Origin of the sequence: Thauera carbonicopians (assembly GCF_025699485.1) — a bacterium.
GTDB lineage: Bacteria > Pseudomonadota > Gammaproteobacteria > Burkholderiales > Rhodocyclaceae > Thauera.
Genome location: NZ_JANUXN010000013.1, coordinates 1 through 57470, shown reverse-complemented (window position 1 = coordinate 57470; position 57470 = coordinate 1). Strand labels below are relative to the sequence as shown.

Below are 57470 nucleotides of genomic sequence, written 5' to 3'. Positions count from 1 at the left end.
CTTCGAGGATCGGCGAGCCGGCGAAACGCGTCCGCACCGTCACGCGTCCGCCATGGGGCGTGTACTTGATCGCGTTGTCCACCAGGTTCTTGACCATTTCGCGCAGCAGCACCGGGTTGCCCTCGACCAGCAGTTCCCCGTCACCGCCCTCCGCCCCGAGATCGATCTCCTTCGCCTGCGCCCGCGGAAACAGCCCCAGCGCCACTTCACGCACGACCACCTCGAGGTTGACCGGCTCGACCGCATACAGCTTCTCGAAACTCGCCTCGGCCCGCGCCAGTGACAGCAACTGGTTGATCAGGTGGGCCGCGCGATCGGTGCTCTCGGCGATGTGAGCGAGCGACTGGCGCAATTGTTCGGGGTCGGTTTCATGCAAAGCGAGGTCGGTCTGCATCTTCAGCCCGGTCAGCGGCGTGCGCATCTGATGAGCGGCATCGGCGATGAAGCGTTGCTGGGCCTGCAGATTTTCTTCGAGACGCGCCATCATGTCGTTGAAGGCAACGATCAGCGGCCTCACCTCTTCCGGCACGCTCGCCGGCTGGACCGGCGAAAGATCGGTCGGCCGCCGACGACGAATCAGGCTCTGCAGGCGGTTGAGCGGCGTGATGCCGCGCGACAGCCCGACCCAGACGAGCAGCACCGCCAACGGAATGATGGCGAATTGCGGCAGCAGCACCCCGGTGACGACGCGCGACGCCAGGTCGCCGCGCTTGTTGCGGGTCTCGGCCAGCTGTACCCAGACCAATGGAGCATCTTCGCCCTCACCCGCCTTCAGCAGCCGATAGGCGACCCGCGTTTCCTCGCCATGGATGGTTTCGTCGCGAAACAGCACCTCCTCGCCCGCAGGCGGCTGCAGCCCCTGAGGCCTGGGAATGTCCGCATCGCCGGCCACGAGCACGCCATGCTCGTCCGCCACCTGGAAATACAGCACATCGTCCTGGTCCGCACGGAACAGGGCACGGGGCGGCGCCGGAAAACGCACGACGACCTGCCCTTCGTCGAATGCCACCATGCGGGACAGCATCCGGACATCATCGGCCAGCGCAAGATCGTAGGGCTGGTTGGCGATGTTGTCGGCGACGTTGTGCGTGATGATGATCGAGATCGGCCACAGGAACAGCAAGGGCGCCAGCAGCCAGTCGAGGATTTCGCCGAACAGCGAATTCGGCGGCCCCGGGCGTTTCGTACTCGATACGGCCTTGTCAGACTTTCGCCGCCGGCGCCGCATCCGAGTTCTCCAGGCAATAGCCCAGCCCGCGAGCGGTCACGATGCGCACACCGCTGTCCTCCAGCTTCTTGCGCAGACGGTGTACGTAGACTTCGATGGCATTGCTGGAGACTTCCTCTCCCCAGCCGCACAGGTGATCCACCAGTTGATCCTTGCTCACCAGTCGCCCGACGCGCAGCAGGAAGACTTCCAGCAAGCCGATCTCGCGCGCCGACAGTTCGAGCACCTGACCGTCCACCTTGACCACGCGGTCGGCCTGATCGTAGGACAGCCGCCCCAGTTCGAGGCAGCGCGCCTGACCGGTGCCGCGGCGCGTCAGGGCCCGTACCCGCGCCTCCAGCTCGGGCAGCGCGAACGGCTTGGCCATGTAGTCGTCCGCACCCGCATCGAGCCCGCGCACGCGGTCATCGACGCCGTCCTGCGCCGTCAGGATCAGCACCGGCAGCGCCGACTTGCGCGCTCTCAGGCGCTTGAGCACCTCGATGCCCGGCAGCCGCGGCAGGCCGAGATCGAGAATGAGCAGATCGTAAGGCTGGGAGGCCAGCGCCACGTCGGCGTCGATGCCGTTGTCGACATGATCGACGGCATATCCATTGCGCTTCAAGGCGCGGCCGATGCCGTCGGCAATCACGGGATCATCTTCTGCCAGCAGAATACGCATGGAATTCCGGGATGTAAGTTGTGCGTAAGCGAATGCACCTAGCATCTGCTGGAATGCACTCCCTGTGCTCGATCGCTGGATGCAGCGGAAGCGATCAATTATCCCACGGATTTTGACCATACTGGCAGCAAGGTCGAAAGAGCCTGTGGCAGAGTCTGCCGCAAACTGAAAAGGCCCCGCTTGCGCGAGGCCTTCCTGGTCAGACGGCAAGCGGCAAACCTGCCGAAACAGGCTTGCCGCAGGCAGGCATCACATCATGCCACCCATACCGCCCATGCCACCCATACCGCCCATGTCAGGCATGCCGCCGGCCGGCTTGTCTTCGGCCAACTCGCCGACCATGCAGTCGGTGGTCAGCATCAGGCCGGCAACCGAAGCGGCGTTCTGCAGCGCGGTACGGGTCACCTTGGTCGGATCCAGCACGCCCATCTCGACCATGTCGCCGTACTCGCCGGAGGCGGCGTTGAAGCCGTAGTTGCCCGAACCTTCGACGACCTTGTTCACCACCACGCTCGGCTCGTCACCGGCGTTGGCGACGATCTCGCGCAGCGGCTGCTCCATCGCACGCAGCACGATCTTGATGCCGGCGTCCTGGTCGTGGTTGTCGCCCTTCAGGCCGCTCAGGTTGGCGCGGGCACGCAGCAGCGCGACGCCGCCACCCGGCACGATGCCTTCTTCCACTGCAGCGCGGGTGGCGTGCAGGGCGTCCTCGACGCGAGCCTTCTTCTCCTTCATTTCGACTTCGGTGGCGGCACCGACCTTGATCACGGCAACACCGCCGGCCAGCTTGGCCACGCGTTCCTGCAGCTTCTCGCGGTCGTAGTCGGAAGTCGCTTCCTCGATCTGCACGCGGATCTGCTTGACGCGGGCCTCGATGCGATCGGCCTGGCCGGCACCGTCGATGATGATGGTGTTTTCCTTGCCGATCTCGATACGCTTGGCCTGGCCCAGATCGTCCAGGGTGGCCTTTTCCAGCGTCAGGCCGACTTCCTCGGCGATGACCTGGCCGCCGGTCAGGATGGCGATGTCTTCCAGCATGGCCTTGCGGCGGTCGCCGAAGCCCGGAGCCTTGACGGCGCAGGTCTTCAGGATGCCGCGGATGTTGTTCACCACCAGGGTGGCCAGGGCTTCGCCTTCGACGTCCTCGGCGATGATCAGCAGCGGGCGGCCGGCCTTGGCGACTTGCTCCAGCACCGGCAGCAGGTCACGGATGTTGGCGATCTTCTTGTCGAACAGCAGGACGAAGGGGTCGTCCAGCACGGCGACCTGCTTGTCCGGGTTGTTGATGAAGTAGGGCGACAGGTAGCCGCGGTCGAACTGCATGCCTTCGACGACGTCCAGCTCGTTGTTCAGCGACTTGCCGTCTTCGACGGTGATCACGCCTTCCTTGCCGACCTTGTCCATCGCATTGGCGATGATGTCGCCGATGTCGCTGTCGGAGTTGGCCGAGATCGAGCCAACCTGGGCGATTTCCTTGTTGGTCGAGCAGGGCTTGGACAGCTTCTTCAGCTCTTCGATGGTGGCGGCGACGGCCTTGTCGATACCGCGCTTCAGGTCCATCGGGTTCATGCCGGCGGCGACGTACTTCATGCCTTCGCGCACGATCGACTGCGCCAGCACGGTGGCGGTGGTGGTGCCGTCACCGGCGATGTCCGAGGTCTTGGAAGCGACTTCCTTGACCATCTGCGCGCCCATGTTCTCGAACTTGTCCTTCAGTTCGATTTCCTTGGCCACCGACACGCCGTCCTTGGTCACGGTCGGGGCGCCGAACGAGCGCTCCAGCACCACGTTGCGGCCCTTCGGGCCCAGGGTCACCTTGACCGCGTTGGCGAGGATGTTGATGCCGGCGACCATGCGTTCGCGGGCGGAATCACCAAACTTGACTTCTTTAGCTGCCATTCTTAAGAACTCCGGAATTTTTCAGGGATTAGCGCTTCAGGAATGCGGCAAGGCTCAGCCTTCGACCACGCCCATGATGTCTTCCTCGCGCATCACGAGGAGCTCTTCGCCTTCGACCTTGACGGCCTGGCCGGCGTACTTGCCGAACAGCACCTTGTCGCCCGCCTTGACGGCCATCGGACGCACGTTGCCGTCGTCGAGGATCTTGCCGTTGCCGACGGCCAGGACTTCGCCCTGATCGGGCTTCTCGCCTGCGCTGTCCGGGATCACGATGCCGCTGGCGGTCTTGCGCTCGGCTTCCAGACGCTTGACGATCACACGATCGTGCAGAGGACGAATCTTCATCGAGTTCACTCCTATCTTCGGTTCGACTGTTTGAGTTGATGGCTTGCGGGTTGCCCCGCGGAAAATTCGCAGTGGCCCGAATGCAGCAACTGCGCCGCTCCGGGCTTGTTAGCACTCACTGCCAACGAGTGCTAATAATAGGGACGGGGTTCGGGGATTTCAAGTGCAGCCGGTGTGATTTCTGTCTGCTCTCCCATGCAGGGCGTCATCGGACGCTGAACTTTTCGACCGCTGAGTCGCCCCAAGGCAAGACAAGCCCTTGAGCGATGGAGCATGGCCTCACAGCACGGCCGCCGCTCCGAACAGTGGATCGAAATGAACATTCTTGCTGCAAGCTTCCGGCACGCCCTTTTCGCTCTCTTCATCTGTCTCGGCGGCCTATCCTCGGCTACCAGCCAGCCTGCACCAGGCACACAGTGGCAGGGCGCCGCCTTCGAAGGCGATGCAGCCGGCCTCGCCCGCCTGGCCGCAGCCGGCGCCCAAGTGGTACGCGTCTATCGGCAGGCCGATGCCTGGGTGCTGGACGAAGCACAACGGCTCGGCTTGAAGGTGATCATGGGCCTATGGCTGGAGCATCCGCGCCATGGCTTCAGCTATGACGACGAGCAGGCCGTGCAGGCTCAGGAGCAGGCCATCCTCGACTTCGTCGAGCGCCACCGGGAACACCCCGCCCTACTCGCCTGGGGGATCGGCAACGAAATCGAGACCGCGGTGGAAAACCCGCTGCCACTATGGCGCGAAGTCGATCGCCTCGCTGCGGCGATCAAGCGGATCGATCCGGCCCACCCGACGCTGATGGTCGTCGCCGATACCGGCATGGACGCTTTCCGCAGCCTGGCGGACTGTTGCCCGAACGTCGACCTGCTGGGCATCAACGTCTATGCCGGTGCGGTATTCGATCTGTCTCGACGGCTGCGCGACGCCGGCATCGGCAAGCCGGTCGTCGTCACCGAGTTGGGGCCGCTCGGCCAGTGGCAGGCCGGTCGCAAACCCTGGGGAGCGCCGGTGGAGCCGACCAGCAGCGAAAAAGCCCGCTTCTTCACCGAGGCCCTCGACCACCTCGCGCGCCAGCCGCAGATTCGCGGCGTGTTCCCCTTCCTGTGGGGCGCCAAACAGGAACAGACCGAAACCTGGCACGGCCTGCTGCTGGCCGACGGCAGCGACACCGCGATGAGCGACGCGCTGGCCTCGTTCTGGGGCCGGCCGGTGGAGAGGCCCGCACCGGTCGTGCGCGGCATCGGCATCGCCGCCGACGTATTCGCCCCCGGGGCGGAGATTTCGGCCGGAATCGATGCCGTCAGCGCCGATGGCACGGCGCTGGAGACGGAATGGAAAATTCTTGCCGAAGCCACCGACCTGCGCAAAGGCGGCGACCACGAATCCCCGCCCGCTCGCATCGCCACGCACATCCTGCACGCCGATGCTGCCAGCGTGCGCCTGCTGGCGCCTGCCGAGCCCGGAACCTACCGCCTGTTCATCACGACACGCGATCACCACGGCAAAGCGGCAACGGCCAACCTTCCTTTTCTGGTGCGCTGATGCCTCCTGTTTCCGGGCACGAACCATCCCGGGCACCAGCATGAGCTCGGCCAGCGATCCGCACATGCCCTGGAGCGGGGAAAAGTTCACGGTCGACGGCTGTCGATGCTCGCTCGGCACGGCGGTCTGGATCACACTCCGCGCTCGACAGTCCAACGATCCGATACATCAGCCTCCTCCGCCCCATGTCCAACGATCGACGCATGTTCTCTCCTTCCACCGAGCGCAACCGCGGCCACATCCTGCCGATTCTGCAGCGCGTCCTGCCCGCTGCAGCCTCGGTGCTGGAGGTGGGCAGCGGAACCGGCGAACATGCCGTGTACTTCTGTGCCCACATGCCCTGGCTTCACTGGCAGCCGACCGAAGGCGATCCGGCCGCCATCGACTCCATCACCGCCTGGATCTCGCATTCCGGCCTGCCCAACATCGAGGCGCCGCTGGAACTGGAATTGAACAGCGAAAGCTGGCCGATCCAGCATGTCGATGCGGTGGTGGCGATCAACGTGCTGCACTATTCGCCGTGGTCGAGCACGGCGGCGCTGTTTCGCGGCGCAGCCCGTGTGCTGCCTGAAAACGGCATCGTCTATTGCTACGGCCCCTACCGCCGCGACGGTGCACATACTGCGCCGTCCAATGCCGCGTTCGACGAATGGCTGCACGGCATCGATCCCCGCTTCGGCGTGCGCGACCTGGAAGCCGTCGAGGCCGAAGCCAATGAGCATGGCTTCCGGCTCGACGAAGTCATCGAAATGCCGGCCAACAACTTCAGCCTGATCTTCCGGCGCGAGGCCTGAAGCCGGCACCCTGCCGCCGGTCAGAAGGCGATCGCCACGCCGAAGTGCAGCCGCAGCCTGCGTTCTTCGTGCCCCCAGGCGAGATCGACCGCCAGCGGCCCGGCCGGGCTGCGCCAACGAGCGCCGACGCCATAACCCGTGTGCAGATCGAAGTCGTCGCGCGTATCGGCCGCATCGCCCGCATCGACGAACACCGCCGCCCCCCATTGCGGCTCGAACCAGCGCACGTACTCCGCGCTCATGGTGCCGAGGTAGCGCCCGCCTACGGTCGCCCTGCCCTCACGGACCCCGAGGCTCTGGTAGGCGTAGCCGCGCACCGATTGCGCACCGCCGGTGCGGAACAGGAAATCCTGCGGAATGCCTTCCCGCGAATCGGCCAGCGTCACGCCGGCCTCGCCGCGCAGGATGAGCACGTCGCGCTCGCCGACCGGCTGGTAGCGCACCGCGCGGCCATACAGGCGGACGAAATCCTGGTCGGCCAGCGCCACCGCCGCGCCGCCGCCGACCTGGAATTCCAGCACGTAGCCGCGCGTCGGGTCGAGCAGATCATCGACGGCCCGCCGGAGCCAGGTCCAGTTGAGGGTCAGCGTGTTCTGCGAACTCGCTTCCGCGCCGCTGGGCTGGATGCGCTCGTGCTGCAGCCGCAGCGCGAGCTGAGTTTCGATGTCGCCCCGCACCGTGCTGCGCGTCGCGCCCACGGCCTGTGAGCTGACCTTGAGCCCTTCGAGATCGCTGCGATCGATCAGTGCGCCGAAACTGTCCCGATGCCGTCCCGCAGGCGGCAGGAAGATGTCGGCATAGGCCGACTGGCGGCGCTGCTCGATGCGCAGGCCGGTCGACAATTCCCAGGCACGATGGAACAGATTGGAATCGCGATAGCTGGCCTCGACGCGGAAGCCCGTATTGCTCGACACCCCCACGCCGAAGCCGAGGTATTTGGGCCTCGCCTCGGTCACCTGCACTCTGACCGGAACGGCCTTGGCCAGCGCAGGGTCGCGGTCGATGGACACGATCACCGAGGCGAAATGCGGCGTGTTCTGCAAACCGGTCTGGAACGCCAGCAAGGCTTCACGATCATAGGGCTCACCCGCCTCCAGGCGGCTGTAGCGCTGCACCAGATCGGCAGGCAGTTCCTGCAGGCCACTGACGTCGAGGTCGCCGAGGTAGAACGCAGGGCCGCTGTCCAGCGTCACGCTCAGGCGTGCCGACGCCGTGTCGGGATCGATCTCGGCGCGGCTGGCAACGATGCGGGCGGCCGCATAGCGGCGGGCGGCGACGGCATCGAGCAGCGCCTGCTTGGCGGCATCCCAGTCGGCCTGGCGGAAAGGCGCGCCCTGCGGCAGGCTCCAGCGGCCGCGCAAGGCCTCGAGATAGGCGTCCCCTCCCGCCTCCGGGTCGCCCTGCGCCGCCGCGACCTCGCCTTCGAAAGCGATCGATACCTGCCCGACGGTCGTCCGCTGCCCCGGTTCGACCTTCAGCAGCCAGCGGCCCGCTTCACTGCGGTCGATGCGGACCGATGGCGAAAAATAGCCCTCGGTCGCCAGCAACTGTTCCACCTCGCGCCGCGCGCGGCGTGACATGGCGATGCGGTCGGACGTGGCTGCGGGAAGCACCTGCTCGCCCTTGCGCAGCAGGCGGACATGGCGCTCGAGCAGTTCCCGCACTTCGCCCGGCGCCTCCAGGCTGACATCCAGCGCCTGCTGGGCAGCGGCAGGCAGGACAAGCTGCAGCGACACGCCCAGCAGCAGCGAGACGGTGAGACGCCGGCAGACCCGCATGCGAGACGATCAGTGCGCCCGGTGGTATTCGACGACGCGCTCCACCTCGGCCTTCGAGCCGAGGATCACCGGCACGCGCTGGTGCAATTCGGTCGGCAGCACGTCGAGAATCCGCTCCCGTCCGGTGCTTGCCGCGCCACCGGCCTGCTCGACCAGCATCGCCATCGGGTTCGCCTCGTACATCAGGCGCAGCTTGCCGCCCTTGGCGCGGCACTTCTCGTCCATCGGATACATGAAGATGCCGCCGCGCGTGATGATGCGATGCACGTCCGACACCATCGAGGCCACCCAGCGCATGTTGAAATCCACGCCACGCGGACCGTCCGCCCCTTGCTGCAGTTCCTCGACGTAGCGCTGCACCGGCGCTTCCCAGAAGCGCACATTCGAGGCATTGATGGCGTACTCGCGCGTTTCCTCGGGAATCGTCATGAACGGATGGGTGTAGATGAAGCTGCCCATCTCGCGGTCGAGCGTGAAGCCATGCACGCCGTTGCCAACGGTCAGCACCAGTTGGGTCGAAGGACCGTAGATCGCATAGCCCGCGGCAGCCTGCTCCCGCCCGGGCTGCATGAAGCTCTCCTCGGTCGCCGGTGCGCCGCCCGGCGGCATGCGCAGTACCGAGAAGATGGTGCCCACCGACACATTGACGTCGATGTTCGACGAACCATCCAGCGGATCGAACAACAGCAGGAAACCGCCTTTCGGATAATCGAAGGGAATCTGGTGCACGGTCTCGACCTCTTCCGAAGCCATCGCCGCCAGGTGGCCGCCCCATTCGTTGGCCTGCAGCAGGATCTCGTTGGCGATGACGTCGAGCTTCTTCTGTGCTTCGCCCTGGACGTTGTCGGTGCCGGCCTCGCCCAGCACTCCCGCAAGCGCGCCCTTGGAGACATTGACGCTGATGGCCTTGACGGCACGGGCGACGACCTCGATCAACAGACGCAGATCGGCGGTAATGCGACCAGCACGCTGCTGCTCGATCAGGAACTGGGTGAGGGTGACACGACGCATGAAGGGACTCCGTGGATGCGATTGATGCTGACAGCGACGGATTATCCCGGTTCCTTGCGCTCAGCGCACGGCAAAAAAAGTTTCACCGCTCTCCGGATGGATGGCTATCATCCCTGCCTTGGCCCAGGCACGGCGGTTCGAATCCCCGCTCCGCGCCACCGTCTTTCAGCACCTCCATCCTTTATGCACGTCATGGTTCTCGGCGCCGGCGTCACCGGTGTCACGACCGCCTGGTATCTGCGACAGGCGGGATTCGAAGTCAGTCTCGTCGATCGTCAGGCGGGCGCAGGCATGGAAACGAGCTTCGCCAACGGCGGCCAGATTTCCATCAGCCATCCCGAGCCCTGGGCCAACCCCTCGGCGCCCTGGCTCGCCTTGCGCTGGCTCGGCCGCGCCGACGCGCCGCTGAAGATCCGCCCGGCCGCCGACCCGGCCCAGTGGCGCTGGATGCTCGCCTTCCTGCACGAATGCCTGCCCTGGCGCACGCGCCGCAATACGGCAGCGATCGCCGCGCTCGCGGTCTGGAGCGGGCACTGCCTGGCCAGGCTGCGAGACGAAACCGGGCTGGAATACGAACAGCGCAAGCGCGGTATCCTGCACCTGTTCAACACGCCCCGGGAATTCGCCCGTGCACCTCGTCGAGTGGCGGAACTGGCGCATTTCGGCATCGAGGCACGCGTCTGCCAGCCTGCCGAATGCGTCGCCATTGAACCTGCGCTGGCGGCCCGGCAAAGCCCGCTGGCCGGCGGCATCCATGCACCGGGAGACGAGTCGGGCAATGCGCACCTGTTCACCCGGGCATTGGCCGAAAGGCTGGAGCAGGCGGGCGTGCGCTTCCACTGGAACACCCAGGTACTGCAGTTGAACCACGGCAACGGCACGATCAACAACATCGACATCGAGGACGGAATCGGCCGCAGAGGCGCGCTGATCGCCGATGCATACGTGGTCTGCCTCGGCAGCCGCAGCACGGCACTGCTGGCACCAACCGGCATGCGGCTGCCGATCTATCCGGTGAAAGGGTATTCGATCACCGCAGCATTGACGGAGCCCGCCAGGGCGCCCGAAGTCAGCCTGACCGACGAGTCGCGGCGGATCGTCTGCTCCCGCCTCGGAGATCGCCTGCGCGTTGCCGGAACGGCCGAGCTGGCGGGGTTCGATACCCGCATCCGGCCCGAACGCATCCGCCCGCTGCTGGACTGGACCCGGCAGAACTTCCCCGGTGCCATCGACGAGGCCAGCGTCGAGCCCTGGGCAGGCCTGCGGCCGGCCACGCCGGGCAATCTGCCGCTGATCGGCAGGAGCACGAGCGCGAATCTGTGGCTGAACACCGGCCATGGCACGCTGGGCTGGACGCTCGCCTGCGGCTCGGCCAGCGCGCTCGTGGCCTTGATGCGCGGCGAACGCCCTCCGGTCGCCTACCCTTTCCGTACCTGATCGGTCGGCGGCGCCGGAAAGGATCTCAGGCGCAAGCGGCCTTGTCGTCGGCCGTCAGCGTGGCACAGGCGCAGCCTGCAGATTTCTCGCCACCTTCCTCGACCGGCACGAAACCTTCCGCCTCGACGTCGTAGCCGACGCTGTTGAGATGGAAGGCGAGCGCCGCATCCATGCCGTTGGTGTGGTTCTCGAACCACGCCGGCAGTTCCTGGATCAGGCGCCTGGCGAAGAACATGTCGCCATTGGCCACGCGCTTGCGGATGTCGTGCAGCACGGCGAGCACGCGCTCATGCTCGGCACGGTGACAGCCCGGGAAATCCACCGCTTCCATCCAGCGGTTCTCCTGGGCGAAGTGCGCTTCGGTATGGGCGACGAAGGCGTCGTAGGCGGTGAGGAAGTGCTCCGGTGCGGCGTTCGCCACGGCGGTATACAGCTCGACGAACTCGCGATGGGTGTCGTCCATGCGCGCAAGACCGTTCTCGAGCTTTTCGCTCCATTCCAGGCTGGACATCGTGTCTCCTTACTTGACCACGGTCAGGTGCGAAGGGCGCGGGCGCCGCGGCGAGCCATCGCCGGGCTTCGCCGCTTCCTCGCGTGCCTTTGCTGCCGCCTCGCCCATGTCTTCGGCCGCTTCCGGCTCCCGGGCGTCGCCGTCCCGGGATACCAGCGCGGGCACGCTCTCGCCCCCTTCCTCGAGTTCGGGCTCGAAAGCCATGCCCTGCCCGTTCTCGCGCGCATAGATCGCGATCACGTTGGCGACCGGAATCACCAGCGAATGCGCGACACCGCCAAAGCGGGCCTGGAAGCTGACGTAGTCGTTGGCCATCTGCAGGTGGCCGGTGGCCTCGGACGACAGATTGAGCACGATCTGGCCGTCGCGGGCATAGCCGGGCGGCACGCGCGTCTGCCCATCGACGATGGCGGCGAGGTAAGGCGTGAACCCCTGGTCGACGCACCATTCCCAGATGGCGCGCAGCAGATAGGGTTTGGTCGATATTGTGCTCATGGTCTTTCCATCAGGCGATGCCCGCGCCGGCGGCGGGGCATCGCGGGTCGAACGGTCAGCGGCGCATCACCTTCTCGGAAGGCGTCAGCGCGTCGATGAAGCCCTGGCGGCTGAAGATGCGCTCGGCGTACTTCATCAGCGGCGCCGCCGCCTTGGGCAGTTCGATGCCGTAATGTTCCAGGCGCCACAGCAGCGGTGCGATGGCGACGTCCAGCATCGAGAACTCCTCGCCGAGCATGAACTTCTGCTTGGTGAAGATCGGCGCCAGCTGGGTGAGATGGTCGCGGACGTGGGCACGCACCTTGTCCACTCCCTTCTGGTTGGCCTCCAGCGCTTCGAGGTGCGAGAACAGCTCGTGCTCGAAGGTGTGCAGCAGCTGGCGCGCGCGAGCACGCATGATCGGGTCGGGCGGCATCAGTTGCGGATGCGGGAAGCGCTCGTCGATGTACTCGTTGATGATGTTCGACTCGTACAGCACGAGATCGCGATCCACCAGCACCGGCACGCGGTTGTATGGATTGATGACGGCAATGTCTTCGGGCTTGTTGTAGAGATCGACGTCGATGACTTCGAAGTCCATGCCCTTCTCGAACAGGACGATCCGGCAGCGGTGGCTGAAAGGATCGGTCGTGCCGGAATACAGATTCATCATGGTGTTGCCACTCCGGGGATGCAAAAGCAAAAGCGCACCACGCGATATCGCGTGGTGCGTCTGGGTTAGGACTAGATCAACAGGCCTCCCGGCCTGCCGCGGTTCCGATCAATGAATGTCCTTCCAGTAGTTCTTCTTCAGGGCATAGGCCAGCACGAAGAAACCTGCCAGGAAGATCAGCACGACGGTACCGATCGCCTTGCGCTTCTCGGCCACCGGCTCGCCCATCCACACGAGGAAGGAGACCAGATCGGCCACGGCCTTGTCGTACTCCTCGACCGACAGCTTGCCGGGCTTGGCCAGCGTCAGCTCGACGTGCTTGCCGCCATGGCCGTCATCACTGACCTTGGCCACCTGCTCGCCCTGCAGCTCCCACAGCACGTGCGGCATGCCGACGTTTTCGAAGATCACGTTGTTCCAGCCGGTAGGGCGCTCCGGATCGCGGTAGAACTGGCGCAGATAGGTGTAGAGCCAGTCCGCACCGCTGCCGTCGCCGGAAGCACGCGAACGCGCGATCACCGACAGGTCCGGCGGAGCGGCGCCGAACCAGGTCGTACCATCGGCGCGGCTCATGCTGATCTTCATCAGATCGCCGACCTTCTCGCCGGTGAACAGCAGGTTGTCGCGGATCATCTGCTCGGACAGGCCGATGTTCTCCAGCTGGTTGTAGCGCACGTAGGAGGCGCCGTGACAGTTCAGACAGTAATTGACGAACAGCTTGGCGCCATGCTGCAGCGCGGCCGGCTCGGTGCTCACCGGTGCCTTGTCGAGGTTCACCGAGACGTCGGCCGCCAGCGTAAGCGCCGGGGCGAACAGCAGCACGGCTGCTGCACGCTTGACGAAATTGATCACGCGCATTTTCATTTGAAGTTCACCCTTTCCGGTTCGGCCTTGCACTTGTCGAGCTTGCTGTACCACGGCATCAGCAGGAAGAACGCGAAATACAGCACCGAGCAGATCTGCGACACCAGCGTACGACCCGGGGTCGGGGGCAGCACGCCCAGGTAGCCCAGGATGAAGAAGCAGATGACGAAGATGACCACGGCGATCTTGAAGATCGGACCCTTGTAGCGGATCGACTTCACCGGGCTGCGGTCCAGCCAGGGCAGGAAGGCGATGATCACCACCGACGCGCCCATCGCCACCACACCCCAGAACTTCGCATCGAGACCGAACAGCGGATAGGTCACTGCGCGCAGGATCGAATAGAAGGGCGTGAAGTACCACACCGGCGCGATGTGCGGCGGCGTCTTCAGCGGGTCGGCCGGGATGAAGTTGTTGAACTCCAGGAAGTAGCCGCCGCCTTCCGGCGCGAAGAACACCACCGCGCTGAAGAAAAACAGGAAGGCGACAACGCCGACGATGTCCTTGACGGTGTAGTAGGGGTGGAAGGGGATGCCGTCCAGCGGGATGCCGTTGGCGTCCTTCTTCTTCTTGATCTCGACACCGTCCGGGTTGTTGGAGCCGACTTCGTGCAGCGCGATGATGTGCGCGGCGACGAGGCCGATCAGCACCAGCGGCACGGCGATGACGTGGAAGGAGAAGAAGCGGTTCAGCGTGGCATCGGACACCACGTAGTCACCACGGATGACCAGCGACAGGTCCGGACCGATGACCGGGATCGCCGAGAACAGGTTGACGATGACCTGCGCGCCCCAGAAGGACATCTGGCCCCAGGGCAGCAGATAGCCCATGAAGGCTTCGGCCATCAGCACCAGGAAGATCAGCGTGCCGAAGATCCAGATCAGCTCGCGCGGCTTGCGGTAGGAACCGTAGAGCAGGCCGCGGAACATGTGCAGATACACGACGATGAAGAAGGCCGAGGCACCGGTCGAGTGCAGGTAGCGGATCAGCCAGCCGCCCGGCACCTCGCGCATGATGTACTCGACGCTGGCGAAGGCCACCGGCACGCCGGCGGCGTTCAGCGACGCATCCGGCTTGTAGTGCATGACCAGGAAGATGCCGGTCAGGATCTGGATCACCAGCACCAGCAGCGCCAGCGAGCCGAAGAAGTACCAGAAGTTGAAGTTTTTCGGGGCGTAGTATTCGGTGAGGTGCCCCTTGATGGACGACGTCAGCGGAAAACGCTCGTCGATCCAGTTCAGCACAGCCTGGGATTTGGTCGTCATCGCTTATGCCTTCCCGTCTTCGCCAACAAGAATGGTGGTGTCCGCGAGGTACTGATGCGGCGGAATTTCGAGATTGTCCGGCGCCGGCATGCTGCTATAGACGCGGCCGGCCAGGTCGAAGAGCGAGCCGTGGCAGGGGCACAGGAAACCGCCGGGCCAGTCTGCGCCCATGCCGCTCTCGGCGCCCATCTTGAATTTCTCGGACGGGGAACAGCCCAGGTGAGTACAGATGCCGACCGCGATCAGGTATTCCGGCTTGATCGAGCGGTGCTTGTTCTTGGCGTACTCCGGCTGCATCGGCTTGTCGGACGCGGGATCGCTGACCTTCTCGTCGGTCTTGTCGAGCGAGGCCAGCATCTCTTCGGTGCGGCGCAGGATCCACACCGGCTTGCCGCGCCACTCCACCGTCATCATCTCGCCCGGAGCGAGCTTACCCACATCCACTTCGACCGGCGCACCGGCTGCCTTGGCACGCTCGGACGGCGTCAGGCTGGCAACGAACGGCACCGCTGTTGCCACGGCGGCGGCACCGCCCGCGGCGGACGTCGCCAGCAGCAGGGTGCGGCGGCTGCTGTCCATCTTTTGATCAACGCTCATGACCCTCTTCCCTGAAAGGAAAACGAAAGACCCGGATACAAATAACTTCGGGATTATAGCGAAGTCGTCGCAGCAGAGAAAGCGCAAAGGCCGGATCGCCAGTCGGAACAAGGCTTTCCACGTGGCATCCATGCGACGCCAGAGCATCGCCGACAGCATTTTTGCTGCATTGCAAAACCCGTTTGCTCCACATGCCTCAGACCGAGCGCCGCTCGATCAGCGCCTGGGCGATCGTGCCGGTGTCGGTATGCTCGAGCTCGCCGCCGACCGGCACTCCGCGCGACAGGCGGCTGACTTTCAGGCCGCGCGCCGACAGCAGGCTGGCAACGGTGTGGGCGGTCGCCTCGCCTTCGTTGGTGAAGTTGGTGGCGAGGATGACTTCCCTGACCTTGCCGTCGCTCGCGCGCGCGATCAGCTTGTCGAGCCGCAGTTCCCTCGGCCCGATGCCGTCGAGCGGCGACAGCCGCCCCATCAGCACGTAGTACAGCCCGCTGTAGGACTGCGTCTGCTCGATCATCGCCAGATCGGCCGGCATCTCGACCACGCACAACAAGGAAGCATCGCGGCGCGGGTTGGCGCAGCGCGCGCAGACCGCCTCCTCGCTGAAGGTGTTGCAGCGCTCGCAGTGGCGCAGCACGTCGAGCGCATGGGCGAGCGCGCCGGCCAGCCGCGCGGCGCCGCGCTGATCGCGCTGCAGCAGGTGGTAGGCCATGCGCTGCGCCGACTTCGGCCCGACGCCGGGCAGGCAGCGCAGGGCTTCGATCAGTTCGTCGAGGCTGGAAGGCGACATCCGCCCGCTCCCGTCAGAACGGCAGCTTCATGCCCGGCGGCAGATTCAGGCCGGCGGTGAAGCCCGACATCTTTTCCTGGGTGGTGGCTTCGACCTTGCGCACCGCGTCGTTCAGCGCGGCAGCGACCAGATCCTCCAGCATTTCCTTGTCGTCCATCACCGAATCGTCGATCGAGACGCGGCGCACGTCGTACTTGCAGGTCATCTGCACCTTGACCATGCCGGCGCCGGACTGCCCTTCGACTTCGACCGAAGCGAGCTGCTCCTGCATCTTCTTCATGTTTTCCTGCATCTGCTGGGCCTGCTTCATCAGCCCGGCGATTCCGCCTTTCATCATGCTGGCTACTCCAATGGAATTGATCGTTCAAACGAGGGAAGGAAGGCGGCAAGCCACCGCCGTTCACAAGGGTTTCACGCTGTTCTCGACCAGCGTCGCATCGAAGCGCTCGATCAGCTCGCGCACGAAGGGGTCGGCCTCGAGCGCCGCGACCGCATCGGCATGGCGCGCACGGCGCTCGGCCTCGTCACGCTGGGCCGGCGTCTCGCCGGCGATGTCGCCGACTTCGATGCGCACCCGCAGCGCCCGCCCGGCCGCATTGCCGAGCATGTCCTGCAGCCGCTCCGCCGCCGCGCGGTTCATGTCGAACAGGTGGCGATGCGCATTCGACAGCCGCAGGCGCAACTCGCCATCGTCGAAATCGAGCCATTCGCAATGCTGCGCGAGTTCGCGCATCAGGCCGCTCAAGCCGAGCGCCCTGATCAGGCCGCGCCAGTCGCCCATCGCCAGCAAGGCGGTCACGTCGCCGCCGGCTGCCGCGGGCGCTGCAATCTCGGCTGCCAGCGGCCCTTCCGAATCCACGGTCGCGACAGGCGTGCCCGGATGCCGCGGCTGCGCCGCCGGCTCGGCAAGCGCAGGCCTGGCTTCGCGCGCGACCACCACGGCATCGACCGGCACGGCCGGCGGCACGACCGCGGAGGCAGGATAGTCCCCGGCGTAGGCCTCGGGCGGCAGCTCTTCCCACGGTGGCACGTCATGGTCGCCGTCGGATGTGACCGGCGCGGGTCCGGCAGCGGACTCCGCACACCGGGGCATATCCACGGACGGCGGGGGCGAATCGGCGGGACGGGAGCCTGCAGCAGGCGGCGTGGCCATCGGGGCTGCGGCCTGCATAGCGTGCGGCACAAGGGGCTCGGAAACGCGCTGCGGCGCTACGGCACTGGCGTTTCCGGGTTCGGTGACCACACTTGCCGGAACCGGCGCCGGTCCCGCCGACGGCTTCGCCGGTTCGGGCGCCTCGCGGACCGGTGCCCGGGGCGATGCCGCCGTCGGCTGGACGGCAGCGGGCACCGGGCTGCGGGCCTGGCCGCTGCCGGCAGGCGCGACGCCGGGGCCACCGAGCGCGGCCGGCTGTTCCGGGCGGAAGGCATGCAGGCGCAGCAGCGTCATCGCGAAACCGGTGTATTCGTCCGGTGCCAAGGGTAGTTCGTCGCGGCCATGGATGGCGATCTGGTAGGCCAGTTGCAGGAATTCGGCATCGAAAGCGGCAACGTAGGTGACGATGCGGGCGCGTTCCACTTCGTCCGCGATGGCATCCGGCGCATGTTGCGCAAGCGCGATGCGATGGAACAGGCTCGCCAGCGACTGCAGCGCCGCGTCGAAGGACAGGCTGCGCGCCTCCATGCCGTCCGCCACCGCCATCAGGCCAGCCACGCTGCCGGCCGCCAGCGCATCGAGCACCGCATACAGGTGATCGTCGCCGACCGTGCCGAGCATGTGCGTGACCTGCTCCTCCTCGACCTTGCCGGCGCCGTGCGCGATCGACTGGTCCAGCAGCGACAGCGCATCGCGCATCGAGCCGTTGGCCGCCTTGGCGAGGTGGCGCAGCGCGCCCGGTTCGAACGGCACCGCCTCGGCCTGCAGGATGCGCGTGAGGTGGTCGACGATGTGGCCGGGCGGCATCTGCTTGAGGTTGAACTGCAGGCAGCGCGACAGCACCGTGACCGGAATCTTCTGCGGATCGGTGGTGGCGAGGATGAACTTGACGTGCTCGGGCGGCTCTTCCAGCGTCTTCAGCATGGCGTTGAAGGCGTGGCCGGTCAGCATGTGCACTTCGTCGATCATGTAGACCTTGTAGCGGCCCTGCACCGGCGCATACACCGCCTTGTCCAGCAGCGCCGCCATGTCATCGACGCCGCGGTTGGACGCGGCGTCCATCTCGACGTAATCGGGGAAGCGGTCGGCATCGATCGCCTTACAGGCCTCGCATTCGCCGCAGGGCTCGGCGGTGATACCGGTCTCGCAGTTCAGCGCCTTGGCCAGGATGCGGCTGATGGTGGTCTTGCCGACGCCGCGCGTGCCGGTGAACAGCCAGGCATGGTGCAGCCTGCCGGTGGCGAGCGCATGCGTCAGCGCCCGCACGACGTGCTCCTGACCGACCAGCGTGCCGAAGGACTTCGGCCGCCACTTGCGCGCAAGGACCTGATAGCTCATGGCGCCCGATTCTAGCAGAGCAGGACGCCCCGTCCGGTGCCGATCATGCGAGCGGCCGAAATGCCGATCGATAGCCAGCAAGGATCGCCATCATTCTTCTTATCAATTTGAACTATCGACATCCCGATCCTATCCTTGTATCGAGTCCAAGGAATCCAGGAGGAACCGGCCATGAACCCCATGAACCCATTCCGCTCCGACATCGACGCCTTGTTCGAATTGTTGTGCCAGGTGTGCGCCGAGTTTGCGCAGACGCTCTAGCGCCTCGCCGGCCGCACCTCGCCGGCCGCACCGTTTCCACCCAGCGCATCGATCAGAAGGAATCCATCCATGGTTGCCGAAGTCGCCCGTCTGCACCTCCAGCCCGCCAGCCCCTCCGGCGTCGCGCGTGCGCTCGCCGGCTGGATGATCACGCTCACCGGCCTTGCCGTCCTGGTGGCCCAGGCGCTGCGCGGCATCGACGGTTTCGAGCTGCCGCTCGCCGCTGCGCTGTCCGGCGGTGCGATGGCGGCGGGCGCCACGGCACTGGGGGCGCTGCCGGTGCTGACGCTGCGCCGGATCGGCGCCGGCATGCAAGCCATGCTGCTCGGTTTCGGTGCCGGCGTGATGCTGGCCGCCAGCCTGTTCTCGCTGCTGCTGCCGGCGTTCGAGGCGGCGCAGGTGCAAGGCCGGGGGCCATCCGGCGCCGGCATGCTGGTGGCAACCGGGTTCCTGAGCGGCGCCCTGCTGTTGCTGGCAATGGACCGCCTGCTGCCCCATTCGCACACGCCCGCCCGGGCGGGTTCCAGCGACGTGCGCAACGGCACCTCGGCGTGGCTGTTCGTGTTCGCGATCGCGGTGCACAACATTCCCGAAGGCCTGGCCATCGGCGTGGCATCCGGGCTCGGCGAACTGCAGGCCGGCAGCGGCAGCGCCGTCGCCACCGGCATCTCGCTGCAGAACGTACCCGAAGGCCTGATCGTCGCCATCGCCCTCGCCGCAGCCGGCTACAGCCGCATGTTCGCCTTCGTCGTCGCCACTGCATCCGGCCTGATCGAGCCGATTGCCGCGATCACCGGTTCGATGGCGGTTTCCGCTTCCGCGGAGATCCTGCCATGGGGGCTGGCAGCGGCGGCAGGGGCGATGCTGTTCGTCGTCAGCCACGAAATCATTCCGGAATCGCATCGCCGGGGCCGCGAAACCCTGGCAACCGGCGGGCTGATCCTCGGTTTCGTCACGATGATGCTGCTGGACGGCCTGCTCGGCTGAAAATTGGGTCCTCACGGCGGCGCCGGAGAGAGATTCGCAGGCTGCCCGTCCGGAACGTGAAAAAGCCGAGGCGCTCCGCAACGGAGCATCCTCGGCTTTCCGGATTCGGGGTGGCGAGCCCGACCCCCGGCACTTACAGGAAACGGCTGTGGCTGCTGCCTTCCGGCCCTGACCAGATTCACCGCGCTGCAATGCGGGGAGACCCGCCACGGCCGGCATTGTAGCAGCATGCCGGCCATGTGGGGCACGAGGCTCAGCCTTTGAGCTCGGGGAAATCCTCCTCGAAGAACTCGAGTTCGCCGCGGGCCTCCTGAGCGCGGGCCTCTTCGGCCTTGCGCAATTCGACACGGCGGATCTTGCCCGAGATCGTCTTGGGCAGGTCGGCGAAGGACAGGCGGCGGATGCGCTTGTACGGTGCCAGCCGTTCGCGGGTGAAGGCGAAGATGTCCTTCGCCAGTTCCCTGCTCGGCTGCTGCCCGGCGACCAGGATCACGAAAGCCTTGGGTACCGCCAGGCGCACCGGATCGGGGCTCGGCACCACCGCGGCCTCGGCCACCGCCGGATGCTCGATCAGCACGCTTTCCAACTCGAACGGGCTGATCCGGTAGTCGGAAGCCTTGAACACGTCATCGGCACGGCCAACGTAGGTGATGTAGCCATCGGCATCGATGCTGGCGACGTCGCCGGTGCGGTAGTGGCCATCGCGCATCACTTCGGCGGTCTTGGCCTCGTCGCCCGCATAACCCACCATCAGCCCGGTCGGGCGGTGCTCGCCCGTCACCAGCGAAATCTCGCCTTCGTCGACCGGATTGCCGTCGGCGTCGAGCAGCGCAATCCTGTAGCCCGGCAGCGGCCTGCCCATCGAGCCGGGCTTGAGCGGCTGGTCGGGCGTATTGCCGATCTGCGCCGTCGTCTCGGTCTGGCCGTAGCCGTCGCGGATGGTGATGCCCCAGGCTTTCTTCACCTGCTCGATGACTTCGGGGTTCAGCGGCTCGCCGGCACCGATCAGCTCGCGCAGGCGGGTTTTCACCGCAGCGAGATCCTGCTGGATCAGCATGCGCCACACGGTCGGCGGTGCGCACATCGTGGAGACTTCGTACTTCACCAGCACGTCGAGCAGCGCCCGGGCGTCGAAGCGGCCGTAGTTGTACAGGAACACGCAGGCCCCGGCGTTCCAGGGGGCGAAGAAGCAGCTCCAGGCATGCTTGGCCCAGCCCGGCGAGGAGATGTTCATGTGGCGGTCGTTGGGTTTCAGGCCGATCCAGTACATCGTCGACAGGTGGCCGACCGGGTAGGACTGGTGGGTGTGCAGCACCAGCTTGGGCTTGGACGTGGTGCCCGAGGTGAAGTACAGCAGCAGCGGGTCGTCCGCGCGGGTGACACCCTCCGGGGTGAAGAGCTCGGACTCGGCGGCGGCGTCCTCGAAGGCCTTCCAGCCGGCCGGCGCGCCGCCCACGGCGATGCGGGTGAACGCGCCCGGCAGCTTCTCGAACTTGTCGGTATGGGCCGAGCCGATGACCACGTGCCTGACCCGGCCGCGCTCCAGCCGATCGACCAGATCGTCCGGCGTCAGCAGCGTGGTGGCGGGAATCACCACCGCGCCGAGCTTGATCGCCGCCAGCATGGTTTCCCACAGCGGCACTTCGTTGCCGAGCATGATCAGGATGCGGTCGCCACGTTCGACGCCCTGTCTGCGCAGCCAGTTGGCGACGCGGTTCGAACGCGCCGACATCTCGGCGAAGCTCAGCTTCGACTCGCGGCCGTCCTCCTCGACGATCCACAGCGCCGGATCGTCGTTGCCCCGGGCGAGCGCATCGAAGTAGTCCAGCGCCCAGTTGAACTCAGTCAGCTTCGGCCACTTGAAGCCGGCGTAGGCGGTGGCGTAGTCGCTGCGGTGTTGCAGCAGGAAATCGCGCGCGGCGATGAATTCAGCAGCACTCATGGTGCTTCTCCTCCTGGTTGTCGTCGAAAGCTGTCGGCAGTCATGCGCCTGCATGTCTGCGCTTATTGTTTATTACGTTGACGTTAACGTAATACAAACCTGAAATCAAACAACAGCGCAGATCGGGGACGCGGCGGACAGCATCCTTTCCCTGCACTTCCGAAGAGGCTTGCCGAATGGCTTGTCGAAGAGGCCTGCCGGACGGCTCGCCGAAGCGCCGCCGCGGCGCCATACTTGCGGCCTATAGCGACAACGACCGGAGTAAAGATGCCCCACGTCCAGCAACGCCTTCACGCCCGCTATGGCAACGACGCGAGCGTTCCCCTCGAGATGGCTTGCACCCCGCTGATCGAACAGCTTCTCGACCACCGCTCGGTGCGCGGCTACCTGCCCGACCCCGTCGGCGACGACATGCTGACCGCCATCATCGCCGCCGCGCAGTCGGCGGCCAGTTCGTCCAACCTGCAGGCCTGGAGCGTCATCGCCGTGCGCGACCCGGCCACGCGCGCAGCCCTGGCCGAATACGCCGGCGGCCAGGCCCACGTCAGGGACGCGCCGCTGCAGCTGGTATGGCTCGCCGACCTCGCCCGCCTTGCCCACATTGCCGAAGTCACCGAACGCCCGGCCGAAGCGCTCGACTACACCGAGATGTTCCTCGTCGGCGTCATCGATGCCGCACTCGCGGCACAGAACGCCGCCGCCGCGGCCGAGTCGCTGGGGCTCGGCACGGTCTATATCGGCGGCATGCGCAACCAGCCCGAGAAGGTCGCGGAGTTGCTGGCGCTGCCCCAGCGCGTGGTCGCGGTATTCGGCATGTGCGTCGGCCACCCCGACCCGGCGCATCACGCGGCAGTCAAGCCGCGGCCGCCGCAACCGGTTGTGCTGCACCACGAAAAATACTCGCTGGCAGCACAGGACGGCGGCATCGAAGCCTACAACGCCGCGATGGCCCGCTTCTACGACGAACAGCGCATGAACGTGCGCGGCACCTGGGCCGTGCATTCGGCCAAGCGCATCGCCGGCCCGCAGACCCTGTCCGGCCGCGACCGCCTGGTCGAGGCGCTGCGTGCACGCGGCTTCCAGCTCAAGTAGGGATACGGGGCGGGAGGCAGCCACAGCGAGTGCCCGCAGACCGTGACGCACTCGACAGCGCAGGGTAGTCCCGGCAAGACAGGATTACCCATTTTGGGGTATATTGCGCACATCCGCGACGGCCCCCTCCGGCCTGCCGACCAACGTTTCCCAAGAGGCAAGATGATCCGCAATTCGCTGCGCCTGCGGCTGTGGCTGACGATCGGCCTCGCCCTGGCACCAGTGCTGGTGTTCGTGCTGGTGGACTACCACCAGCAGCGCACGCAAACCATCGAGCGCGCGCACGAGGAAATTTATCAGTATCTGTCCGCCGCCCGCAGGGAGGCGGACAAGGCTCACCAGAACGTGGGCCTCGCACTGCGGTTGATCGCCCGTTCGAACGACTTGCGCTCGCTCGACAGCACCGCCTGCGAAGATATCGCCCAGCGCGTGCTTGCATCGATGGAAGACGTCATGAACATCGGTGCGGCCCGCTCGGACGGTCAGATCTTCTGCAGCGCGCTGCCCGGACGCAAGAACGTGAACATCGCCGACCGTGCCTGGTTCCAGGCCACCCTCAACGGCAACGGCGTCTCCCACGGCGAGTCCTACATCGGCCGCATCTCGAACAAGCCCGTACTCACGTTCGGCTATCCGCTGCGCGGCCCCGAAGGGAAGACGAATGGCCTCGTATTCGCGACGCTGTCACTAAACTGGCTCAACAGCCTGATTGAGGACTTCAAGCTGCCACCGGGCTGGGAAGCCAGCATGGTCGACCAGCGCGGCCATATCCTGGCTCACTATCCCAACCCCGAGCAGTGGCAGAACCATGTCCTCACGGCGGATGAGCTGACGCAACTGCGTCACACACTGGCGACGGCAGGCGGCGTCGCCGAACTGACCGGCCCCGACGGCAAACGGCGGCTGTACGGCGTCACCTCTCCCGGCTTCACCTCGGCGAACGATCTCATCGCGATCGGCGCCCCGCTCGAACGCTCGCTCAGCGCAGTCGACCGGCGCTTCCAGATCCACCTGGCGATCTTCGCCGCCGTCGCCCTGCTGTCGGCGCTGATGGCCCGCCTGTACATCTATCAGTCGATCGAGGTATGGACCTCGCGCATCCGCAACGCGGTGGCACGGATTGCCGCCGGCGAACTGGACACCCGTGTCGGCCACGGTGCGAAAGTCGAGGAGCTGGACGAGGTCAGCGCCGGCATCGACCACATGGCTGCGGAAATCCAGCGGCGCGACGCCGAGCTGCGCCGGCTGTCGATGGCCATCGAACAAAGCCCGGAGTGCGTCGTCATCACCGACACCAACGCCCGTATCGAATACGTCAACGACGCCTTCCTGCGCATCACCGGCTACAGCCGCGAGGAAATCATCGGCCGCAATCCGCGCATCCTGAACACCGGCAGAACACCGGGGGAAACCTACACGGAGCTGTGGGACACGCTGACCCGCGGCGAAGTCTGGCGCGGCGAATTCCACAACTCCCGCAAGGACGGTTCAGGCTATCTTGAGCTGGCCACGATCGCGCCGATCAAGCAGGCCGACGGCACGATCACGCACTACGTCGCGGTCAAGGAAGACATCACCCAGCGCAAGCAGTCCGAAGCCCTGCTGCATCGCCTCGCCTATTACGATGCGCTGACCGGGCTGCCCAATCGCGCCCTGCTGCGCGACCGCCTCGAGCAGGCGATCCGCGTCAGTAGCCGCAACGAAGTCTGGGGCATGCTGCTGTTGCTGGACATCGACCGCTTTCGCAAGCTCAACGATTCCCTCGGCCACAGCAGCGGCGACCAGTTGTTGAAGGAGCTCAGCGAGCGGCTGCAGGCAGCCGTGCGCGAGGACGACACCGTCGCCCGCCACGGCGACGACGATTTCGCAATCATCATCGAGAACATCGGCGCCGGCGAAGCCGATGCCATTGCCCGTGCCGAGCTGATCGCCAAGAAGCTGCACAAGGAACTGGACATCCCCTACCAGTTGGGTGGCGCGCAGAAAGGCCCCTACTACGCGACGCTGAGCGTCGGCATCAGCCTCTTCCGCGGCCACGCCTCCTCACCCGAAACACTGCTGAAGCAGGCCGAAGTCGCGCTCTACTCGGCAAAGGAGGACGGCCGCAACGCCATCCGCTTCTTCAACCCGGCGATGCAGGCCGTGGTCGATGCACACACGCGCATGGAGATCGGCTTGCGCGCGGCGCTCGACAACGGCGGTTTCCACCTGCTCTACCAGCCCCAGGTCGATCGCCAGGGCCGGCCCGCCGGCGCCGAAGCCCTGATCCGCTGGTCCGGCCCGGACGGAACGACCATCTCGCCGGCCGAGTTCATTCCGCTCGCCGAGGACACCGGGCTGATCGTGCAGATCGGACAGTGGGTGCTCGACACCGCCTGCGCGCAACTCGCACAGTGGCAGCAGTCGGCGACGACCCGCCACCTGTCGATCGCGGTCAATGTCAGCGCACGGCAGTTCCGCCAAGCGGATTTCGTCAGCCTCGTACGCAACGCGATCGAGAGAGCGGGTGCCGACCCGTCCCGGCTGAAGCTCGAACTGACCGAAAGCGCGATTCTCGACGATCTCGACCAGAGCATCACCCGCATGAACCAGTTGCGCGAATTCGGCATCCAGTTCGCGCTGGACGACTTCGGCACCGGCTATTCCTCGCTGTCCTACCTCAAGCGCCTGCCCTTCGCCCAGTTGAAGATCGACCGCTCCTTCATCCGCGACATGGCAGAGGACGAAGGCAGCGAGACCATCGTGCTCGCCATCCTGTCGATGAGCCACGCCCTGAGCCTGGAAGTGGTTGCCGAAGGCGTCGAGACGCCGATCCAGCGCGAGTTCCTGCGCCTTCACGGCTGCGAATTCTTCCAGGGTTACCTGTTCGGCAAGCCCCTGCCGATCGAGGAATGGCAGGATTTCCTGGCGATGGTGTGAGCGCGGCCTGCACCGCGGCCCGGGCGCAACGGGCGGCATGATGGATCGCACGGTCCGCGCCGGCGGCGCTCAATACACATCCCGCAGGTAGCGCCGGTCGCGGCCCAGCGCCGCCACCCATTCGGCGGCACGCTCGGCGCTCATGCCGCCGTGGGTGGCCACCACCTGTTTCAGCGCCGCATCGACGTCGCGCGCCATGCGTGCCGCATCGCCGCAGACGTAGAAATGGGCGCCCTCCTGCAGCCATGCCCATAGCTGGGCACCGTGTTCGATCATGCGCTGCTGGACGTAGACCTTTTCCGCCTGGTCGCGCGAGAAGGCGGTGTCGAGCCGATGCAGGCTGCCGCCGCGCAGCATGCCTTCCAGTTCGTCGCGGTAGTAGAAATCGGTGGCTGCATGCCGCTCGCCGAACAACAGCCAGTTGCGCCCGCCGGCGCCGGTGGCGCGGCGCTCCTGCAGGAAGGCGCGGAAGGGCGCGATGCCGGTGCCGGGGCCGACCATGATCATCGGCGCGGCGGGATCCTGAGGCGGGCGGAAATGGGCCGAGCGCTGCACGAAGACCGGCACCTCGGCGTGCTGCGCACGGTCGGCGAGGAAGGTCGAGCACACGCCGCCGCGCGGCCGGCCCTCGCAGGCGTAGCGCACGGTCGAGACCGTCAGATGCACCTCGTCGGGGCAGGCCTTGGAGCTGGACGAAATCGAATAAAGCCGCGGCTGCAGCCGCTTCAGCAGCGACAGCCATTCGCCGGCCCCGACCTCGATCGGGAACTGCAGCAGCAGATCGACGATCTGCCGGCCCCACAGCCACGCCTTCAGCGCCTCCCGGCGATCGTCGCCGAGCAGGCGGGCGAGCTCCGCGCTGGCCGAGCGCTCGCAGACGAAGCGCAGCAGATCCGGCGTGATGCGCGTGATGTCGAAGTGGCGCACCAGCGCGTCGGCCAGCGCCATCTCACCACGGCCATCGACGCTCACCAGGGCCGACGCGGGCAGATTCAGAACAGCCAGCAGTTCCGCCACCAATTCCGGACAGTTGCCCGGCCACACACCCAGCGCGTCGCCGGCCTCATAGCGCAGGCCGGTGCCGGACAGATCGAACACGAACTGCCGCACCTCCTTGCCCGCACCGGCGCCGCTGAGCAGGCGGTCGAGCTTCAGGCGGACGGGCTGCGGTGAGGCCCGGCCGGGCCGCGACAGGCCGGGCGCGGCACGATCCGACGCGGTGCGACCCGTCTGCGGAGCCGGTGCGGCTGCCGGCTGGGGCACAGCCGGCAACGGCGCCGACTCGCCGGCATCCGCCGCTCCGGCGAATGCAGCAGCAGGTTCGGCTACCGGCAAGGCAGCCGGCTCAGCCACCTCGGCCCAGGCCTCGACGACAGCTTCCAGCCAGGCCCTTGCCTTGTCTTCGTCGTCCGGCTCGCAGTCGACGCGCGGCAGCAGCCGGCGCCCGCCGAGCGCCTCCAGGCGGGCATCGAGCTTGCGGCCGAAGCCGCAGAACTGGTCGTAGCTGGAGTCGCCGAATGCGAGCACGGCGAAGGCGGTGCCATCGAGCCGGGGTACGGCATCGGCCTGCAGCTTCTCCCACAAGCTGCTGCCGTTGTCGGGCGGATCGCCGTCGCCGAAGGTGCTGGCCAGCAGCAGCACACGCGGCGCTGCAGCCAGCCGGTCCGGACCGACGGCATCCATGCCGAGCACGGTGACGGCGTGGCCTGCCTGCTCCAGGCGCCCGGCGCAACGCGCCGCCCAGGCCTCGGCATTGCCGGTCTGCGATGCCCACAGGATCAGCGCCGGTTGAGGTGCAGCAATATCGCCGGCACCGTCGCCCGCGGCCACCGGCGCCGGCAAAGCCTCGCCGATCCGGCTGCGGGCGAAGAGCCCGGCCAGCATGCCGTCGAGAAACAGGCGCTTCGATGCTTCCAGTGGAGCGCTGGGCGGCAGTACCGGCACGCCGCCGCCGCTGCGCGCGGCCTCGGTACGCAGCGCCGCGAGATAGCCTTGCAGATACAAGCGCTCATGGGCCTCCAGGGTGGGCGGAGGAGCGCCGTCGAGGCCGAGCAGCCCGGCCAGGGCGTCGATGTGCTGCATGTCCAGTTCCTCGATGGCTTGCCCGGGCGCAGCCGCGCCCGCAAGCATGGTTGCAGGTGCTGCCTGCGGCATGGCCCGGGTCTCGCGCCGGCGGCCGGCAGCGCCGGCCTTCGGTTCTGCCGCTGCTTCCCTCGTCACGCGCAGCAGCGAAACGGCACAGAACTTGAGCTCGGGCTGCAGCGACACCTCATCCACCGCATCGCTGGTCAGCGCGTTGATCGCCAGCCTGTCGCCGAACACGTCGTTCCAATGGAAAGGAGCGAAGCAATTGCCCACACGCACCCGCTCGGAGATGCTGGCCGGCAGCACGGCGCAGCCGCGGCGCGAACGCACTTCCACCCGGTCTCCGGCCGCGATGCCGAGCCGCTTCGCGTCCTCGGGATGAAGCTCGACGAAGGGGCCGGGGTTGAGCTTGTTGAGCGTGGCGATCCTGCCGGTCTTGGTCAGCGTGTGCCACTGGTGCTGCAGGCGGCCGGTGTTGAGGACGAAGGGAAAATCCTCGTCCGGCAGCTCGGCAGGCGGCAGCCAGGGCCGGGCGAAGAAGACGGCCCTGCCGCTGTCGGTGGCGAAAGCCAGCCGCGGCGGCCGCCCGTCCGGTGCCAACCTCAGCGCCTGGCTCACGCCGTCATTGAGGTAGCGCAGCGGATGGCGGTCCTGCTCGTCGCCCGGCGGGCAAGGCCATTGCAGCGGGCCCTGGCGCAAGCGTTCGTGGCTGGCGCCGCGGATGTCGTAGCCCGTCTTGGGGTTCCAGAAGCCTTTGATCTCCTCGAACACTTCGGCCGCCGAGACGTAGCCGAAGCCGTCGCCGTAGCCCATCGCACAGGCCACGCGGGCGATGATCTGCCAGTCCGGCAGCGCCTCGCCGGGCGGCGCCACGGCCTGCTGCGCCAGCGTCATGTTGCGTTCGGAGTTGATCATCACGCCATCGGCTTCGGCCCACAGCGCACCCGGCAGCAGGATGTCGGCGTAGCGGTTGGTCTCGGTGTCGAGGAAGGCGTCCTGGGTGATCACCAGTTCGGCCGCCTGCAGGCCGGCGATCACCTTGCCGCGGTCGGGCACGGTCGCCACCGGGTTGGTGCAGATGATCCAGCAGGCCTTGATCCGGCCGGCAGCCATGTCCTCGAACATCGCCACCGTGCCGCCGCCCGCTTCCGCGCGCAGCGTGCCGGCCGGCAAACCCCACGTCTGCTCGACGAAAGCGCGGTCGGGCGCCGACAGCGCCGAGCGCTGGCCCGGCAGGCCCGGCCCCATGTAGCCCATCTCGCGTCCGCCCATCGCATTGGGCTGGCCGGTCAGCGAGAACGGCCCGCTCCCCGGGCGGCAGATCGCGCCGGTGGCCAGGTGCAGGTTGCAGAGGGCATTGGTGTGCCAGGTGCCGCGCGTGCTCTGGTTCAGGCCCATGGTCCAGCAGCTCATCCACTCCGGCGCCTGGCCGATCCAGTCGGCGGCCTTGCGGATGTCGTCCTCGGCAAGCCCGGTGATGCGGGCGACGGTCGCCGGCGGATAGTCGGTGAGAAAGCCGGGCATCGCCTCCCAGCCCTCGGTGAATTCGGTAATGAAGGCTTCGTCGACACGGCCATTGGCGACGAGCAGGTGCAGCAGGCCGTTCAACAGGGCCAGGTCGGTGCCCGGCCGGATCTGCAGGAACAGGTCGGCCTTCTCCGCCGTGGCGCTGCGCCGCGGATCGACGACGATCAGCCGCGCGCCGGCCTTGACCCTGTCCATCATGCGCAGGAACAGGATCGGATGGCAGTCGGCCATGTTGGCGCCGATGACGAAGAACAGCTCGGCGCGGTCGAAATCCTGATAGGAGCCGGGCGGGCCGTCCGAACCCAGCGAGAGCTTGTAGCCGCTGCCGGCGCCGGCCATGCACAGGCGCGAATTCGACTCGATGTTGCGGGTGCCGATCCAGCCCTTGGCGAGTTTGTTGGCGAGATACTGCGCTTCCAGCGACATCTGGCCGGAGACGTAGAGGGCGATGGCGTCCGGGCCGTCGCGCTCCAGGATGCGGCGCAGACGTCCGGCGGTTTCGGCGATGGCATGGTCGATCGCGGCCGGCACCGGATCCTGTTCACGCCGGCTGCGCAGGTAGGCGTGGGTCAGCCGGCCCGGGTCGTCGATCACCTGGGCACAGGTGCTGCCCTTGGTACACAGGCGGCCGAAATTGCTCGGGTGCGACTTGTCGCCGCTGACCTTCACCACCCGGCCGTCCGCCACCTCCATGCGCAGGCCGCAGCCCACGCCGCAGTAGGGGCAGACGGACTTCACCACGCTGGCTGCCGGCGTCATGGTTGCGTGCTCAGGCTTCGACCCGCAGCGTGCTGCCGCGCCGTTCGACGGCGCAGGCAGCGAGCGAGGTGTCCTGGTTCTCGATGCAGCCGCCATCGCGCACCATGATGCACACCGCCTTGGCACATTCCAGCCCGGACGGGCCGTTGCCGATCGCCGCGAATCCTTGCTGATGCATGAGCTTCTCCTTCGGGCTGCGGCCACTTGGCGCTGCGGCCTGCCGCGTCGCGGCAGCCGTACGAGCCGTGGCCGCCTCCGGCGCCTAGGCGGCGCGCTTCAACTGCTTGTGGTAGAGGAATTCCATGATCGCCGCCCGGCATTCGCCGAACTGGGCGTCATGCGCCAGCGCCAGCCGGTCGCGCGGCCGCTCGATGCCGACCTCGAGGATCTCGCCGATGGTCGCCGCCGGGCCGTTGGTCAGCATCACCACGCGATCCGACAGCAGCACCGCCTCATCGACGTCGTGGGTCACCATCACCATCGTGGCCTTGGTGGCGGCGAGGATCTTCATCAGTTCGTCCTGCAGGTTGGCCCGGGTCAGCGCGTCGAGGGCGCCGAAAGGCTCGTCCATCAGCAGGATGCGCGGCTGCATCGACAGCGCGCGGGCGATGCCGACGCGCTGCTTCATGCCGCCCGAGATCTCGTGCGGGAACTTGGTCTCGGCATGGGCCAGGCCGACCAGCTCGAGCGCCTCGTGAGTGCGCTGCTTCAGGCTGGCCTTGCCCTCCTTCGCCGCGAACACCCGCTCGACGGCGAGATAGACGTTGTCGAAGCAGGTCAGCCAGGGCAGCAGCGAGTGGTTCTGGAACACCACCGCACGCTCCGGCCCCGGGCCGGCGATCTCGCGCCCACCGCACAGCATCACCCCGCTGCTCGGCCGGGTCAGGCCGGCGATCAGGTTCAGCAGCGTCGACTTGCCGCAGCCGGAATGGCCGATCAGCGCGATGCTCTCGCCTTCGTGGATGTCGAGATCGATGTCGCGCAAGGCGACGAACCTGCCTTTCTTGGTGTCGAAGCTCTGGCCGACATTCTCGATCTGAACGATTTTCTTCGTCATGATGGGTCTCCTCAACGGTTCTCGTAACTGAAACGGCGGGCGACCAGCATCAGCATCTGCTCGAGGATCAGGCCGACGATGCCGATGACGAAGATCGCGATAATGATGTGCTCCACCTTCAGGTTGTTCCATTCGTCCCACACCCAGAAGCCGATGCCGACGCCGCCGGTGAGCATCTCGGCGGCGACGATGACCAGCCAGGCAGTGCCGATCGACAGGCGGATGCCGGTGAGCATGTAGGGCAGCACCGCCGGGAACAGGATCCTGGTGAAGACTTTCCATTCCGACAGGTTCAGCACGCGGGCGACGTTGAGATAGTCCTGCGGCACGCGGGTGACGCCCTGGGCGGTGTTGAGGATCATCGGCCAGATCGAGCAGATGAAGATGGTCCAGGTCGCCGCCGGATCGGCACGCTGGAACACCAGCAGGCCGATCGGCAGCCAGGCCAGCGGCGACACCGGCCGCAGCAGGCTGATGATCGGGTTCAGCATCTGCGACAGCAGCGCGAAGCGGCCGAGCAGGAAGCCCGCCGGAATGCCGACCAGCGCGGCGATGCCGAAGCCGATGCCGACACGTTCGAGCGAGGCGAGCACGTTCCAGCCGATGCCCTGGTCGTTCGGCCCGTCGACGTAGAAGGGGTCGGAGAACAGCGCCACCGCCGCATCCCAGGTCTGGCCCGGGCCGGGAATGCCGCCACCGCCGAAGGTGGCGAGATGCCAGATGCCGATCAGCAGCGCCAGCCCGGCCAGCGGCGGCAGCACGATGCCAAGCAAGGCTCTGGCCCACTCTCCGATCCGGCCGGCCAGCGGTTCGGCCGGCAGGCTGAGGCTTTTTTCCGCCTTTTCCTTCACGCCGTCTGCCACCTTGCTTGCGCTCGCCGTCGCCGGCAGCTCATTCCCTGTCTCGTCGATCGACACCGCCGTCCTGCCGGCATCGGCTTCGGTGGCGTCGGTTCCGGCCATGTTTCCCGGCCGCGCCGCGATCATTGCTGCAGTCATGATTCCGTCCTCCGGTTCAGGCCTTGAGCTTGAAGCTGCCGGCATACTTCGCCGGCTCCGTGCCGTCCCACACCACGCCGTCGATCAGCGTGCTGCTGCGCATCTCGCCCGCGGGCAGGGCGACGCCGGCCGCCGTCGCCGCCTGGCGGTAGATGTCGAGGCGATTGATCGCGCGGGCGGCCGCCAGGTAATCGACGTCGCTGCCGAGCAGGCCCCAGCGCCGGTGCTGGGTCAGGAACCACATGCCGTCGGAGAGCCAGGGGAAAGTCGCGGCGCCGTCGCGGAAGAACTTCATCGCGTTGGCGTCTTGCCACTTGCGGCCGAGGCCGTTGTCGTATTGGCCGAGAATCCGGCCTTCGATGACGTCGACGTCGGTATTGACGTAGGAGCGCGCGGCGATGACCTTGGCCGTCTCCTTGCGGTTGGCCTCCGAGGCGTCGATCCAGCGCGAAGCGTCGAGCACCGCGGCGGTCAGCGCCCGCGCCGCGTTGGGATGCTTGTCCACCCAGGCGGCGCTCGTGCCGAGCACCTTCTCCGGGTGGTCGGCCCAGATGTCCTGGGTGGTGACGGCGGTGAAACCGATGCCGTCGATGACCGCGCGCTGGTTCCAGGGCTCGCCGACGCAGTAACCGTGCATGTTGCCGACGCGGGCGTTGGCCACCATCTGCGGCGGCGGCACGACGATGCTCTTGACGTCCTTGAACGGATGGATGTCGTGCGCCGCCAGCCAGTAGTACAGCCACATCGCATGGGTGCCGGTCGGGAAGGTCTGGGCGAAGGTGTAGGTGCCGGGCGCACTCGCCGCCACCACCTGCTTCAGCGATGCGCCATCGACCACGCCTTTTTCCTTCAGCTGGGATGCGAGCGTGATGGCCTGGCCATTGTTGTTCAGCGTCATCAGCACCGCCATGTCCCGCTTCGGCCCGCCGACGCCCATATGCACGCCATAAACGAGGCCGTACAGCACGTGCGCGGCATCCAGCTCGCCCGACAGCAGCTTGTCGCGCACCGAGGCCCAGTTCGCTTCCTTGCTCGGCACGATCCTGATGCCGTACTTCTCGTCGAACTTCTTCACCGCCGCCATCACCACCGAGGCACAGTCGGTCAGCGGGATGAAGCCGACCTTGATCTCCTTCTTTTCCGGCGCATCGGAGCCGGCGGCCCAGGCGCCGCCGGGAAACAGGCCCGGCAGCAGCGCGGCCGTGCCGGCCGCGGCCCCCGCCTTGATGAAGCCGCGGCGCGACAGCACCGTGGTTCCGGTCTTGAGCGTCTTCATGATGTGCTCCTTGAAAAGCATGGCAAAAACGAAAAGGCGCCCATCCCTCACTTCGCGCAGCGCGAAGAGGAATGGACGCCGTTGTCCTGTGTTCGAGTCGGAAGATCGAATGCCGGGCCGCCGTTGGCCCAGCCTTGCCTCACCTTATGCAGCAAGCGTGCCAGCTCGCGGGATCGATTCGTTTCCCTTGCATTTCATCGGTTTGCCTGCTGGCTGCATGACGAAGCGGCGAGGCCGGATGCACTGCTGCAGTGCAGCATCGACGGCTGCCTGCACATCCCTGGTGCGCCGTCCCCCCTAGTGCCTGCCCAGCACCGGGGCCAGCGCCAGCGTCGCCGCGGCGACCTCGGCCAGGCGCCGCCCCTGGCTCATCGCGGTCTGGCGCAGCAGGCGGTAGGCCTCGTCCTCGGAAAGGCCGCGGCAGGACATCAACAGGCCTTTCGCGCGCTCGATCAGCTTGCGCTCGTCCAGCGCCGCGCGCGCCGCGTCGAGTTCGTCGCTCATCGCCTGCAGGCGCTGCGACTGGGCATGGAGCAGATCGACGATCGAACGCCGCAGTTGCGGACCGAAGGGCTCATCGCCCTGGGCAGGCTCTGCCGGCGCCCCCTCCCCGGCCATCTCGGTACCGATCAGCATGTCGAACGGCGCCCGGATCTCCGGTGCCGCGGACAAGGCCTCCAGCAAGGCCGCCTGGTCCTGCGCCTCGGTCCGCGCCGAGGCGATCCGCTGCGCGCAGGATTCACCCAGCCCGCGGGCGAGCGCCACCTCGGCTTCGTGCATCTGGTCGAGGCGCTGCGAGCAGCAGTCGAACCAGGCCTCGGCCAGCGCGGGATCGAGCGCCGAACCCAGCGTCGACGCCAGCAGTATCCGGCGCAGGCGCTCGAGCTCGGCCAGCGGCATGACGGACTGCAGCGCCCGCCACTGGCGCAGCACCGCGTCGCCGCAGAAACCTTCGAAGCGCCGGAAGCACTGCGCCTGTGCATCGATCAGGTGCAGGATGGACTGCACGCGCTCGGGCGCCGGATGGCCCGCGGCGAACAGCGCCGCGCCCAGCGCGCGCTCCTGGCCGGCGAACTCCTTGCCCTGCATCAGGTTGAACAGCGCGACCAGCAGCCGCGAAACCCCGGGATCGACCGCCACGTCGGCAGCCTCGAACACCAGCGCGAGCAAGGCCGCGATGATCTCGCTGTAGCGCGCGGTCGACACATCGGGCCGGCAGCGCCGGGCGGCAATGTCGCCGCGCAGCCCGGGCAAGGCATCCAGCGCATGCAGCGCAAGCGCGATGCGCGTCAGCAGGCGCGAGCCGCCATGCACCGCGCCGCCCGACTTCCCGCCGCCCAATTCCGGGCGCTTGAGCCAGCTCCGGACTTCGGCTTCCGCGGCCCGGCTGGCAAGCAGTTGCGCTTCGCGCTGGGGGCCGAAGCGGACGCCTTCCGAGCCGAGAAAGACGTTGGAAGCGCCGCGTTCCCGCTGGAGCTGGTGGACGAGTTCACTGACCGCCTGCACCAGTTCGCAGCTGAGCGCGAGCCGTTCGAGATCGTCGATTTCGCAGCGGCGTGCTGCGAGCAGAAATGCGAGCGCCGTTTTCATCCTCTCTCCGGAACCCTCGTTGCCATGGCCTCGGCCGGAACGGCCGTGGCCATGGCAACAAGCAATTGCCGTGCAAGCCTGTGTGCGCCGCACCGAGCGGCGGCTGCGCGAAGGCCGAAAAAGCGGAATGGTGGCCCGGTTATGCCGGCATGACGCGCGAGACGGCGTCGGCGAAACGCTCGCCCGCTTCGTCCGCCTCGCCCTGCCAGCGATCGAAATGCAGCAGCTCGGTCAGCGGCATGCGCTTGAGCCAGCCGGCCGACTCCAGCTCCGGGCGCTGATGGAAATGGCTGACATGGCCGATGCAGAGATAGGCGATCGGCACGATTCCGTCCGGGATGCCGAGCGTCTCGCGCAGCGCCTGCGGGTGCAGGATGCTGACCCAGCCCACCCCCAGCCCTTCGGCACGCGCCGCCAGCCACAGGTTCTGCACCGCGCAGACCGCGCTGTAGATATCCATCTCCGGCATGTGGGTGCGGCCGAGCACCACCGGACCGTTGCGGCTGCGGTCGCAGGTGACGCACAGGTTGAGCGGTGCTTCAAGGATGCCTTCCAGCTTCAGCTTGCGATACGTGCCCCGCTTGCCGGTCTCGAACATCTGCTCGGCTTCGGCATGGGCGGCGAGGAAATCGCGATGGATCTGCTCGCGCACCTGACGCGAACGCACGATGACGAAGTCCCAGGGCTGCATGAAGCCGACCGAAGGCGCGTGATGGGCGGCGGTCAGCACGCGCGCCAGCACCTCGTCGGCAATGGGATCGGGCAGGAATTGCCCGCGCACGTCGCGCCGGGTATGGATCGCGCGGTAGACGGCGGCGCGCTCGGCGGCGCTGAAGGATGGATCGGTCTGGATGGTTTGCGCATGGCTGCTCACGGAGTCGTCCCCTTGTCGTGAAGCAGTGGACAGCGCGCCGACCAGACGGCTGTTGAACGCTTCCGGGGCCGGTCTTCCGGCTGAGGATCATCCCGTCCGGGCGCCTTCCCGGCCTTTGCAGGCCAGTGGCTGGGCAAACCTTGCCCGGACGGTCCCCTTCACGGCGCTGGGCACGCAGCGGATTTGCACCGCTTTCCCGATTCTCCCGCGCAGGCGCGGGCACCCCGAAGCTCGAAAGACGTGAAGCGTATTGAATCGCGCTGCGGCTGGCAAGCTGCGGCCGGCAAGGTACGCCGCCACCGCTCGGCGAGCCGGATGTGGAAGGTGGCGAAACCCATCGACGGCGGCACACGCCGGGGGTGATGAGTTTCGCCCTCGGCTCCGCGCAGCCCGTTCCACCTTCCCGCAGCGCAGACTCCCGCGGCCGCCACCGCTCATCCGCGCTGGCGGCGCGCCTCGAACAGGCAGATGCCGCTCGCCACCGACACGTTCAGGCTCTCGACGCTGCCGAGCATCGGAATCCGCGCCAGCTCGTCGCAAGTCTCGCGCGTCAGCCGGCGCAGGCCGTCGCCTTCGGCGCCCAGCACCCAGGCCACCGGCGCTTTCTGGTCGATGTCGTACAGCGACTTCTCCGCCTCGCCGGCGGCACCGACCACCCATACGCCGGCCTCCTGCATCTCGCGCAGCGCGCGCGCCAGGTTGGTGACGGTAATGTAGGGCACGGTGTCGGCCGCACCGCTGGCGACCTTGACCGCGGTGGCGTTGAGCCCGACGGCGCGGTCCTTGGGCGCGACCACCGCATGCGCACCGGCCGCGTCGGCGACGCGCAGGCAGGCACCGAGGTTGTGCGGATCCTGCACGCCGTCCAGCACCAGGATCAGCGCGTTCTCTTCCAGGCTGTCGAGCACGTCGGCGAGCTTGATGTCGCGCCGCGTCGCATCGACCTTCGCCACCACGCCCTGGTGCCGGCGGGTGCCGACCATGGCATCGAGCTTGTCGCCTTCGCAATACAGCATGCGGACGCCGGCGGCCTCGGCCTGGGCGACGAACTTCTTCACCCGTGCGTCCTTGCGGTCGGCCGACAGATGGACTTCCAGCACCGAGTCCGGCGCATGCCGCAGCTTGGCCGACACGGCATGGAAACCGTAGATCAGCCGGCTGGCGGCGCTGGCGTTCGTGTTTGCGGTCGTCTTAGGCACGGCGTTTTTCCTTCGCGGAGGTCTTGCCGCCAGAACGCGCGGCCGGTTTCGAGGCGCGCGATTCTACCGGCTCGGCAGCGGCCGCGGGCACGGCCCTGGCCGCTTTGGCAGCCTTCGCCGGCTTGGCCGGTTTCGCTTTCCCGGCCTTTTCCGCTTTGTCCTTCTTGCCGGCCTTCTTCGCCTTCTTCTCTGCCTTGTCGGCCGATTTGGCCTTGCCGGCCTTGGCCTTCGCCTTCACGGCCTTGGCTTTCTTGCCCTTGTCCGCAGCGTCCTTGTCCTTCTTGCCGGCCTTCTCCTTCTTCTTCTCCGCCTTGCCATCCTTGCCGGCGGCAGTCTTGCGCGCCTTGGCGGCCGATGCCTCTTCGGCAGCCAGCTCGATCGACGCAACCTCCTGGTCGACCGCCTTCTGCCGGATGTCGTCGAGCACGCTGGCCCCGGCGCGGGCGGCCTTGGCCGGTGCCGGGCGAGCCTCCGCCTCGGCTGCAGGAGACGCCGCTGCTTTCGGGGTAGCGGAGGCGCTGGCGCGCAAACGCCGCCTCGGTGCAGCAACAGGCTTCGGCACGGACGCAGCAGCAACTTCGGCCACAGCAGAAGTTTCGGCTGCCTGCGATGCCTCGGCAACGGCCGGTGCGGCAGCGGCCGGCGCAGCTTCGGCTGCCGCAGCGCCGGCTGCCGAAGCTTCGGCCACGGGCTTCGCCTTGCGCGTGCGGGTGCGTCTCACCTTCTCCGCAGGTGCCGCGACTTCGTCCGCTGCAGCGTCGGCTGCCGCAGCATCGGCTGCCGCCGGCTCGGCAACCGGAGCCGCCACGACGGCCTCGGCAGGTGCAACGACGGCAGCAGGCTGGGGTTTCTCGACGGGCAGCGGACCTTCGATCAGACGGAAATCGATCTTGTTGGTCGCCATGTCGACGCGCACCAGCTGCACCTTGACCCGGTCGGACAGGCGGAACTGCTTGCCACTGCGCTCGCCGAGCATTGCGTGGCGGGTCTCGTCGTAATGGAAGTAGTCGCTGCCGAGGTCCGAGACATGCAGCAGGCCTTCGATGAAGATGTCGTCGAGGGCGACGAACAGGCCGAACGGCACGACCGCCGACACGCTGCCGGAGAAGGTCTCGCCGACGCGATCCTGCATGAAGTAGCACTTCAGGAAGGCGACGACGTCGCGCGTGGCCTCGTCGGCACGGCGCTCGGTCGCCGAGCAGTGCAGGCCGATCTGCTCCCAGTCGCCAGGCTTGTACTGCCCGCCCGCCAGCACCGCCTTGATCGCGCGATGGACCAGCAGATCGGGATAGCGCCGGATCGGCGAAGTGAAGTGGGTGTAGCTCTCGTAGGCCAGGCCGAAGTGGCCGACGTTGTCGGGGCTGTACATCGCCTGCTTCAGCGAGCGCAGCATCACGGTCTGCAGCAGTTGGGCGTCCGGGCGGTCCTTGATCTGCGCGAGCAGCGCCGCGTAATCGCCGGCGCGCGGCTCGTCGCCACCGCCGATGCCCAGGCCGAATTCCTTCAGGAACTCGCGCAGCTTGGCCAGCTTCTCCTCGGACGGCGAGTCATGCACGCGGTACAGCGTCGGATGTTCGTGCTTGGCAAGGAAATCCGAGGCGCAGACGTTGGCCGCCAGCATGCATTCCTCGATCAGGCGGTGGGCGTCGTTGCGCACCTCGGGCACGATCTGCGCGATCTTGCCGTTATCGTCGAAGATCATGCGCGTCTCGGTGGTCTCGAAGTCGATCGCACCACGCTTGGCACGTGCCTTCAGCAGCACGCGGAAGAGCTGGTCGAGGTTCTCGAGATGCGGCAGCAGCTTGCCAAACGCCTTGCGTTCCGCCGCATCCTGCTCGTACAGCGCCGCCGCCACCCGGGTGTAGGTCAGGCGCGCATGCGACCAGATCACCGCCGGATAGAAGCGATAGGTCTTGATCTCGCCGGTGGCGGTGATGTTCATGTCGGCCACCATCGCCAGGCGCTCGACTTCCGGGTTCAGCGAGCACAGCCCGTTGGACAGCTTTTCCGGCAGCATCGGGATCACCCGCCGCGGGAAATACACCGAGTTGCCGCGATCGTAGGCGTCCTTGTCCAGCCCGTTGCCGGCCTCGACGTAGTGCGACACGTCGGCGATCGCCACGATCAGGCGATAGCCCTTGCCCTGGCGTTCGCAATACACCGCGTCGTCGAAGTCCTTGGCGGTCTCGCCGTCAATCGTCACCAGCGGCAGTTTGGTCAGGTCCTCGCGGCCCGCCCAGTCCTTCTTGCGCACGGCGGCCGGCAGCTTGCGCGTCTCCGCCTTGGCTTCGGCGGAGAACTCGAACGGCAGGTCGTGCTTGCGCAGCGCGATCTCGATCTCCATGCCGGGGTCGGCGTAATTGCCCAGCACTTCGACGATGCGGCCGATCGGCTGGGCAAACTTGGTCGGCTGCTCGACCAGCTCGACGGTGACGATCTGGCCCGGCTCCGGCTTCTTGCGCCCACCGGGTGCGATCAGGATGTCCTGCGCCAGACGGCGGTTCTCGGGCACCACGATCATCACGCCATGCTCGTTGATGATGCGGCCGACGACGCGGCTGTTGGCGCGCTCCAGCACTTCGACCAGCCGGCCTTCGGGGCGGCCGCGGCGGTCCTGGCCGGCGATGCGCGCCAGGATGCGGTCGCCGTGCAGCAGTTCGCGCATTTCCTTCGGGCCCAGGAAGACATCCGGCCCGCCGTCGTCGCGGCGCAGGAAGCCGAAGCCGTCGGGGTGGCCTTCGACGCGGCCCTTGATCAGCTCGGCCTTGTCGGGCAGCAGATAGGCATCACGGCGATTGCGCACGACCTGGCCTTCGCGCTCCATCGCACGCAGGCGGCGGTCGAAGTGCTCGCGCTCGAAGGCCTGGATGTCGAGCGCAGTCGCCAGTTCGTCGAAAGGCATCGGCACGCCGCGCTCGGCCAGCACCTGCAGCACGTATTCGCGGCTGGGCAGCGGTTGTTCGTATTTCTGCGCTTCGCGCTCATGGAAAGGATCCGCCAGGCGGATGGCGCTCTGCCGGGCAGCGTTCTGCCGGGCTGCGCCCTTGCGCGCGGCACGGCTGCGGCCGGCCGTCGGTGCGGCAGCACGGCCGCCTGCTTGCGGCCTGCCGGCCGCAGCCCCCTGGGCCGTGGTGTTGCGGGAACGCGAACCTGCCGGGGTATTGGCACGTGTTTGAGTGTTTCTTGTGGTGGTGTTTTTTGTTCTGCGAGTCATTGACAGTTTTCTTCGAGTGCTTATAATGCGCGTCTTCTTGCCCAGATGGCGGAATTGGTAGACGCACTAGTTTCAGGTACTAGCGCCGCGAGGCGTGGAGGTTCGAGTCCTCTTCTGGGCACCAGTTTCACAGGAAAGCCGCTCTTCGGAGCGGCTTTTTTGTTTTCGTGCCGCTTGCCTTGCTGCTCTCCTCCCGCCCGGGTAGCCCTGGGCAATCCGGCAACAGCTTGCGGGAAAAAAGAAAAAATAGGGGAAAACTTTGCAAATGCCGGAGCCTTTGCTATTATGCGCCTCCCTGCCCAGATGGCGGAATTGGTAGACGCACTAGTTTCAGGTACTAGCGCTGCGAGGCGTGGAGGTTCGAGTCCTCTTCTGGGCACCAGTTGCAGGGAAAAGCCGGCTTTGAGCCGGCTTTTTTCGTTTACATCGCCAGTCGTGCCTGCCCAAAAGAAAACGGCGCCGCCCGCGCCACGGCCACACAAGGTGACCGGAGATACGGACAGCGCCGTCTTTCCGGCTTGCAGGCGAAAACGGCCGTATGGCGCCTTCGCCGCCTGCAGCTTGCGCTCAGGCACCAAACGGATGGCGACGCAGAATCGTTTCGTCGCGTTCGGGGCCGGTCGAGATCACGTCGATCGGAATCTCGCAGATCTCCTCGATGCGGTGCAGGTAGGCACGCGCCTCCTGCGGCAGCGCATCCCAGCTCTGCGCACCGAAGGTGGTGCCGCTCCAGCCCTTCATGGTTTCGTAGATCGGCTCGCAGCGCGTCACTTCTTCGGAGCCCATCGGCAGCAGGTCGATGCGCTTGCCGTCCAGCATGTAGCCGGTGCACAGCTTCAGCTCTGCCAGGCCGTCGAGGACGTCGAGCTTGGTGATGCACAGCCCGGTGACGCCGTTGATGATGATCGAGCGCTTCAGCGCGGCCAGATCCAGCCAGCCGCAGCGGCGCTTGCGGCCGGTGACGGTGCCGAATTCGCGGCCCTTGGTCGACATCTGCTCGCCGGGCACGCCCTTGGTGTCGATGTCGAGCTCGGTCGGGAAGGGGCCGCCGCCGACGCGGGTGCAATAGGCCTTGGTGATGCCCAGCACGTAGTGCAGGCGGCTCGGGCCGACGCCCGAACCTGCCGCGGCTTGGCCGGCAACACAGTTGCTCGAGGTGACGAAGGGATAGGTGCCGTGGTCGATGTCGAGCAGGGTGCCCTGCGCGCCTTCGAACAGCAGCGAGCCGCCCGACTTGTTGATCGCGTACAGCTCGGCCGAGACGTCCGCCACCATCGGCAGCAGCTCTTCGGCATCGGCCATCGCTTCGTCGAACACCGCCTGGAAATCGACCGCTTCGGCGCCCAGATGCTGGGTCAGGACGAAGTTGTGATACTCGAGGTTGGCCTTGAGCTTGGCGGCGAAGCGCTCGCGGTCGAACAGGTCATAGACGCGCAGCGCGCGGCGGGCGACCTTGTCCTCGTAGGTGGGGCCGATGCCCTTGCCGGTGGTGCCGATCTTGTCGCCGGCGGACTTCGCCGCTTCGCGCGCGCGGTCGAGCGCACTGTGGTAACCGAGGATCAGCGGGCAGCCCGGGCTGATGCGCAGGCGGTCGCGGACCTTGATGCCACCGGCTTCCAGCGTGCGGATTTCCGACAGCAGGTGATGGGCGTCGAGCACCACGCCATTGCCGATGAAGCAGGCCACGCCTTCACGCACGATGCCCGAGGGCACGAGGTTCAGCTTGTATTCGGTCTGGCCGATCACCAGCGTGTGGCCGGCGTTGTGGCCGCCCTGGAAGCGGACGACCCCCTTGGCGTGGTCGGTCAGCCAATCGACGATCTTGCCCTTGCCTTCGTCACCCCACTGGGTGCCGACGACGACGACGTTCTTTGCCATTTTCTACTCTCCCTGTAACGGCACGATCGCCCAGCGACCGTCCCGCCTGACCAGTTGCCGGTCGCAACCGGCCTCGTTCCAAGTTCCTTGATGCCCGGGCAATGCCGTGACGACGATCTCACCGCGCACGCGCAGCGCCGCCACTTCGGCAGCCAGCTCGGCATCGTCGCCCGCCCAGGGCGCCAGCACCGCGCCCGGATGCGCCAGCGGCGCCGGCAGGTGCCACACCAGTTCGCGCAGGTCGAGGCTGAAGCCGACCGCCGGCCGCGCGCGGCCGAAGGCCTCGCCGACGCGGTCGTAACGCCCGCCGAGCGCCAGCGCCGCCGGCGACTCGGCGCCATAGGCGGCAAAGACGATGCCGCTGTGATAGTGATAGCCGCGCAGGTCGGACAGGTCGAAGCTGATCGGCAGATCGGCCAGCGCGCCGGCCAGCTGGCGCAGCTCGTCCAGCAGCGCCGTGATTTCTTCGTCCCGCGGCAGACAGGCCGCAGCACGGTCGAGGACTTCCGGCCCGCCATAGAGACCGGGCAGCGCGAGCAGGGCGGCGCGCACCGGCTCGGCGACATCGGCCAGCATGACCTGCAGCGCCGGCACGTCCTTGGCCTGCAGCAGATCGAACAGCTCTTCCTCGCGCCCCGGCACCAGGCCGGCGCGGGCCGCCAGCGCATGGAACAGGCCGACGTGGCTGATGTCGATGCGCGAAGCCGGCACTTCGGCCAGGCGCATCACTTCGGCCAGCAGGTGCAGGATCTCGACGTCGGCCTCGATGCCGGCGTGGCCGTAGAGCTCGGCACCGAGCTGCAGCGGCTCGCGCGTCGCCGTCAGCGTCGACGGCAGGGTGTGCAGCACGCTGCCGCAGTAGCACAGCCGCGACACGCCGCGGTGATTCAGCAGGTGCGCGTCGATGCGGGTGACCTGCGGCGTCATGTCGGCGCGCACGCCCATGGTCCGCCCCGACAACTGGTCGACGAGCTGGAAGGTGCGCAGCTTGAGGTCCTGCCCCGCCCCGGTGGTCAGCGAGTCGAGATATTCGAGCAGCGGCGGCATCACCAGCTGGTAGCCGCGGACGCGGAAGGCGTCGAGCAGCCGGCGGCGCAGCGTCTCGAGCTGGTGGGCTTCGGACGGCAGCGCGTCCTGGATGTGATCGGGCAATACCCAGCGCATGAGCGTTCAGTTCAGGACGAAAAGGAGCAGCACACCGCCCAGCATCGAGGTCAGTCCGACGAAGCGGATCTGGCCATCGGCCATGCTGGCGAGGCGCAAAAAAGTTTCGCGCCAGGCGGCTGGCGCGACGAAGGGAAGGATGCCTTCGATGATCAGCATCAGCGCGAAGGCGGTCAGCAGGGAGGCGCCCATCAGGCTCTCAATTGCGCGGTGCGCCCCCGATGTCCTTCATGAAGCGGAAGAAATCCGAGCTCGGATCGACCACCATCACGTCATCCTTGCCGGCAAAGCTGGCCCGGTAGGCTTCGAGGCTGCGGTAGAAGGCGTAGAAATCCGGGCTCTTGCCGAAGGCTTCGGCATAGATCGCGGTGGCCTTGGCGTCGCCTTCACCCTGGAGCTGCTGTGCGGTCCGGTAGGCCTCGGCGATGATGACCTCGCGCTGGCGCTCGGCGTCGGCGCGGATCTTCTCGGCTTCGGCGGCACCCTGCGAACGCAGCTCGTTCGCCACCCGGGTACGTTCGGCTTCCATGCGGCGGAACACCGATTCCGACACTTCGTTCGGCAGGTCGACCCGCTTCAGACGCACGTCGACGATCTGCACGCCGATGCTGCGGGCGTCGCGGTCGGCGCGCTCGCGCATCTGGTCCATGATGCGGTCGCGCTCGCCGGACACCACGTCGTGCATGGTGCGGCGGCCGAATTCCTCGCGCAGGCCGGAATTGACCGTCTGCGTCAGCCGGGTGCGCGCACGCGCCTCGTCGCCGGCCACCGACTCGTAGTAGAGCCGCGGATCGACGATGCGCCACTTGACGAAGTGGTCCACCAGCACGTTCATCTTCTCGGAAGTGATGAAGCGCTCGGGCTCGGGCGTGTCCAGGGTCAGGATGCGCTTGTCGAAATAGCGCACGTTCTGGATCAGCGGCAGCTTGAAGTTGAGGCCGGGCTCGGAGATGACCTCCCTGACTTCGCCCAGCTGGAAGACGATCGCATACTGGCGCTGGTCGACGGTGAACAGCGATGCCGAGGCGATCACAATGGCGACCAGAATAATGCCGCCGATCAGAGACAGCTTGTCACGCATCAACGTTCTCCCCGCTCACGGCTGCGCATCAGGTCGCGGCTGTTGCGCGGATCCGATGCCAGCGTGGATGCATTCGATCCGGCCGCCGGCTGGGCGGGCGCGGCTCCCGCAGCCGCCCGCGGCGCTGCGCCGGCCTGCTGCATCAGCTTGTCGAGCGGCAGCATCAGCAGATTGCCGTTGCCCTGCGCATCGATCATCACCTTGGACGTGTTGGACATCACCTGCTGCATGGTCTCGATGTACAGGCGCTCGCGCGTCACGTCGGGCGCACGCTGGTACTCGGCGAACACCTGGTCGAAGCGGCTCGCCTCACCTTCGGCGTTGGCGACGACGCGTTCGCGGTAGGCGTTCGCTTCCTCGATCAGGCGCGACGCGGCACCGCGTGCCCGCGGGATGACGTCGTTGGCGTAGGCCTCGCCTTCGTTCTTCTGCCGCTCGCGGTCCTGGCCGGCCTTCACCGCGTCGTCGAACGCAGCCTGCACCTGCTCCGGCGGCTGGGCGTTCTGCATCGTCACGCGGCTGATCTGGATGCCGGTCTGGTAGCGGTCGAGGATGCGCTGCATCAGCTCGTGCGCGGTCGCGGCGATCTCCTCGCGCCCTTCGTAGAGCACGAAGTCCATGCGGCTCTTGCCGACGATCTCGCGCATCGCGGTTTCGGCCACCTGCGCCACCGACTCGTCCGGATAGCGGTTGTTGAAGATGTAGTTCTCCGGGCTGTTCAGCACGTACTGCACCGCGAACTGGATGTTGATGATGTTCTCGTCGTCGGTCAGCATCAGCGACTCGCGCAGCACCTTGTTGCGCTCGGAGCCGCGGTAGCCCACCTCGACGGTGCGCACGCCGGTCAAGTCGACGATCTCGTGCGATTCGAACGGATACGGCAGGCGCCAGCGCAGACCAGGCTCGGTGGTCTGGACGTACTCGCCCAGCCGCAGCACCACACCGCGCTGGTTGGCATCGACGGTGTAGAAGCCGCTCGCGGCCCACACCACGGCGACGAGCGCGACGAGCGCACCCAGGCCGCCGCCGAACTGCTTGAACGAGAACTCGGGCAGTTGCGGCCTGCCGCCACCACCGCCTCCGCCACCCGACGAGCCGCGGTTCTGCCGCTTGCCGCCGAACATGCCGGACAGGCGCTGGTTGAAGTCGCGCCAGACCTCCTCGAGGTCGGGCGGCCCCTGGTTGCCGCCGCGATTGTCGTTACCGCCGCGATTGTCGTTGCCGCGCCGCCCATCGTCGCGGTCGCGATCATCGTCGCCGCCGCCTTGGCCGCCCCAGCGGGGGTCGTTAAGTGACATGAGAATGCCCGTAATCACGATTGAATAGGAAGCTCTTCCACCGTACCGGATTCCCGGTCGGCATCTTCATGAAAGGCCTGCTGAGCCACTTCCGCGAGCGCTTCGCGAAGCAGATCAAGGCCTTCACCCGTTCTGGCGCTCAAAAAAACGCGCCGAATGTTACCACAGTCACTCCGCTCGACCGCCGGCACGGCATGCGTGAGGTCGATCTTGTTCCAGATCAGCACCTGCGGCACGTCGGCCGCACCGATCTCGGCAAGGACCTCGTTCACCGCGGCGATCTGCGCGTCGCGATCCTCGCTTGCCGAATCGACGACGTGCAGCAGCAGGTCGGCCTGCACCGTTTCCTCGAGTGTCGCGCGGAACGCGGCGACGAGGGCATGGGGCAGGTCGCGGATGAAACCGACGGTGTCCGACAGCACCACGCTCGCTCCGGCCCCCTCGCCGCCGACGTAAAGCCGGCGCGAAGTGGTGTCGAGCGTGGCGAAAAGCTGGTCGGCCGCATAAGCGCCCGCTTTCGTCAGCGCATTGAACAGCGTCGATTTGCCCGCATTGGTGTAACCGACCAAAGAGACAGACAGCACCTCCCGGCGTTCCCGGGCACGGCGGCGAACCTTGCGTTGCCTCTCGATCTGGACCAGGCGCGACTTCAGCATCTTGACCCGGTTGCCGAGCAGGCGGCGGTCGGTCTCGAGCTGCTTCTCGCCGGGGCCGCGCAGGCCGATGCCGCCCTTCTGCCGCTCGAGGTGGGTCCAGCCCCGCACCAGCCGGGTGGACAGGTGCTCGAGCTGAGCCAGTTCGACCTGCAGCTTGCCTTCATGGCTGCGCGCGCGCTGGGCGAAGATGTCGAGGATCAACGCCGTGCGGTCGATGACCATGCACTGCAGTTCGCGTTCGAGGTTGCGCTGCTGACCAGGCGACAGCGCGTGATTGAAGATCACGATGTCGGCCGAATGCGCGCGCAGCGCCTCGCCGATCTCCTGCACTTTGCCGCTGCCGGCGAACAGCTTCGGATCGGGCGCCTGGCGCCGGCCCTGGACCACGGCCTCGATCGATGCGCCCGCGCTGCCGACCAGCAGCTTCAGTTCGGACAGGCGTTCGTCGATGAGTCCCTGGCCGAGGTCGAGCTGGACGAGGACGGCACGCTCTCCCGCTGCAGGACGCTCAAACATGAGCACTCCCGGCAGCCGCACTCCCCCGGCTGCGAACGATGGCTACGATGTTCAGTTGCCTTCTTCCTGCTGCTGGATGACGACCGGACGGGCCGGCACCACGGTGGAGATGGCGTGCTTGTAGACCATCTGGGTGACGGTGTTCTTCAGCAGCACGACGTACTGGTCGAAGGATTCGACCTGGCCCTGCAGCTTGATGCCGTTGACCAGGTAGATCGACACCGGGATGTGCTCCCGGCGCAGCGTGTTCAGGAACGGGTCTTGTAGAAGTTGCCCTTTGTTGCTCATGTATGAACCTCTTTATTTTCTGTTTGTATGAATGTAATGGATTTGATGTTGCACCGCCACATGGCAGTATGCATCGAAACCCGGGTGTGGAAACAGGTTCTTGTCGTCCACGCGCTCAGTCCCGCGCGGCGTACGGATTGTGCGTGGTGCGGAACTGGATGCGCAAGGGCGTGCCCTGCAGCTTGAAGGCTTCCATGAAGCAGCGCTCCAGATAGCGCACGTAGGAGGCGGGAATGGCCTCCAGCGCGGTACCGTGGATCACGATCACCGGCGGGTTCATGCCGCCCTGGTGGGCGTAGCGCATCTTCGGCCGCGACAGGCCATGGCGCGGCGGCGCCTGGCGGGCCACGGCCTGCTGCAGCGTGCGCGTCAGCCGCGGCGTCGCCAGGTTGGAGGTCGCCGCGGCATAAGCGGCATCGACCGACTTCAGCAGGCCGCCGATGCCCTGCGACTTGAGCGCCGAGATCTGGTGGAAGCGGGCGAAGCCCAGAAAGGCCAGCTTGCGCGCGATGTCCAGCTTGAGACGGTCGCGCTGGTAGTCGTCGACCGCATCCCATTTGTTGATGCCGACCACCAGCGCGCGCCCGGCGTCGAGCGCGAAGCCGGCGATGTGCGCATCCTGATCGGAGATGTCCTGCGCAGCGTCGAGCACGAGGACGATCACGTTCGCCTCCTGGATCGCCTGCAGGGTCTTGATCACCGAGAACTTCTCGACCGCCTCGAAGACCTTGCCGCGGCGGCGCAGGCCGGCGGTGTCGATCAGGGTGTAGCGCTTGCCGCCGCGTTCGAACGGAATCGCGATGGCGTCGCGCGTGGTGCCCGGCAGGTCGAAGGCGATCACCCGCTCCTCGCCGAGCAGGGTATTGACCAGGGTCGATTTGCCGACGTTGGGGCGGCCGACGATCGCGACCTTGGGGCCGCTGTCCTCGGCAGCCTCCGCTTCGTCGTCGAGCGGAAACGGCGCCAGCACGATCTCGACGAGCTGCTTGATACCGTCGCCGTGCGCCGCCGACACCGGCAGCGGATCGCCCAGGCCGAGGGCATGGAAATCGGCGGCGACGATCGCGCGGTCCAGGCCTTCGGCCTTGTTGACCACCAGATGCACCGGCCGGCCGGCGCGGCGCAGGCGGGCGGCGATCTGCTCGTCGTGCGGCGTGCGGCCGGCGCGGCCATCGACGAGGAACAGCAGCACGTCGGCTTCGGCGATGGCCTGCTCGGCCTGCCGTGCCATCTCGTGCATGATGCCGTCCTTGGCGACGGGATCGAAGCCGGCGGTATCGACCACCAGGTAGTCGCGCTCCCCCACCCGGCCGACGCCGTAGTGGCGGTCGCGCGTCAGGCCCGGCTGGTCCGCCACCAGGGCGTCGCGCGTGCGCGTGAGGCGATTGAACAGGGTCGACTTGCCGACGTTGGGCCGGCCGACCAGAACGATGGTAGGTTTCACTTCAGAGCGCCCGCCTCAACGCAGTTCGTAGGCCGCGACCGTGCCGTCGCGCCCCTGCACGACGAAACCGCGCCCGAAGGGCCGCGGCGCCGCCGACAAGGGCCCGTCGCCGGCGCGGCTGCGCGCGGCGAAAGCGCCCGTATCGCGATCCAGCGCATGGACATAGCCCTCGACGTCGCCGACGACGATGTGGTCGCCGACGATCAGCGGCCGCGACACCGCGCGCCGCGCCAGCGCATCCTGCTTCCACACGCTGGCGCCGCTATAGACGTCGAGCGCATGCACGGCATCGCGGTCGTCGGTGGCGACGGCAAAGCGCGCATCGCGGTCCATGCCGACGCTGCTGGAAAAGTCGCGCGCCCACAGTGCATTGCCGTTGCTGGTGTCGAAGCAGACCATGCGCCCCTGGTAGGTCACCGCGCACACTTCGCGGCGGCCCGCGACCGGCGTGCCGGCGACGTCGGCAACCCGTTCGAGCTCGGTCGAACCGCGCGGATTCGCCACCGACAGCTCGGTGATCGCACCGCCGTTGACCGAATTGATCACGACCAGCTTGCCGCCCGGGAAGCCGGCGAGCACGACGTTGCCTTCGAGCAGAACGCCCGAGAAGTTGCGCAGCGCCAGCGGCGGATTGGCGCGCTGGTAGATCCAGCGCCGGCTGCCGTCGCGTGCGTTCAATGCGATCAGGCGGTTGTCCGAGGCGCGCAGCACCACCAGTTCGCCATCGACCGCCGGCTGCGCCAGCACCTCGGCGCCGATGTTCGAACGCCAGCGCTCGCTGCCGTCGTTGGCGTCGTAGGCGATCGCGGTGCCGCTCGCGGTCACCACCACGGCGAGGCTGCGGCTGGCGCCGACGCCCGCGGACAGCCGGGTGTCGGCATCCACCCGCCACACCGCGCGGCCGCCTTCGAAGCGGGCGACGTCGCCGTCCTCGCCGGCGGCATAGACGCTGTCGCCGACCACCGCAGGCTCGAACAGATAGGGACCGGATTCACCGATGTCGGTACGCCACAACTGGACCAGCTCGGCGTTCGGCTTGAACTCGGCCAGCGGCGCCGGCTTCGGCTTGTCGCTGGCGAAGGGGTTGAGGGACGAGCAGCCGGCAGCCAGCACGGCTGCAGCGACGAGCGGTACGACACGCAGGGAAGCAAGCTTCATCGGTCAGCCTTCCAGGGATTCGAGTTTCACGCGCACCACTTCGCGCAGGGTCACGGCCTGCTCGCCTTCGCGGGCAAGCGCGTCGATCGCGGCCTGATAGGCATTCCGGGCCTCTGCCGCCTTGCCTTGCGCGGCGAGCACGTCGCCTCGCAGGTCGGCGAAGCGCGCGGCATACGCTTCCACCGGCGCCGCCTGCAGGCGGGCCAGCGCAGCGTCGAGCTCACCCTTCTGCAGCAGCACCGTGGCCAGGCGCAGGCGGGCCAGATCGCGCAGCGCCGGGTCCTGGCCCTTGTCCACCGCCCATTCGAGCTGCGCCTGCGCATTGTCCAGCTCGCCGGCCCTGAACTGGGTGCCTGCCGACAGCAGCGCGCCCAGTTGCGCGTAGGTCGTGCCCGGGTAGTCGCCGATCAGGCGGCCGGCGGCGTCGCGCGCCTGCTGCGCCTCCTGGCCGTCCGCCGCCTTCTGCACGACGTGGTACAGCGCGCCGGCCTCGGCGGCATTGCGGTTCTGGTACCACTGCCAGCCCTGCCAGCCGACCGAGGCTAGCGCCACCAACGCCGCGATCGTCGCCACCAGATTGCCGTACTGCGCCCACCAGGCTTTCAGCTCGGAAATCTGTTCCTGTTCCTCGAGGTCATATACCGCCATCATTCAGCCCCTTCTTCGTCATCACCGCCATACAGCAGTTCCGCCATCGCCTCGGGCAGCGCATCGAGCGCCACGCGCTGCTGCGCCCCCGGGCCGCGCATCGGCTTCAGGCCCACTTCAGCCGCGGCGGCTTCATCTTCGCCGATCACCAGCGCCACCGGCGCGCCGCTGGCATCGGCCTTCTTCATCTGCGACTTGAAGCTGCCGCCGCCGCAATGCAGGATCGCGGCAAAGCCATGCGCACGCAAGGCCTCGGCGGCGCGGAAGGCCAGCCGCGCCGCGGCATCGCCCATATGCACGACGTAGGCATCGACCACCGGCCGCTCGGGCTCGCCGCCGCAATCCTTCCACAGCAGCAGCAGGCGCTCGATGCCGATGGCGAAGCCCGCCGCAGGCTGGGGCTTGCCGCCGAGCTGTTCGACCAGGCCGTCGTAGCGGCCGCCGGCGCAGATCGTACCCTGCGCGCCCAGCCGCGTCGTCACCCACTCGAACACCGTGCGGTTGTAGTAGTCGAGACCGCGCACCAGGCGATGATTGATGCGGAACGGAATGCCGGCATCCTTCAGGAAGAGCTGCACCGCCTCGAAATGCGCCTTCGACTCCTCGCCGAGATAGTCCGCCAGCCTGGGCGCGGCCTCGACGATCGGCTGCAGATCCGGATTCTTGGTGTCGAGGATGCGCAGCGGATTGGTGTACAGGCGCCGCTTGCCGTCCTCGTCCAGCTTGTCCTGGTGCTGCTCCAGGTAGGCGATCAGCGCGGCACGATGCAAGGCACGCTCTTCGGGCGCCCCCAGCGAGTTGATCTCGAGGGCGACATCTTCGAGGCCGAGGTCGTCCCACAGCCGGGCGCACATCAGGATCAGCTCGGCATCGGTCTCGGGGCCGGCGAAACCCAGCGCCTCGACGCCGATCTGGTGGAACTGGCGGTAGCGCCCTTTCTGCGGGCGCTCGTGGCGGAACATCGGGCCGTAGTAGTACAGCCGCTGGGGGCCGCCCGAGGCGACGAGATTGTGCTGGATCGCCGCGCGCACGCAGGAGGCCGTGCCTTCGGGGCGCAGCGTCAGGTGTTCGCCGTTCAGGGCGTCCTCGAAGGAATACATCTCCTTCTCGACGATGTCGGTCACTTCGCCGATCGCACGCTTGAACAGCGGCGTGGGTTCGACGATGGGCATGCGGATCGGGCGATAGCCGTAGCTTTGCAGCCAGTCGCGCACGATGTCTTCGAAGTATTCCCAGGTTTCGGCGTCGTCGGGCAGGATGTCGTTCATCCCGCGCACGGCTTGCAGGGTCTGGCTCATGGGTGCTTGGTCTTGTCGGTGTCGCCCGGAGGCGTTGTCGTTGCTGGCTGGATTTGCGAGATTACCTGACGCCCGGCACGGCCGGGCGCCGCAGGCTCAGGCGCCCTTCTTCACGTAATGGCTGACCACGTAGTCATCGACGATGGCCTTGAATTCGGCGGCGATGTTGTCGCCGCGCAGCGTGACGGCCTTCTGGCCGTCGATATAGACCGGCGCGGCCGGCGATTCGCCGGTGCCGGGCAGCGAAATGCCGATGTTGGCATGCTTGGACTCGCCCGGCCCATTGACCACGCAGCCCATCACCGCCAGCGTCATGTTCTCGACGCCGTCGTACTGGTCCCGCCACACCGGCATCTGCGCCCGCACGTAGTCCTGGATGCCGGACGCCAGTTCCTGGAAAAAGGTGCTGGTGGTGCGGCCGCAGCCCGGGCAGGCCGTGACCATCGGCGTGAACGCGCGCAGGCCCATGGTCTGCAGGATCTCCTGCGCGACCACGACTTCCTGCGTGCGGCTGCCGCCGGGCTCCGGTGTCAGCGAGATGCGGATGGTGTCGCCGATACCTTCCTGCAGCAGCACCGACAGCGCCGCCGTGGAGGCGACGATGCCCTTGCTGCCCATGCCGGCCTCGGTCAGGCCCAGATGCAGCGCATAGTCGCTGCGGCGGGCGAGATCGCGATAGACGCCGATCAGGTCCTGCACGCTCGAGACCTTGGCCGACAGGATGATGCGGTCGCCGGCCAGGCCGTACTCTTCGGCCTTGGCGGCGGATTCGAGCGCCGACACCACCAGCGCCTCGCGCATCACCGCGCCGGCGTCGCTCGGCTCGGCACGGCGGGCGTTCTCGTCCATGATCCGCGCCAGCACCGACTGGTCGAGGCTGCCCCAGTTGACGCCGATCCGCACCGGCTTGTCGTAGCGGCAGGCAAGCTCGACGATGGCGGCGAACTGCGGATCGCGCTTGGCGCCGGTACCGACGTTGCCGGGATTGATGCGGAACTTGGCCAGCGCTTCGGCACAGGCCGGAAAGTCGGTCAGCAGCTTGTGACCGTTGTAGTGGAAGTCGCCGACCAGCGGCACGTCCATGTTCAGCGCCAGCAGGCGGTCGCGGATGTGGGGCACGGCCCTGGCCGCGGCTTCGTTGTTCACCGTGATCCGAACCAGTTCCGAACCGGCCCGCGCCAGTTCGGCGACCTGCATCGCGGTGCCGAGCACGTCCGCGGTATCGGTATTGGTCATGGACTGCACCACCACCGGCGCATCACCGCCGACGCGCACGCGGCCGATCGCCACCTGGCGCGTCGGATGCCGGCCACGCGGTCCGGCAGCGGCTGAGAAAGGCTTATCGTCTTGGATCATGTTGATCGACATCGTTTACTGGACGGTGAGGCGCGCCACCGAAACCTTGGTGTGGGCAGCCAGATCGACCGGCCTGCCATCGAATTCGAGGCTCACGTTGGCCGCATTGCCGACGACGAGCGCGAACGGCGGCTTGCCCTGGACGTTGCGCGTGGCACCGGCACGGTTGATGCCCGAATAGAGGACGCTTCCGCTGGCATCGCGTACTTCGATCCAGGATTCGCCATTGAAGCGGAAGGCGAGCACCCCGTTGCCGGCCGAGGGCACGGGGGCAGGCTCGGCACCGGCCGGGCCCGCTTCGGTTGCGCTGGAATCGGTCTGGGCCACGCTCGCGTCCGCAGCACCTGCGGCTGACGGAGCGGGCTCCGACGGTGCTGCATCGGCGGCCGGAGAGTCGACCGGAACGGCGGCCGCCGGATCGCTGGCCGCCGGAACCTCGCTCGCCGCGGCCGGAGCCGGCTCGGCTGCTGCCGGCGGCATGACGGCCTGCGCTGCCACCGTTGCCGGCGGCGGGGCCGGCTCGACGCGGACGCCGCCCATCATCGGCGCTTCGAGCGTGGTTTCGGCGACCGAGGGCTCGGTCTGGAACCAGTCGAAATACCAGCCGACCAGCACCATCAGCAGCAGCGCCAGCACGATCCAGCCGATCGGTGCGGTGCGCACTTTCGAGCCGCTGCCGTTCGGCATTTCCCCTTCGGCGTTGCGGATCGGCGTCAGATCGACCGCGCCGCCGCCGCTCAGGCGCTGCACCTCATCGAGCAACGGTGCGGGATCGAGCCCGAGGTAGCGCGCATAGTTGCGCATGAAGCCGCGCACGAAGGCCATGCCCGGCAGCGCGGCGAAATCGTCCGACTCCAGCGCCACGACCTGGCGCGGATTCAGCTTCAGCGCGAACGCGACTTCGCTCACCGACTCGCCGCGCCGCTCACGCGCCTGGCGCAGACGGCTGCCGGGAGAGATCGCGGCGGACTCGGCCTCCAGCGTGGCGGAAGCCTGGGATTGAATGCTGCTCACTCGTACTTCCCTTGCGTCATCTTCTGATATTCCTCGGACGAACCGAAGCGGCTCTCGAGCTGCGCGGCATAGCTGGCCTCGGCATCCCGGTTGCCCAGGCGGCGCTCCGTGCGCAGGCCGAGCCAGGCCGAGGCCGCGGTCGGGTTGCTCTGCCGGTGCAGGCGGATCAGGAAGGCACTGGCCTGATCGTAGCGCCCGCCACGATAGGCGATGTCCGCCAGTTGGTACAGCGCCTGGTTGTTCGACGGGTCGGCCTGCACGGCGGCGAGAAATTGGGTTTCGGCCGCAGCAAGGTCACCGAGCCGCAGGTGGCACAGTCCCGCATTGGTGTAGGGACGCGTCGCATGCCGGTAATAGGGATTGCGGGCCGCCTGAGCGAGCCGCTCCAGTCCGCGGGTCTCCTCGTCCTGGGTGCACAGGAACCAGCCGTAGCTGTTGTTGAACTCGGGATCGCCCGGTGCATTGCGCAGCGCCAGCTCGAAATTCTGCCGCGCCAGACCGTTTTCCTCGATCATCATGTAGGCCAGCCCGAGCAGATGGTAGGCAGGCGCATAGCCGGGGCTGTCGTTGAGCGCGATGCGCGCTTCGTCCAGCGCCACGTCGTTGCGCCCGATCTCGAAGTAGGCCATGCCGAGATCGACATGCACGCGGGCACGGGTTTCGGCCGGCGTCGAAGGCGAGATGTCGGACATCGGCCGGCTGACCGCCGGATCGCCCGCCCCCCGCATTCCGGGTGCCGTGGCGCAGCCGGCGGCGAGCGCGGCGGCCAGCAGCATACCGATCAGCGCAAGGTTTTGCTTCATGAACGTTCCTCCGTTGCCTGCTTCAGGCGCACCGTGCGCCGGGTCCGGTCCTGGACCTGGCCGGCAAGCTGGCCACAGGCCGCATCCACGTCGTCGCCGCGCGTCTTGCGCGTGGTGGTGACGATGCCGGCATCGATCAGGATAGCGGCAAAGCGACGGATGCGTTCCGCCGGCGAGCGCAGGAAGCCCGAATTCGGAAAGGGGTTGAACGGAATCAGGTTGAACTTGCACGGCGTGTCGCGCACCAGCGCGACGAGTTCGCGCGCATGGGCCTCGCTGTCGTTGACGCCGTCGAGCATCACGTACTCGAAGGTGACGAAGTCGCGCGGCGCCCGCTCCAGATAGCGCTGGCAGGCGGCCATCAGCTCGCGCAAGGGGTATTTCTGGTTGATCGGCACCAGCTTGTCGCGCAAGGCATCGTTGGAGGCATGCAGCGACACTGCCAGCGCCACCGGGCACTCGTCGCGCAGCCGGTCCATCGCCGGCACGATGCCGGACGTCGATACCGTAACGCGGCGCCGCGACAGGCCATAGGCATGGTCGTCGAGCATCAGGCGCAAGGCGGTGACGACGTTGTCGAAGTTGGCCAGCGGTTCGCCCATGCCCATCATCACCACGTTGCTGATGATGCGGCCGTTGTCCTTCTCGCCGGCTTCGAGGTCCTGCCCCCCGACCTGCCCCTCGTCCCGCGCCGCGCCGAGCAAGGTGTTGGCCAGCCACAGCTGGCCGATGATCTCGGCCGCCGACAGGTTGCGGTTGAAGCCCTGCTTGCCGGTCGAGCAGAACGCGCAGTCGAGCGCGCAGCCGGCCTGCGAGGATACGCACAGCGTGCCGCGGTGGGTTTCAGGAATGAACACGGTCTCGACCGCGTTGGCATTGCCGACGTCGAGCAGCCACTTGCGCGTGCCGTCGGCTGACACCGAATCGCGCACCGGCACCGGCGGCGCGATCACCGCCGACTCCTTGAGCCTGGCGCGCAAGGCCTTGGCGACGTCGGTCATCGCGTCGAAGTCGGCGCAGCCTTCGCGATGCATCCAGCGCATCACCTGGCGGGCGCGGAACGGCTTCTCGCCCAGCCCGGCGAACCAGGCGACGAGACCGTCGACGTCGAAATCGAGCAGATTGACCGGCTTGGATATCGACCGGAATGGCGGCTGGGAAATGCTCATGCCTGAAACTTCAGTCCTGTAATGCAAACGGCCCGACCACGCCGCGCGCGGCGCCGGAGCGCCGCGGCGTGCGCGACGGGCCGTGGGAACGGACCGCTCAGCGCGAGTAAACGTTCATTCCGGGGAAGAAGAAAGCCACTTCCACGGCAGCGGTTTCCGGCGCATCGGAGCCATGCACCGCGTTGGCGTCGATCGAGTCGGCGAAATCGGCGCGGATCGTGCCCTTGTCGGCCTTCTTCGGATCGGTGGCGCCCATCAGCTCGCGGTTCTTGGCAATCGCGTTCTCGCCTTCGAGGCACTGGATCATCACCGGGCCGGAGGTCATGAAGGACACCAGATCCTTGAAGAACGGACGCTCCTTGTGCACGGCGTAGAACTGGCCGGCTTCCTGTTCGGACAGGTGCACCATCCTGGCAGCGATGATCTTCAGCCCGGCGGCTTCGAAGCGGGCATAGATCTGGCCGATGACGTTCTTCGCCACGGCGTCGGGCTTGATGATGGAAAGGGTGCGTTCGATTGCCATGAAAAGCTCCAAGCGGTGTTTGAAAAAAACAGGGAATTTTAGCAGGTTTCCAAGCCGGCTCGGAGACAAGGCTGAACACGGGACATCAGCCGCAGCCGACAGGCCGCCGGCGCGGAACGGCCGAGGCCCTGCCTCGGACTCAGGCGCGCGCGCGCGCCGCCCCGGCGCGATGGCGCAGCCAGCCGATGAACAACGGCATCAGCGACAGCGCGATGATGCCCAGGATGACCAGCGTCAGGTTGTTCTGGATCACCGGCAGATTGCCGAACCAGTAGCCGAGCATCACCAGCGGGCCGACCCACAGCGCAGCGCCGAGCACGTTGAAGGCGACGAAGCGGCGGTAGTCCATCGGCGCCATGCCGGCGACGAAGGGGGCGAAAGTACGGATCAGCGGCATGAAGCGGGCGATGATGATCGTCTTGCCGCCATGGCGCTCGTAGAAAGTGCGGGTGTACTCCAGCGCGCGGCGGTTGAAGAAGCGGCTGTCCGGCCATTGCGAGATGCGCCCGCCGAAATGCCTGCCGATCGAGTAATTGACCGAATCGCCCAGCACCGCGGCAACGAACAGCACGCCGATCAGGATCGCCGGATCCATGCCGCCGCCGGCAGCCAGCGCGCCGGCCACGAACAGCAGCGAATCACCGGGCAGGAAGGGCGTGACGACGAGACCGGTCTCGCAGAACACGATCAGGAACAGGATCGCGTAGATCCAGTTGCCGTATTCGGCCAGCAAGGCGGCAAGGTGGCGGTCGACGTGCAGCAGCAGGTCGACCAGCAGGGCAAGATATTCCATGAGGTTTCCGAGCGGGCGGGGCGCGCGAGATTCTACCCCGAGCACGCGTCCCTGCATGTTGCAGGATGCACGATGAAACACTCGCGGCCGGGGCATGAAAAGCGAAGCCCGGCTCATCGCCGGGCTTCGTCGCTGCTCGCTTGCTGCTTCAGCCGTTTACATCATTCCGAGCGCGGTGGGCAGCCAGGTGGAGATGATGGGCACGTAGGTGACCAGCATCAGGAACACCAGCATCGTCACCAGCCA

At 67.0% G+C, this 57470-nt stretch carries 48 protein-coding genes, 2 tRNA genes, 1 other RNA gene and 1 riboswitch (1 of these 52 running past the window's edge); of the genes, 8 read left to right on the top strand and 43 right to left on the bottom strand.

Annotated elements, in window-relative coordinates:
- The 4 genes from NX068_RS15315 to groES form a co-directional block, all read right to left on the bottom strand.
- Window positions 1-1228, bottom strand: the 5' portion of a protein-coding gene (locus NX068_RS15315) for a sensor histidine kinase (RefSeq protein WP_263462119.1). 257 nt of this gene lie to the left of the window's left edge; 1228 of the gene's 1485 nt are visible here — the first part of the coding sequence; it begins with the start codon at window positions 1226-1228; the stop codon falls past the left edge of the window.
- Window positions 1203-1889 (bottom strand): response regulator transcription factor, encoded by a 687-nt coding sequence (locus NX068_RS15310; RefSeq protein WP_068635497.1) that lies wholly within the window; start codon window positions 1887-1889, stop codon window positions 1203-1205. Before NX068_RS15310 ends, NX068_RS15315 begins: the two co-directional genes overlap by 26 nt.
- 249 nt (window positions 1890-2138) lie before the next feature.
- Window positions 2139-3788 (bottom strand): chaperonin GroEL, encoded by a 1650-nt coding sequence (groL, locus tag NX068_RS15305; protein WP_263462118.1) that lies wholly within the window; start codon window positions 3786-3788, stop codon window positions 2139-2141.
- 54 nt (window positions 3789-3842) lie between these two features.
- The gene (gene groES / locus NX068_RS15300) at window positions 3843-4133 is read right to left on the bottom strand and encodes a co-chaperone GroES (protein WP_263462117.1); all 291 of its coding nucleotides are present in this window, start codon (window positions 4131-4133) and stop codon (window positions 3843-3845) included.
- Between the two features lie 273 nt (window positions 4134-4406).
- Between groES and NX068_RS15295 the strand changes: the two genes are divergently transcribed.
- Window positions 4407-5672 (top strand): glycoside hydrolase family 2 TIM barrel-domain containing protein, encoded by a 1266-nt coding sequence (locus NX068_RS15295; protein ID WP_263462116.1) that lies wholly within the window; start codon window positions 4407-4409, stop codon window positions 5670-5672.
- Between the two features lie 203 nt (window positions 5673-5875).
- A complete protein-coding gene (locus NX068_RS15290) occupies window positions 5876-6466 on the top strand; it encodes a DUF938 domain-containing protein (RefSeq protein WP_263462115.1) in 591 nt (196 codons plus the stop codon).
- A 20-nt stretch (window positions 6467-6486) separates the two neighbouring features.
- Here the strand turns inward: NX068_RS15290 and NX068_RS15285 are convergent, their stop codons facing one another.
- Together NX068_RS15285 and NX068_RS15280 are read right to left on the bottom strand one after the other, a co-directional pair.
- Window positions 6487-8244, bottom strand: a complete 1758-nt coding sequence (locus tag NX068_RS15285; protein ID WP_263462114.1) for an autotransporter assembly complex protein TamA — start codon at window positions 8242-8244, stop codon at window positions 6487-6489.
- Between the two features lie 9 nt (window positions 8245-8253).
- Complete coding sequence (locus tag NX068_RS15280; RefSeq protein ID WP_263462113.1) at window positions 8254-9255, bottom strand: class 1 fructose-bisphosphatase; 1002 nt, start codon at window positions 9253-9255, stop codon at window positions 8254-8256.
- Window positions 9256-9438: 183 nt separating this feature from the next.
- Here NX068_RS15280 and NX068_RS15275 point away from each other — a divergent pair, with 183 nt between their 5' ends.
- Window positions 9439-10692, top strand: coding sequence for a D-amino acid dehydrogenase (locus NX068_RS15275; RefSeq protein WP_263462112.1), 1254 nt, complete (start codon window positions 9439-9441; stop codon window positions 10690-10692).
- 25 nt (window positions 10693-10717) lie between these two features.
- On the opposite strand, the gene NX068_RS15270 is transcribed toward NX068_RS15275, so the two are convergent.
- The 9 genes from NX068_RS15270 to dnaX form a co-directional block, all read right to left on the bottom strand.
- Window positions 10718-11203, bottom strand: coding sequence for a hemerythrin domain-containing protein (locus NX068_RS15270; RefSeq protein WP_263462111.1), 486 nt, complete (start codon window positions 11201-11203; stop codon window positions 10718-10720).
- 9 nt (window positions 11204-11212) lie between these two features.
- Entirely contained in the window at window positions 11213-11698 is a 486-nt protein-coding gene (locus tag NX068_RS15265; RefSeq protein WP_263462110.1) for a ClpXP protease specificity-enhancing factor, read from the bottom strand.
- 55 nt (window positions 11699-11753) lie between these two features.
- Complete coding sequence (locus NX068_RS15260) at window positions 11754-12350, bottom strand: glutathione S-transferase N-terminal domain-containing protein (protein ID WP_068636083.1); 597 nt, start codon at window positions 12348-12350, stop codon at window positions 11754-11756.
- A gap of 108 nt (window positions 12351-12458) precedes the next feature.
- Window positions 12459-13214: a cytochrome c1 gene (locus NX068_RS15255; RefSeq protein WP_263462109.1), complete on the bottom strand. Its 756-nt coding sequence runs from the start codon at window positions 13212-13214 to the stop codon at window positions 12459-12461.
- Window positions 13211-14479 (bottom strand): cytochrome b, encoded by a 1269-nt coding sequence (locus tag NX068_RS15250; RefSeq protein ID WP_263462108.1) that lies wholly within the window; start codon window positions 14477-14479, stop codon window positions 13211-13213. Before NX068_RS15250 ends, NX068_RS15255 begins: the two co-directional genes overlap by 4 nt.
- 3 nt (window positions 14480-14482) lie before the next feature.
- Window positions 14483-15076, bottom strand: coding sequence for a ubiquinol-cytochrome c reductase iron-sulfur subunit (gene petA / locus NX068_RS15245; RefSeq protein ID WP_263462107.1), 594 nt, complete (start codon window positions 15074-15076; stop codon window positions 14483-14485).
- A 196-nt stretch (window positions 15077-15272) separates the two neighbouring features.
- Window positions 15273-15866, bottom strand: coding sequence for a recombination mediator RecR (gene recR, locus NX068_RS15240; protein ID WP_263462106.1), 594 nt, complete (start codon window positions 15864-15866; stop codon window positions 15273-15275).
- A gap of 13 nt (window positions 15867-15879) precedes the next feature.
- A complete protein-coding gene (locus NX068_RS15235) occupies window positions 15880-16203 on the bottom strand; it encodes a YbaB/EbfC family nucleoid-associated protein (RefSeq protein ID WP_263462105.1) in 324 nt (107 codons plus the stop codon).
- A gap of 63 nt (window positions 16204-16266) precedes the next feature.
- Window positions 16267-18357, bottom strand: a complete 2091-nt coding sequence (gene dnaX / locus NX068_RS15230; RefSeq protein WP_263462104.1) for a DNA polymerase III subunit gamma/tau — start codon at window positions 18355-18357, stop codon at window positions 16267-16269.
- 330 nt (window positions 18358-18687) lie between these two features.
- Between dnaX and NX068_RS15225 the strand changes: the two genes are divergently transcribed.
- Window positions 18688-19605, top strand: a complete 918-nt coding sequence (locus NX068_RS15225) for a ZIP family metal transporter (RefSeq protein ID WP_263462103.1) — start codon at window positions 18688-18690, stop codon at window positions 19603-19605.
- Window positions 19606-19714: 109 nt separating this feature from the next.
- Here NX068_RS15225 and ffs read toward each other — a convergent pair.
- Both ffs and NX068_RS15215 read right to left on the bottom strand, forming a co-directional pair.
- Window positions 19715-19813, bottom strand: an RNA gene (gene ffs / locus NX068_RS15220) — signal recognition particle sRNA small type.
- A 45-nt stretch (window positions 19814-19858) separates the two neighbouring features.
- Window positions 19859-21547 (bottom strand): AMP-binding protein, encoded by a 1689-nt coding sequence (locus NX068_RS15215; protein ID WP_263462102.1) that lies wholly within the window; start codon window positions 21545-21547, stop codon window positions 19859-19861.
- Window positions 21548-21814: 267 nt separating this feature from the next.
- Between NX068_RS15215 and NX068_RS15210 the strand changes: the two genes are divergently transcribed.
- Complete coding sequence (locus tag NX068_RS15210; RefSeq protein WP_263462101.1) at window positions 21815-22639, top strand: NADPH-dependent oxidoreductase; 825 nt, start codon at window positions 21815-21817, stop codon at window positions 22637-22639.
- 162 nt (window positions 22640-22801) lie between these two features.
- Window positions 22802-25558: a bifunctional diguanylate cyclase/phosphodiesterase gene (locus NX068_RS15205; protein WP_263462100.1), complete on the top strand. Its 2757-nt coding sequence runs from the start codon at window positions 22802-22804 to the stop codon at window positions 25556-25558.
- A gap of 69 nt (window positions 25559-25627) precedes the next feature.
- Here the strand turns inward: NX068_RS15205 and NX068_RS15200 are convergent, their stop codons facing one another.
- From NX068_RS15200 to rnr, 9 genes are all read right to left on the bottom strand, one after another.
- Window positions 25628-29929 carry a bifunctional nitrate reductase/sulfite reductase flavoprotein subunit alpha gene (locus tag NX068_RS15200; RefSeq protein ID WP_263462099.1) on the bottom strand — a complete coding sequence of 1434 codons (4302 nt, stop codon included), beginning with the start codon at window positions 29927-29929 and terminating at the stop codon, window positions 25628-25630.
- A 10-nt stretch (window positions 29930-29939) separates the two neighbouring features.
- Window positions 29940-30107, bottom strand: a complete 168-nt coding sequence (locus NX068_RS15195) for a hypothetical protein (protein WP_263462098.1) — start codon at window positions 30105-30107, stop codon at window positions 29940-29942.
- An 84-nt stretch (window positions 30108-30191) separates the two neighbouring features.
- Window positions 30192-30986, bottom strand: a complete 795-nt coding sequence (locus NX068_RS15190) for an ABC transporter ATP-binding protein (RefSeq protein WP_263462097.1) — start codon at window positions 30984-30986, stop codon at window positions 30192-30194.
- Between the two features lie 11 nt (window positions 30987-30997).
- Window positions 30998-31984: a nitrate ABC transporter permease gene (gene ntrB / locus NX068_RS15185; RefSeq protein WP_263462096.1), complete on the bottom strand. Its 987-nt coding sequence runs from the start codon at window positions 31982-31984 to the stop codon at window positions 30998-31000.
- A 16-nt stretch (window positions 31985-32000) separates the two neighbouring features.
- Window positions 32001-33260: a CmpA/NrtA family ABC transporter substrate-binding protein gene (locus tag NX068_RS15180; protein ID WP_263462095.1), complete on the bottom strand. Its 1260-nt coding sequence runs from the start codon at window positions 33258-33260 to the stop codon at window positions 32001-32003.
- Window positions 33261-33557: 297 nt separating this feature from the next.
- Complete coding sequence (locus NX068_RS15175) at window positions 33558-34850, bottom strand: nitrate regulatory protein (protein WP_263462094.1); 1293 nt, start codon at window positions 34848-34850, stop codon at window positions 33558-33560.
- A gap of 139 nt (window positions 34851-34989) precedes the next feature.
- Complete coding sequence (bluB, locus tag NX068_RS15170; RefSeq protein ID WP_263462093.1) at window positions 34990-35724, bottom strand: 5,6-dimethylbenzimidazole synthase; 735 nt, start codon at window positions 35722-35724, stop codon at window positions 34990-34992.
- A 51-nt stretch (window positions 35725-35775) separates the two neighbouring features.
- A riboswitch (cobalamin riboswitch) is annotated at window positions 35776-35963 on the bottom strand.
- 195 nt (window positions 35964-36158) lie between these two features.
- On the bottom strand, window positions 36159-36923 hold the full coding sequence (gene rlmB / locus NX068_RS15165) for a 23S rRNA (guanosine(2251)-2'-O)-methyltransferase RlmB (protein WP_263462092.1): 765 nt from the start codon (window positions 36921-36923) through the stop codon (window positions 36159-36161).
- A complete protein-coding gene (rnr, locus tag NX068_RS15160; protein ID WP_263462091.1) occupies window positions 36916-40137 on the bottom strand; it encodes a ribonuclease R in 3222 nt (1073 codons plus the stop codon). The genes rlmB and rnr overlap by 8 nt, the downstream gene beginning before the upstream one ends.
- A 39-nt stretch (window positions 40138-40176) precedes the next feature.
- On the opposite strand from rnr, the gene NX068_RS15155 reads away from it, so the two are divergent.
- Window positions 40177-40261 (top strand) — tRNA-Leu (locus tag NX068_RS15155).
- Window positions 40262-40434: 173 nt separating this feature from the next.
- Window positions 40435-40519 (top strand) — tRNA-Leu (locus NX068_RS15150).
- Window positions 40520-40704: 185 nt separating this feature from the next.
- On the opposite strand, the gene NX068_RS15145 is transcribed toward NX068_RS15150, so the two are convergent.
- The 17 genes from NX068_RS15145 to NX068_RS15065 form a co-directional block, all read right to left on the bottom strand.
- On the bottom strand, window positions 40705-42015 hold the full coding sequence (locus tag NX068_RS15145) for an adenylosuccinate synthase (protein ID WP_263462090.1): 1311 nt from the start codon (window positions 42013-42015) through the stop codon (window positions 40705-40707).
- A gap of 3 nt (window positions 42016-42018) precedes the next feature.
- Window positions 42019-43179 (bottom strand): ATP phosphoribosyltransferase regulatory subunit, encoded by a 1161-nt coding sequence (locus NX068_RS15140; RefSeq protein ID WP_263462089.1) that lies wholly within the window; start codon window positions 43177-43179, stop codon window positions 42019-42021.
- A gap of 6 nt (window positions 43180-43185) precedes the next feature.
- Window positions 43186-43371 carry a DUF2065 domain-containing protein gene (locus tag NX068_RS15135; protein WP_068636064.1) on the bottom strand — a complete coding sequence of 62 codons (186 nt, stop codon included), beginning with the start codon at window positions 43369-43371 and terminating at the stop codon, window positions 43186-43188.
- 7 nt (window positions 43372-43378) lie between these two features.
- Window positions 43379-44260 carry a protease modulator HflC gene (gene hflC / locus NX068_RS15130; protein ID WP_263462088.1) on the bottom strand — a complete coding sequence of 294 codons (882 nt, stop codon included), beginning with the start codon at window positions 44258-44260 and terminating at the stop codon, window positions 43379-43381.
- Window positions 44260-45558 (bottom strand): FtsH protease activity modulator HflK, encoded by a 1299-nt coding sequence (gene hflK / locus NX068_RS15125; RefSeq protein ID WP_263462087.1) that lies wholly within the window; start codon window positions 45556-45558, stop codon window positions 44260-44262. The genes hflC and hflK overlap by 1 nt, the downstream gene beginning before the upstream one ends.
- 14 nt (window positions 45559-45572) lie before the next feature.
- Window positions 45573-46730 (bottom strand): ribosome rescue GTPase HflX, encoded by a 1158-nt coding sequence (gene hflX, locus NX068_RS15120; RefSeq protein WP_263462086.1) that lies wholly within the window; start codon window positions 46728-46730, stop codon window positions 45573-45575.
- 51 nt (window positions 46731-46781) lie between these two features.
- The gene (gene hfq, locus NX068_RS15115; RefSeq protein WP_004342183.1) at window positions 46782-47018 is read right to left on the bottom strand and encodes an RNA chaperone Hfq; all 237 of its coding nucleotides are present in this window, start codon (window positions 47016-47018) and stop codon (window positions 46782-46784) included.
- Window positions 47019-47133: 115 nt separating this feature from the next.
- On the bottom strand, window positions 47134-48462 hold the full coding sequence (der, locus tag NX068_RS15110) for a ribosome biogenesis GTPase Der (protein WP_263462085.1): 1329 nt from the start codon (window positions 48460-48462) through the stop codon (window positions 47134-47136).
- A 15-nt stretch (window positions 48463-48477) separates the two neighbouring features.
- Window positions 48478-49620 (bottom strand): outer membrane protein assembly factor BamB, encoded by a 1143-nt coding sequence (gene bamB, locus NX068_RS15105; RefSeq protein WP_263462084.1) that lies wholly within the window; start codon window positions 49618-49620, stop codon window positions 48478-48480.
- Between the two features lie 3 nt (window positions 49621-49623).
- A complete protein-coding gene (locus tag NX068_RS15100) occupies window positions 49624-50268 on the bottom strand; it encodes a YfgM family protein (RefSeq protein WP_263462177.1) in 645 nt (214 codons plus the stop codon).
- Window positions 50268-51566, bottom strand: a complete 1299-nt coding sequence (hisS, locus tag NX068_RS15095) for a histidine--tRNA ligase (protein WP_263462083.1) — start codon at window positions 51564-51566, stop codon at window positions 50268-50270. Before hisS ends, NX068_RS15100 begins: the two co-directional genes overlap by 1 nt.
- A gap of 96 nt (window positions 51567-51662) precedes the next feature.
- A complete protein-coding gene (ispG, locus tag NX068_RS15090) occupies window positions 51663-52922 on the bottom strand; it encodes a flavodoxin-dependent (E)-4-hydroxy-3-methylbut-2-enyl-diphosphate synthase (protein WP_263462082.1) in 1260 nt (419 codons plus the stop codon).
- A 15-nt stretch (window positions 52923-52937) separates the two neighbouring features.
- Window positions 52938-53936, bottom strand: coding sequence for a RodZ domain-containing protein (locus tag NX068_RS15085; protein ID WP_263462081.1), 999 nt, complete (start codon window positions 53934-53936; stop codon window positions 52938-52940).
- Complete coding sequence (gene pilW / locus NX068_RS15080; protein ID WP_263462080.1) at window positions 53933-54739, bottom strand: type IV pilus biogenesis/stability protein PilW; 807 nt, start codon at window positions 54737-54739, stop codon at window positions 53933-53935. The genes NX068_RS15085 and pilW overlap by 4 nt, the downstream gene beginning before the upstream one ends.
- Entirely contained in the window at window positions 54736-55908 is a 1173-nt protein-coding gene (gene rlmN, locus NX068_RS15075; RefSeq protein ID WP_263462079.1) for a dual-specificity RNA methyltransferase RlmN, read from the bottom strand. Before rlmN ends, pilW begins: the two co-directional genes overlap by 4 nt.
- A gap of 97 nt (window positions 55909-56005) precedes the next feature.
- Window positions 56006-56431, bottom strand: coding sequence for a nucleoside-diphosphate kinase (ndk, locus tag NX068_RS15070; protein ID WP_263462078.1), 426 nt, complete (start codon window positions 56429-56431; stop codon window positions 56006-56008).
- A gap of 139 nt (window positions 56432-56570) precedes the next feature.
- Window positions 56571-57224, bottom strand: coding sequence for a DedA family protein (locus tag NX068_RS15065; protein WP_263462077.1), 654 nt, complete (start codon window positions 57222-57224; stop codon window positions 56571-56573).
- Between the last annotated feature and the right edge of the window lie 246 nt (window positions 57225-57470).

Bases quoted from the DNA above. Each gene is read 5' to 3' on its own strand.
- NX068_RS15310 (WP_068635497.1), bottom strand. From the start codon at position 1,889: ATGCGTATTCTGCTGGCAGAAGATGATCCCGTGATTGCCGACGGCATC.
- groL (WP_263462118.1), bottom strand. From the start codon at position 3,788: ATGGCAGCTAAAGAAGTCAAGTTTGGTGATTCCGCCCGCGAACGCATG.
- groES (WP_263462117.1), bottom strand. From the start codon at position 4,133: ATGAAGATTCGTCCTCTGCACGATCGTGTGATCGTCAAGCGTCTGGAA.
- NX068_RS15295 (WP_263462116.1), top strand. From the start codon at position 4,407: ATGGCCTCACAGCACGGCCGCCGCTCCGAACAGTGGATCGAAATGAAC.
- NX068_RS15290 (WP_263462115.1), top strand. From the start codon at position 5,876: ATGTTCTCTCCTTCCACCGAGCGCAACCGCGGCCACATCCTGCCGATT.
- NX068_RS15285 (WP_263462114.1), bottom strand. From the start codon at position 8,244: ATGCGGGTCTGCCGGCGTCTCACCGTCTCGCTGCTGCTGGGCGTGTCG.
- NX068_RS15280 (WP_263462113.1), bottom strand. From the start codon at position 9,255: ATGCGTCGTGTCACCCTCACCCAGTTCCTGATCGAGCAGCAGCGTGCT.
- NX068_RS15275 (WP_263462112.1), top strand. From the start codon at position 9,439: ATGCACGTCATGGTTCTCGGCGCCGGCGTCACCGGTGTCACGACCGCC.
- NX068_RS15270 (WP_263462111.1), bottom strand. From the start codon at position 11,203: ATGTCCAGCCTGGAATGGAGCGAAAAGCTCGAGAACGGTCTTGCGCGC.
- NX068_RS15265 (WP_263462110.1), bottom strand. From the start codon at position 11,698: ATGAGCACAATATCGACCAAACCCTATCTGCTGCGCGCCATCTGGGAA.
- NX068_RS15260 (WP_068636083.1), bottom strand. From the start codon at position 12,350: ATGATGAATCTGTATTCCGGCACGACCGATCCTTTCAGCCACCGCTGC.
- NX068_RS15255 (WP_263462109.1), bottom strand. From the start codon at position 13,214: ATGAAAATGCGCGTGATCAATTTCGTCAAGCGTGCAGCAGCCGTGCTG.
- NX068_RS15250 (WP_263462108.1), bottom strand. From the start codon at position 14,479: ATGACGACCAAATCCCAGGCTGTGCTGAACTGGATCGACGAGCGTTTT.
- petA (WP_263462107.1), bottom strand. From the start codon at position 15,076: ATGAGCGTTGATCAAAAGATGGACAGCAGCCGCCGCACCCTGCTGCTG.
- recR (WP_263462106.1), bottom strand. From the start codon at position 15,866: ATGTCGCCTTCCAGCCTCGACGAACTGATCGAAGCCCTGCGCTGCCTG.
- NX068_RS15235 (WP_263462105.1), bottom strand. From the start codon at position 16,203: ATGATGAAAGGCGGAATCGCCGGGCTGATGAAGCAGGCCCAGCAGATG.
- dnaX (WP_263462104.1), bottom strand. From the start codon at position 18,357: ATGAGCTATCAGGTCCTTGCGCGCAAGTGGCGGCCGAAGTCCTTCGGC.
- NX068_RS15225 (WP_263462103.1), top strand. From the start codon at position 18,688: ATGGTTGCCGAAGTCGCCCGTCTGCACCTCCAGCCCGCCAGCCCCTCC.
- NX068_RS15215 (WP_263462102.1), bottom strand. From the start codon at position 21,547: ATGAGTGCTGCTGAATTCATCGCCGCGCGCGATTTCCTGCTGCAACAC.
- NX068_RS15210 (WP_263462101.1), top strand. From the start codon at position 21,815: ATGCCCCACGTCCAGCAACGCCTTCACGCCCGCTATGGCAACGACGCG.
- NX068_RS15205 (WP_263462100.1), top strand. From the start codon at position 22,802: ATGATCCGCAATTCGCTGCGCCTGCGGCTGTGGCTGACGATCGGCCTC.
- NX068_RS15200 (WP_263462099.1), bottom strand. From the start codon at position 29,929: ATGACGCCGGCAGCCAGCGTGGTGAAGTCCGTCTGCCCCTACTGCGGC.
- NX068_RS15195 (WP_263462098.1), bottom strand. From the start codon at position 30,107: ATGCATCAGCAAGGATTCGCGGCGATCGGCAACGGCCCGTCCGGGCTG.
- NX068_RS15190 (WP_263462097.1), bottom strand. From the start codon at position 30,986: ATGACGAAGAAAATCGTTCAGATCGAGAATGTCGGCCAGAGCTTCGAC.
- ntrB (WP_263462096.1), bottom strand. From the start codon at position 31,984: ATGACTGCAGCAATGATCGCGGCGCGGCCGGGAAACATGGCCGGAACC.
- NX068_RS15180 (WP_263462095.1), bottom strand. From the start codon at position 33,260: ATGAAGACGCTCAAGACCGGAACCACGGTGCTGTCGCGCCGCGGCTTC.
- NX068_RS15175 (WP_263462094.1), bottom strand. From the start codon at position 34,850: ATGAAAACGGCGCTCGCATTTCTGCTCGCAGCACGCCGCTGCGAAATC.
- rnr (WP_263462091.1), bottom strand. From the start codon at position 40,137: ATGACTCGCAGAACAAAAAACACCACCACAAGAAACACTCAAACACGT.
- NX068_RS15145 (WP_263462090.1), bottom strand. From the start codon at position 42,015: ATGGCAAAGAACGTCGTCGTCGTCGGCACCCAGTGGGGTGACGAAGGC.
- NX068_RS15140 (WP_263462089.1), bottom strand. From the start codon at position 43,179: ATGCGCTGGGTATTGCCCGATCACATCCAGGACGCGCTGCCGTCCGAA.
- NX068_RS15135 (WP_068636064.1), bottom strand. From the start codon at position 43,371: ATGGGCGCCTCCCTGCTGACCGCCTTCGCGCTGATGCTGATCATCGAA.
- hflC (WP_263462088.1), bottom strand. From the start codon at position 44,260: ATGCGTGACAAGCTGTCTCTGATCGGCGGCATTATTCTGGTCGCCATT.
- hflK (WP_263462087.1), bottom strand. From the start codon at position 45,558: ATGTCACTTAACGACCCCCGCTGGGGCGGCCAAGGCGGCGGCGACGAT.
- hflX (WP_263462086.1), bottom strand. From the start codon at position 46,730: ATGTTTGAGCGTCCTGCAGCGGGAGAGCGTGCCGTCCTCGTCCAGCTC.
- hfq (WP_004342183.1), bottom strand. From the start codon at position 47,018: ATGAGCAACAAAGGGCAACTTCTACAAGACCCGTTCCTGAACACGCTG.
- bamB (WP_263462084.1), bottom strand. From the start codon at position 49,620: ATGAAGCTTGCTTCCCTGCGTGTCGTACCGCTCGTCGCTGCAGCCGTG.
- NX068_RS15100 (WP_263462177.1), bottom strand. From the start codon at position 50,268: ATGGCGGTATATGACCTCGAGGAACAGGAACAGATTTCCGAGCTGAAA.
- hisS (WP_263462083.1), bottom strand. From the start codon at position 51,566: ATGAGCCAGACCCTGCAAGCCGTGCGCGGGATGAACGACATCCTGCCC.
- ispG (WP_263462082.1), bottom strand. From the start codon at position 52,922: ATGATCCAAGACGATAAGCCTTTCTCAGCCGCTGCCGGACCGCGTGGC.
- pilW (WP_263462080.1), bottom strand. From the start codon at position 54,739: ATGAAGCAAAACCTTGCGCTGATCGGTATGCTGCTGGCCGCCGCGCTC.
- rlmN (WP_263462079.1), bottom strand. From the start codon at position 55,908: ATGAGCATTTCCCAGCCGCCATTCCGGTCGATATCCAAGCCGGTCAAT.
- ndk (WP_263462078.1), bottom strand. From the start codon at position 56,431: ATGGCAATCGAACGCACCCTTTCCATCATCAAGCCCGACGCCGTGGCG.
- NX068_RS15065 (WP_263462077.1), bottom strand. From the start codon at position 57,224: ATGGAATATCTTGCCCTGCTGGTCGACCTGCTGCTGCACGTCGACCGC.